Source organism: Streptomyces sp. NPDC096310 (assembly GCF_044763125.1).
GTDB lineage: Bacteria > Actinomycetota > Actinomycetes > Streptomycetales > Streptomycetaceae > Streptomyces.
Window position 1 is genome coordinate 223,616 of sequence record NZ_JBIWFO010000006.1, and the last position, 45,426, is coordinate 269,041.

The 45,426-nt window shown below is 70.8% G+C and carries 38 protein-coding genes and 1 pseudogene; 17 read left to right on the forward strand and 22 right to left on the reverse strand.

The features are described from left to right. The first annotated feature begins 222 nt into the window (after nucleotides 1-222). The 6 genes from ACIQ7D_RS15890 to mscL all read left to right on the forward strand — a co-directional run bounded on the left by ACIQ7D_RS15890 (nucleotide 223) and on the right by mscL (nucleotide 6,574). The gene (locus ACIQ7D_RS15890) at nucleotides 223-1,776 is read left to right on the forward strand and encodes a potassium/proton antiporter (RefSeq protein WP_403937806.1); all 1,554 of its coding nucleotides are present in this window, start codon (nucleotides 223-225) and stop codon (nucleotides 1,774-1,776) included. 379 nt (nucleotides 1,777-2,155) lie between these two features. Next, nucleotides 2,156-3,556: an MFS transporter gene (locus ACIQ7D_RS15895; protein WP_403937808.1), complete on the forward strand. Its 1,401-nt coding sequence runs from the start codon at nucleotides 2,156-2,158 to the stop codon at nucleotides 3,554-3,556. Nucleotides 3,557-3,622: 66 nt separating this feature from the next. Next, complete coding sequence (locus ACIQ7D_RS15900) at nucleotides 3,623-4,000, forward strand: FmdB family zinc ribbon protein (RefSeq protein WP_403937810.1); 378 nt, start codon at nucleotides 3,623-3,625, stop codon at nucleotides 3,998-4,000. Nucleotides 4,001-4,125: 125 nt separating this feature from the next. Then, complete coding sequence (locus tag ACIQ7D_RS15905; RefSeq protein WP_403937812.1) at nucleotides 4,126-4,959, forward strand: S-methyl-5'-thioadenosine phosphorylase; 834 nt, start codon at nucleotides 4,126-4,128, stop codon at nucleotides 4,957-4,959. A gap of 604 nt (nucleotides 4,960-5,563) precedes the next feature. Beyond that, entirely contained in the window at nucleotides 5,564-5,842 is a 279-nt protein-coding gene (locus tag ACIQ7D_RS15910) for a hypothetical protein (protein WP_403937814.1), read from the forward strand. Nucleotides 5,843-6,070: 228 nt separating this feature from the next. Continuing rightward, the gene (gene mscL / locus ACIQ7D_RS15915) at nucleotides 6,071-6,574 is read left to right on the forward strand and encodes a large conductance mechanosensitive channel protein MscL (RefSeq protein WP_403937816.1); all 504 of its coding nucleotides are present in this window, start codon (nucleotides 6,071-6,073) and stop codon (nucleotides 6,572-6,574) included. Between the two features lie 40 nt (nucleotides 6,575-6,614). Here the strand turns inward: mscL and ACIQ7D_RS15920 are convergent, their stop codons facing one another. Next, the gene (locus ACIQ7D_RS15920) at nucleotides 6,615-6,842 is read right to left on the reverse strand and encodes a hypothetical protein (protein WP_403937818.1); all 228 of its coding nucleotides are present in this window, start codon (nucleotides 6,840-6,842) and stop codon (nucleotides 6,615-6,617) included. Nucleotides 6,843-7,041: 199 nt separating this feature from the next. Here ACIQ7D_RS15920 and ACIQ7D_RS15925 point away from each other — a divergent pair, with 199 nt between their 5' ends. Further along, nucleotides 7,042-8,073 carry a P1 family peptidase gene (locus tag ACIQ7D_RS15925; protein ID WP_403937821.1) on the forward strand — a complete coding sequence of 344 codons (1,032 nt, stop codon included), beginning with the start codon at nucleotides 7,042-7,044 and terminating at the stop codon, nucleotides 8,071-8,073. A 146-nt stretch (nucleotides 8,074-8,219) separates the two neighbouring features. Further along, nucleotides 8,220-9,122: a DUF6227 family protein gene (locus tag ACIQ7D_RS15930; protein ID WP_403937822.1), complete on the forward strand. Its 903-nt coding sequence runs from the start codon at nucleotides 8,220-8,222 to the stop codon at nucleotides 9,120-9,122. Nucleotides 9,123-9,239: 117 nt separating this feature from the next. On the opposite strand, the gene ACIQ7D_RS15935 is transcribed toward ACIQ7D_RS15930, so the two are convergent. The 4 genes from ACIQ7D_RS15935 to ACIQ7D_RS15950 form a co-directional block, all read right to left on the reverse strand. Further along, nucleotides 9,240-11,345, reverse strand: coding sequence for a fructose-specific PTS transporter subunit EIIC (locus tag ACIQ7D_RS15935; RefSeq protein WP_403937824.1), 2,106 nt, complete (start codon nucleotides 11,343-11,345; stop codon nucleotides 9,240-9,242). A 76-nt stretch (nucleotides 11,346-11,421) separates the two neighbouring features. Continuing rightward, a complete protein-coding gene (pfkB, locus tag ACIQ7D_RS15940; RefSeq protein WP_403937825.1) occupies nucleotides 11,422-12,381 on the reverse strand; it encodes a 1-phosphofructokinase in 960 nt (319 codons plus the stop codon). A 9-nt stretch (nucleotides 12,382-12,390) separates the two neighbouring features. Further along, nucleotides 12,391-13,152: a DeoR/GlpR family DNA-binding transcription regulator gene (locus tag ACIQ7D_RS15945; RefSeq protein WP_403937827.1), complete on the reverse strand. Its 762-nt coding sequence runs from the start codon at nucleotides 13,150-13,152 to the stop codon at nucleotides 12,391-12,393. 160 nt (nucleotides 13,153-13,312) lie between these two features. Then, on the reverse strand, nucleotides 13,313-14,869 hold the full coding sequence (locus ACIQ7D_RS15950; RefSeq protein WP_403937829.1) for an MFS transporter: 1,557 nt from the start codon (nucleotides 14,867-14,869) through the stop codon (nucleotides 13,313-13,315). A gap of 62 nt (nucleotides 14,870-14,931) precedes the next feature. Here ACIQ7D_RS15950 and ACIQ7D_RS15955 point away from each other — a divergent pair, with 62 nt between their 5' ends. After that, nucleotides 14,932-15,921, forward strand: a complete 990-nt coding sequence (locus ACIQ7D_RS15955; protein WP_403937831.1) for a helix-turn-helix transcriptional regulator — start codon at nucleotides 14,932-14,934, stop codon at nucleotides 15,919-15,921. Nucleotides 15,922-16,121: 200 nt separating this feature from the next. On the opposite strand, the gene ACIQ7D_RS15960 is transcribed toward ACIQ7D_RS15955, so the two are convergent. Together ACIQ7D_RS15960 and ACIQ7D_RS15965 are read right to left on the reverse strand one after the other, a co-directional pair. Beyond that, nucleotides 16,122-17,117: an RNA polymerase sigma factor RpoD/SigA gene (locus ACIQ7D_RS15960; RefSeq protein ID WP_403937832.1), complete on the reverse strand. Its 996-nt coding sequence runs from the start codon at nucleotides 17,115-17,117 to the stop codon at nucleotides 16,122-16,124. 388 nt (nucleotides 17,118-17,505) lie between these two features. Continuing rightward, nucleotides 17,506-18,288: a dioxygenase gene (locus tag ACIQ7D_RS15965; RefSeq protein ID WP_403937834.1), complete on the reverse strand. Its 783-nt coding sequence runs from the start codon at nucleotides 18,286-18,288 to the stop codon at nucleotides 17,506-17,508. 124 nt (nucleotides 18,289-18,412) lie between these two features. Here ACIQ7D_RS15965 and ACIQ7D_RS15970 point away from each other — a divergent pair, with 124 nt between their 5' ends. Beyond that, nucleotides 18,413-18,979, forward strand: coding sequence for a MarR family winged helix-turn-helix transcriptional regulator (locus ACIQ7D_RS15970; protein ID WP_403937922.1), 567 nt, complete (start codon nucleotides 18,413-18,415; stop codon nucleotides 18,977-18,979). A 142-nt stretch (nucleotides 18,980-19,121) separates the two neighbouring features. Here ACIQ7D_RS15970 and ACIQ7D_RS15975 read toward each other — a convergent pair whose 3' ends face one another. Both ACIQ7D_RS15975 and ACIQ7D_RS15980 read right to left on the reverse strand, forming a co-directional pair. Continuing rightward, a complete protein-coding gene (locus tag ACIQ7D_RS15975) occupies nucleotides 19,122-20,672 on the reverse strand; it encodes an MFS transporter (protein WP_403937836.1) in 1,551 nt (516 codons plus the stop codon). A 288-nt stretch (nucleotides 20,673-20,960) separates the two neighbouring features. Next, nucleotides 20,961-21,635, reverse strand: a complete 675-nt coding sequence (locus ACIQ7D_RS15980) for a TetR/AcrR family transcriptional regulator (RefSeq protein ID WP_403937925.1) — start codon at nucleotides 21,633-21,635, stop codon at nucleotides 20,961-20,963. Nucleotides 21,636-21,943: 308 nt separating this feature from the next. On the opposite strand from ACIQ7D_RS15980, the gene ACIQ7D_RS15985 reads away from it, so the two are divergent. Then, nucleotides 21,944-23,221, forward strand: a complete 1,278-nt coding sequence (locus ACIQ7D_RS15985) for a M6 family metalloprotease domain-containing protein (protein WP_403937838.1) — start codon at nucleotides 21,944-21,946, stop codon at nucleotides 23,219-23,221. Here ACIQ7D_RS15985 and ACIQ7D_RS15990 read toward each other — a convergent pair. Further along, the gene (locus ACIQ7D_RS15990) at nucleotides 23,196-24,431 is read right to left on the reverse strand and encodes an AMP-binding protein (RefSeq protein WP_403937840.1); all 1,236 of its coding nucleotides are present in this window, start codon (nucleotides 24,429-24,431) and stop codon (nucleotides 23,196-23,198) included. The genes ACIQ7D_RS15985 and ACIQ7D_RS15990 overlap by 26 nt on opposite strands. Nucleotides 24,432-24,532: 101 nt before the next feature. Here ACIQ7D_RS15990 and ACIQ7D_RS15995 point away from each other — a divergent pair, with 101 nt between their 5' ends. Further along, nucleotides 24,533-25,945, forward strand: a complete 1,413-nt coding sequence (locus ACIQ7D_RS15995) for a diacylglycerol/lipid kinase family protein (RefSeq protein ID WP_403937842.1) — start codon at nucleotides 24,533-24,535, stop codon at nucleotides 25,943-25,945. A gap of 54 nt (nucleotides 25,946-25,999) precedes the next feature. On the opposite strand, the gene ACIQ7D_RS16000 is transcribed toward ACIQ7D_RS15995, so the two are convergent. The 6 genes from ACIQ7D_RS16000 to ACIQ7D_RS16025 all read right to left on the reverse strand — a co-directional run bounded on the left by ACIQ7D_RS16000 (nucleotide 26,000) and on the right by ACIQ7D_RS16025 (nucleotide 31,154). Further along, nucleotides 26,000-26,839, reverse strand: coding sequence for an SDR family oxidoreductase (locus ACIQ7D_RS16000; protein WP_403937843.1), 840 nt, complete (start codon nucleotides 26,837-26,839; stop codon nucleotides 26,000-26,002). 112 nt (nucleotides 26,840-26,951) lie between these two features. Beyond that, nucleotides 26,952-28,133, reverse strand: coding sequence for an NAD(P)/FAD-dependent oxidoreductase (locus tag ACIQ7D_RS16005; RefSeq protein ID WP_403937845.1), 1,182 nt, complete (start codon nucleotides 28,131-28,133; stop codon nucleotides 26,952-26,954). Then, a complete protein-coding gene (locus tag ACIQ7D_RS16010) occupies nucleotides 28,130-28,327 on the reverse strand; it encodes a ferredoxin (RefSeq protein WP_329822287.1) in 198 nt (65 codons plus the stop codon). The genes ACIQ7D_RS16005 and ACIQ7D_RS16010 overlap by 4 nt, the downstream gene beginning before the upstream one ends. Before the next feature lie 50 nt (nucleotides 28,328-28,377). After that, on the reverse strand, nucleotides 28,378-29,616 hold the full coding sequence (locus ACIQ7D_RS16015; protein ID WP_403937847.1) for a cytochrome P450: 1,239 nt from the start codon (nucleotides 29,614-29,616) through the stop codon (nucleotides 28,378-28,380). Between the two features lie 177 nt (nucleotides 29,617-29,793). Next, on the reverse strand, nucleotides 29,794-30,789 hold the full coding sequence (locus ACIQ7D_RS16020) for a M56 family metallopeptidase (protein ID WP_403937849.1): 996 nt from the start codon (nucleotides 30,787-30,789) through the stop codon (nucleotides 29,794-29,796). Next, nucleotides 30,786-31,154 (reverse strand): BlaI/MecI/CopY family transcriptional regulator, encoded by a 369-nt coding sequence (locus tag ACIQ7D_RS16025; RefSeq protein WP_365813906.1) that lies wholly within the window; start codon nucleotides 31,152-31,154, stop codon nucleotides 30,786-30,788. Before ACIQ7D_RS16025 ends, ACIQ7D_RS16020 begins: the two co-directional genes overlap by 4 nt. 305 nt (nucleotides 31,155-31,459) lie before the next feature. On the opposite strand from ACIQ7D_RS16025, the gene ACIQ7D_RS16030 reads away from it, so the two are divergent. Continuing rightward, a complete protein-coding gene (locus ACIQ7D_RS16030; RefSeq protein WP_403937851.1) occupies nucleotides 31,460-32,497 on the forward strand; it encodes an NlpC/P60 family protein in 1,038 nt (345 codons plus the stop codon). A 36-nt stretch (nucleotides 32,498-32,533) separates the two neighbouring features. On the opposite strand, the gene ACIQ7D_RS16035 is transcribed toward ACIQ7D_RS16030, so the two are convergent. Then, on the reverse strand, nucleotides 32,534-34,576 hold the full coding sequence (locus tag ACIQ7D_RS16035; RefSeq protein WP_403937853.1) for a heavy metal translocating P-type ATPase: 2,043 nt from the start codon (nucleotides 34,574-34,576) through the stop codon (nucleotides 32,534-32,536). A gap of 305 nt (nucleotides 34,577-34,881) precedes the next feature. Here ACIQ7D_RS16035 and ACIQ7D_RS16040 point away from each other — a divergent pair, with 305 nt between their 5' ends. Then, complete coding sequence (locus ACIQ7D_RS16040; protein ID WP_403937855.1) at nucleotides 34,882-37,149, forward strand: MMPL family transporter; 2,268 nt, start codon at nucleotides 34,882-34,884, stop codon at nucleotides 37,147-37,149. Between the two features lie 197 nt (nucleotides 37,150-37,346). On the opposite strand, the gene ACIQ7D_RS16045 is transcribed toward ACIQ7D_RS16040, so the two are convergent. Together ACIQ7D_RS16045 and ACIQ7D_RS16050 are read right to left on the reverse strand one after the other, a co-directional pair. Further along, nucleotides 37,347-37,532, reverse strand: coding sequence for a DUF397 domain-containing protein (locus ACIQ7D_RS16045; RefSeq protein ID WP_403937857.1), 186 nt, complete (start codon nucleotides 37,530-37,532; stop codon nucleotides 37,347-37,349). Beyond that, nucleotides 37,529-38,399 (reverse strand): annotated as a pseudogene (locus ACIQ7D_RS16050) (Scr1 family TA system antitoxin-like transcriptional regulator). Before ACIQ7D_RS16050 ends, ACIQ7D_RS16045 begins: the two are co-directional and overlap by 4 nt. Nucleotides 38,400-38,561: 162 nt before the next feature. On the opposite strand from ACIQ7D_RS16050, the gene ACIQ7D_RS16055 reads away from it, so the two are divergent. Continuing rightward, nucleotides 38,562-38,885, forward strand: a complete 324-nt coding sequence (locus ACIQ7D_RS16055) for an ATP-binding protein (protein ID WP_403937859.1) — start codon at nucleotides 38,562-38,564, stop codon at nucleotides 38,883-38,885. 339 nt (nucleotides 38,886-39,224) lie between these two features. Here the strand turns inward: ACIQ7D_RS16055 and ACIQ7D_RS16060 are convergent, their stop codons facing one another. Continuing rightward, a complete protein-coding gene (locus ACIQ7D_RS16060) occupies nucleotides 39,225-39,914 on the reverse strand; it encodes a TetR family transcriptional regulator (protein WP_403937861.1) in 690 nt (229 codons plus the stop codon). A gap of 262 nt (nucleotides 39,915-40,176) precedes the next feature. Between ACIQ7D_RS16060 and ACIQ7D_RS16065 the strand changes: the two genes are divergently transcribed. Next, nucleotides 40,177-41,592, forward strand: coding sequence for an aldehyde dehydrogenase family protein (locus tag ACIQ7D_RS16065; protein WP_403937863.1), 1,416 nt, complete (start codon nucleotides 40,177-40,179; stop codon nucleotides 41,590-41,592). Nucleotides 41,593-41,657: 65 nt separating this feature from the next. Next, nucleotides 41,658-42,371, forward strand: a complete 714-nt coding sequence (locus tag ACIQ7D_RS16070) for an SDR family oxidoreductase (protein ID WP_403937865.1) — start codon at nucleotides 41,658-41,660, stop codon at nucleotides 42,369-42,371. A gap of 493 nt (nucleotides 42,372-42,864) precedes the next feature. On the opposite strand, the gene ACIQ7D_RS16075 is transcribed toward ACIQ7D_RS16070, so the two are convergent. Together ACIQ7D_RS16075 and ACIQ7D_RS16080 are read right to left on the reverse strand one after the other, a co-directional pair. Next, the gene (locus ACIQ7D_RS16075) at nucleotides 42,865-44,394 is read right to left on the reverse strand and encodes a carboxylesterase/lipase family protein (RefSeq protein ID WP_403937867.1); all 1,530 of its coding nucleotides are present in this window, start codon (nucleotides 44,392-44,394) and stop codon (nucleotides 42,865-42,867) included. 332 nt (nucleotides 44,395-44,726) lie between these two features. After that, a partial coding sequence (locus ACIQ7D_RS16080) for a helix-turn-helix domain-containing protein (RefSeq protein WP_403937869.1) occupies nucleotides 44,727-45,426 on the reverse strand: 700 nt, incomplete at its 5' end.

Genomic DNA, 45,426 nt, shown 5'->3' on the forward strand with positions numbered 1-45,426 from the left:
GACTGATCCGACGATCACAGAATGATCACACAGAGATTGACGCATGGATTCCTCTACGAATTCACCACCCTTCACCCTTGTCGTACCGCCTCGTACGCCTGACGCACCCCTCGACCGCGATGGAAATCACATCAACGCTCGTACTGGCGATCGAAAGCGTCAAGAAAACGTTAAAGATTAGGTAAGGTAACGAAGTACTGGCTCCCGGAGGAACGATCCGGCGTGCGCGAGGGGAAGGATCGGCCGCTGTCTGTCCACCATCTCAACGAACTGCTGCTCATCAGCTCGCTCGTGCTGCTGATCGCGGTCGCCGCCGTCCGGATCTCGTCCCGGAGCGGCCTCCCCAGCCTGCTGCTGTACCTGGGGATCGGTGTCGTCATAGGGCAGGACGGCCTCTTCCACGTGAAGTTCGACAACGTCGAGCTGACGCAGGTCATCGGCTATGCCGCACTGGTGGTGATCCTGGCCGAGGGCGGTCTGGGCACCAAGTGGAAGGAAGTGAAACCGGCGCTGCCCATCGCCGCCGCCCTGTCGACGGTGGGCGTCGCGGTGAGCATCGGCGTCACGGCGTCCGCCGCGCACTATCTGATCGGTCTGGACTGGCGGCAGGCGCTGATCATCGGGGCCGTCGTCTCCTCGACGGACGCGGCGGCGGTCTTCTCCGTGCTGCGCAAGGTGCCGCTGCCGTCCCGGATCACCGGGGTACTGGAGGCCGAGTCCGGGTTCAACGATGCCCCCGTGGTGATCATGGTGGTCGCGCTCTCGGCGGCCGGGCCGGTCGAGCACTGGTACGTCCTCGTCGGCGAGATCGTCCTGGAACTGGCGATCGGTGCGATCATCGGGCTCGCGGTCGGCTGGGCGGGCGCCTTCGGGCTGAAGCACGTGGCCCTGCCGGCCTCCGGGCTCTACCCGATCGCCGTGATGGCGATCGCGGTGTCGGCGTACGCGGTCGGCGCCACGGCGCACGGCAGCGGCTTCCTCGCCGTCTACATCGCTTCCATGATCCTCGGAAACTCCAAACTGCCGCACGCTCCGGCGAACCGCGGTTTCGCGGAGGGGCTGGGCTGGATCGCGCAGATCGGCATGTTCGTCCTGCTCGGCCTGCTGGTGACACCGCACGAACTGGGCGACGACTTCCTGCCCGCCCTGATCGTCGGCCTGGTCCTCACGGTGGTGGCCCGGCCGCTGTCCGTCCTGATCAGCCTGCTGCCCTTCCGGATCCCCTGGCAAGAACAGGCCCTCATGTCCTGGGCGGGGCTGCGCGGCGCGGTGCCCATCATCCTCGCGACCATCCCGATGGTCTCGCAGGTGCAGGGCAGTCTGCGGATCTTCAACATCGTCTTCATCCTGGTCGTCGTGTACACGTTGGTGCAGGGACCGACGCTGCCCTGGCTGGCGAAGGCGCTGCGGCTCGGACGCGCCTCCGACGCGTCCGACCTGGGCATCGAGTCGGCGCCGCTGGAACGGCTGCGCGGCCATCTCCTCTCCGTGGCGATCCCGGAGGGGTCGAAGATGCACGGCGTGGAGGTGGCGGAGCTGCGACTGCCGCCGGGGTCCGCGGTGACACTGATCGTCCGGGACGAGAAGAGCTTCGTACCGCTCCCCGCCACCGTGCTGCGCCGCGGCGACGAGCTGCTCGTGGTGGCGACGGATCCGGTACGAGACGCGGCCGAGCGCCGGCTGCGAGCGGTCGGACAGGGCGGAAAGCTGGCCGGCTGGCTGGGCACGGGCAACGGTGTGGGTACGGGGGCCGGCGCCGGCGGCAAGCTCCCGTGAGCGCCCGCGGTGCCGTCAGGCGTGAGGCGGGGCGGGGCGCGGGCGATCAGCCGGGGGCAATCACAGTCGGGCAATCGGGCACTCGCTGTGATCAGGCCTTCTCCGGCGCGCGGGAAGACGTGCCTGTACGATAAAGGCGCTTGTGATCAACTGTTTCGACGTCTGTAATCCAGCAGAACTGAACATCTGCATCTACTGATCGACCAACTCTGCCTGACGCAGTGCTGGCGCGACCGTATGGCGGCCGTGGCTGCCCCCTCAGTGGGCCCTGGTATCTACCGCAGTTCCGCGCAAGAGGACAGCTCTCGGCTGCGCCCGCCTCCGTGACCGACGGAGGCCATACAGGGGCGCGCTACCAGGCGGCAGAAAGGCATGGGCCGTGTCCCGCAACACGGTCGACACCGACTCCGGCGCTGTCGAGGCGGAGGGCGCGACGCCCCGCCCGGGTTACGGACGGCTGTTGCGCACCCCGGGTGCCTGGACCTTCCTGATCCCCGGCTTCGCCGCACGACAGCCCTTCGCGATGTTGACGATCGGCATCGTCCTCCTCGTCCAGCACACCACCGGTTCGTACGGCGCCGCCGGCGCTGTGGCGGCGGTCACAGGTGTGTCCATGGCGCTCTTCGCCCCGCAGAGCGGCAAGCTCGCGGACCGGTACGGGCAGCGCGCCGTCCTGATACCGGGCGTGATGATCCACGCGGCGGCCGTGGCGGCGCTGGTCACGCTCACGCTGATGGGCGCCCCGCTCTGGGCGCTGTTCGTCGCGGCCCTCCCGACCGGCGCCTCCGTCCCGCAGGTGGGCCCGATGGTCCGCTCGCGCTGGGCAGCACTGCTGGGCCCCTCCGGCCCAGACCGGGATTCGGACCCGGCTTCGGGTTCGGATCCGACTTCGGGCGCAAACGCCGGCCGGGGTTCGGGCAGGCGTGACTCTTCGTCCCTGCTGCCGACGGCCGCCGCCTTCGAGTCCGTGACGGACGAATTCACCTTTGTCATCGGCCCTGTGCTCGCGACCGCGCTCTGCGCCGGGGTCCACCCGGCGGCCGGGCTGATCGCCGAGGCCACGCTCACGCTGGTGGGCGGGCTCCTCTTCGCGGCCCAGCGCGCCACGGAGCCCCGGTCGGACCGGCACGGCAGGAGGGGCGGCTCCGCCGAGCCGCGCGTATCCGCGCTCTCCGTGCCCGGCGTACGCGTCCTGGCTGTGGCCCTCCTCGGAATCGGTTCGGTCTTCGGCGGTATGCAGGTCTCCCTCACCGCTTTCGCCGAGGAGATCGGCGACCCCGGCGTGAACGGCCTTCTGTACGGGATCTTCGCGGCGGGCAACATGCTCGCCGGCATTGTCTGCGGGGCCGTGGCCTGGAAGATCGGGCCCCGCCGCAGACTGCTGGTCGGGTACGCAATGCTGACCCTGGCCGCCTCCGTGCTCTGGACGGCGCACTCGGTACCTCTGCTCGCCGGCCTCGGACTGCTGGTCGGCCTCTGTATCGCCCCCTCTCTGATCACCAGCTACACCCTGGTCGAATCGCTGGTGCCCGCCTCGGCGCGCACCGAGGCGTTCACCTGGCTGACCGGCGCGGTCGCGCTCGGGCAGGCGGCAGCGGTCACGACCGCCGGACAACTGGCCGACGCCCACGGCGCGGGCGCCGGATTCCTGGTGCCGCTCATGGGCACGGCACTGGCCCTGACCACCCTGTTGGTCCTGCGTTCGCGGCTCGCTCCGAAGGCTCCGGGACGGGTCGCCGCGCGTGGGATGAGTCACCGCGCGCCGGTGACAGTGGACTGATCGCTCGGAATACGTCACTATGGAGCGTCGTTAGCACTCATTGAGTGAGAGTGCCAGGAGGAGCAAGTGCCGACCTACCAGTACCAGTGCACCCAGTGTGGCGAGGGCCTCGAGGCGGTGCAGAAGTTCACCGATGACGCCCTCACGGTGTGCCCGAGTTGCGAAGGACGCCTGAAGAAGGTCTTCTCCGCGGTCGGCATCGTCTTCAAGGGCTCCGGGTTCTACCGCAACGACAGCCGCGGCTCGTCGTCGAGCAGCGCGCCCGCGGCGGCCGGCTCCACGGGGTCCTCCGGGTCCGGTTCGTCGAGCGCGAAGCCGTCCTCGGATTCCAAGGCCGCGGCGTCGGCCTCGTCGTCCTCCTCGGGCTCCGGATCTTCCTCCGGTGGGTCCAGCTCTTCGAGCTCCGGCTCGTCGAGCAGCTCCAGCGGCTCGTCGGCCGCCTGATTCCTCTCCTTTCACCGCCAGGGCCCCGCCGTTCCGTACGGTCGGGGTCCTTCGCGTACGGGACGTGTCTCCGTGCGCCCGGCCCGTACCGGGTGCGGGCAGGCGTGTCCGGCTAGTGTGACCGGATGGCGAATGCAGAGATCGGTGTGATCGGTGGCTCCGGCTTCTACTCCTTCCTGGAGGACGTGACCGAAGTCCAGGTGGAGACCCCGTACGGGCCGCCCAGTGACTCCCTCTTCCTCGGCGAGATCGCCGGCCGTGAAGTCGCGTTCCTGCCCCGGCACGGGCGCTCGCACGACCTTCCTCCTCACCGCATCAACTACCGCGCCAATCTGTGGGCCCTGCGCTCCGTCGGAGTGAGGCAGGTCCTGGGTCCGTGCGCGGTGGGAGGACTGCGGCCGGAGTTCGGCCCGGGCACACTACTCGTACCCGATCAACTGGTGGACCGGACGAAGGCTCGCGTCCAGACGTACTACGACGGGCTGCCGCTGCCGGAGGGCAGCACCCCCAAAGTCGTCCATGTCTCGCTCGCCGACCCGTACTGCCCCGAGGGTCGCAGGACGACCCTGGCGGCGGCCCGCGGGCGCGACTGGGAGCCGGTGGACGGCGGAACGCTCGTCGTCATCGAGGGGCCGCGCTTCTCCACCCGGGCGGAGTCGCGCTGGCACGCGGCGATGGGCTGGTCGGTCGTCGGGATGACCGGTCACCCCGAGGCCGTACTCGCTCGTGAACTGGGTCTCTGCTACACCTCCATGACACTCGTGACGGATCTGGACGCGGGGGCCGAGACCGGCGAGGGGGTCTCCCACGAAGAGGTCCTCAAGGTCTTCGCCGCCAATGTCGACCGGCTGCGCACCGTGCTTTTCGACGCCGTGGCCGGACTGCCGTCGAACGAGACGCGCGACTGCCTGTGCGCGCACGCGCTGGACGGGATGGACACCGGGATTCAACTGCCCTGATCCCGCTGTGCCTTGATTCCCGTCGTGCCTTGATCTTGGATTTCCCCGCTCCCGCCCCGGCCATGCGCGGGAGCGGGGAAATTCGCCGTGCATGACGCTGAACCACCCTTGCGGGTGAGGGAGTTATCCACAATCGGGAACTGATCCACAGGCCTCAGCGGAATCCCGCCGGGCGGTGCATCGTGAGGAGCGGTCGCAGAACTTCTCACGTCAGGCGGTGTTCGCCATGTCCCGTTCCTTCGCTCAGGAGCCCTCCCGCGCTCCCGCGCCTCCCCCGCCCCCTCTCCCACCGTTCGCCACGTTTCCCCCTTTTCTCCCCTCCGGTTCCGCGCCTGAGCCACGCGATGTGCCGCCGTTCGCCCCGCTGCGCGTGGGCGGGTCGCGACGGCGGTTGCACCGGGCTCTGATGAAACGGCGGCGGGCGACGGCGGCCGGGCTGGCCGTGACGGCCGCCGCACTGGCCGCTGCCGGAGCGGGTGGCGCGGCCGGCGGGGTGGCGGGCGCCGATGCCCGTGCGGAGGCCACCGCGGGTTCTCTCGCGTCCTCGCCGCCCTCGCGGCGCCACCCGACGCTCCCACGGCCGGTGAGGATGGTGTCAGCGCCCGTGCGTATCGCCGATGCGGCGACGGTCAGGCTGCTGCGCCGGGGAGACCGCGTCGATGTGATCGCGTCCGGGGCGCAACCGCCGGGATCGGCGGGGATCGGCGAGAGCGGGCCGGAGGCGCGTGTGGTGGCCTCGGGCGTCCGGGTCGCCGATGTCCCCAGGGCTCCCGAGATCTCGTCGGACGGCGGAGCGCTGATCGTGCTGTCCGTGCCGCGCGCCACGGCCACGGCGCTGGCCGGCGCGGGCGCCACCTCCCGGCTGGCGGTGACGCTGTGCTGATCCGTGCGGTGTGGAGTCGCGTGGTGCGGAGCTGCGTGACGGGGGTGCGTGCGGTCGCGGGGCGTCTGTTCCGAGCCGGGGTGGAGCTGGGCCGTGCCGTACGGAGTCGCGCGGGCGAGCTGTCGCGTCGCCTGGTCGCGTGTGCGGATTGGACAGCCTGGGCACGCGCTGCCGTAGGTTGCGAGGCAGATTTTCACCCTTACAGCACATGCGAAGAAAGGCTCACTCGTGAGCAAGGAGAAGGAGAGCGTCCTCGAAGGCTTCAAGGCCTTCCTGATGCGCGGCAACGTGATCGACCTCGCGGTGGCGGTGGTCATCGGCGCGGCGTTCACCAACGTGGTGACCTCGGTCGTCAAAGGCGTGATCAATCCGGTGGTCGGCGCGTTCGGCAGGCAGGATCTGAACCAGTACAGCTCGTGCCTCAAGGCGCCGTGCGAGACGAACGACGCGGGCAAGGTCGTCCGAGGCATTCCGATCATGTGGGGAACGGTGCTGAGCGCGGTTCTCACGTTCCTCATCACGGCAGCCGTTGTGTACTTCCTGATGGTGCTGCCGATGGCCAAGTACCTCGCCCGGCGCGCCAGGCAGCAGGCCGCCAAGGAAGAGGTCCAGGAGGTTATGGAGGTCAGCGAGCTGGAGGTCCTCAAGGAGATCAGGGACGCTCTCGTGGCGCAGCGCGGCCCGGGGCCCAGCGGATCCGCGCAGAACGGCCCGGGGCGGAACACGCCTTAACGGCTGACCATGGTGGAACGCCCCGCCCGGGGCGCTCGGCTCAGATGTGGTGGGGCGGCTTCTCGTCGAGGAAACGGGCAAGATCGGCGGCGCTGCCACCGCCCCCGGTGGGGCGCTCGCCCCAGCCGTCGTCGGTGTCGTCCGAGGACTGCTGGTCCAGGGGATCGTCGAAGACCAGCGCCACGTGCGGACGCGGCGGCCCGGACGGCCGCCGGGGCTGCGCGGGCTGCTCCTCGGGGACCGGCTCGGGGGTGGGGGCGGTGCTCATACCTCCAGGGTACGGGGGTGTGTGCGGAGCCAGGACGTGCGTGGACGGACAGCGGCCACCACCCGCGCCCGGGATCGGCCGACGCGCGCGCGGTCCGCCTCGGCCCCTGCCGCCGTCGCCGCCCTCGCCCCGCCCTCCCCCGCCGATTCTCCGGCGTCCACCACCTCACTGCCCGAGGTACGTGGTACGCATGGGATTCATGGCATCGAATGACGCACTGACCGACGTGGCGGGCCTCCGGGTAGGGCACGCACAGGTGTCCGGGGATCGCGCGCTCACCGGCACCACCGTCGTACTCGCCCCGGAGGGCGGGGTGGTCACCGCCGTGGACATAAGGGGCGGCGGGCCGGCCACGAAGGAGACCGACGCCCTCGACCCGCGCAATATCGTCCAGCGCACGGAGGCCGTCGTGCTGACGGGCGGCAGCGCGTACGGGCTCGACTCGGCGTCCGGCGTGATGGCGTGGCTGGAGGAGCGCGGGCGAGGAATACGGGTCGGCGCCGACCCTGGTCAAGTGGTTCCCGTCGTCCCGGCGGCAGGCATCTTCGACCTGGGGCGAGGCGGCGACTGGCGGATCCGGCCCGACGCGGCGACGGGGCGGGCGGCGGCGGAGGCGGCGGCAGCGTCGAAGGCCGGGGCGTCGGTCGCGGAGGGCTGTGTGGGCGCGGGGGTCGGCGCCCTCGCCGGACAACTCAAGGGCGGCGTGGGGACGGCGAGTACGGTGCTGGACTCCGGAATCACCGTCGCCGCGCTGGTCGTGGCCAACGCGGCGGGCTCCGTGGTCGATCCGCTGACCGGCGTGCTGTACGGACGTTACTTCAGCGGTCGTACGGAGTACCCGCCGACTGAAGTACACCGGGCGGCACAAAGGCGACTGGCCGAGTTGAGCGAGCGGAACGGCCCCGCTCCGCTCAACACCACCCTGGCGGTCGTCGCCACCGACGTCGAACTGTCCCGTGCCCAGGCGCAGAAGCTCGCGGGGACGGCACACGACGGCATCGCGCGCGCCGTCCGTCCGGTGCATCTGCTCAACGATGGCGATACCGTTTTCGCGCTGTCGACAGGTGTTCAGGCGTTGGCCGAGGGGGATTTGCTCGCCATCAACGCGATACTGGCAGCAGGTGCGGATGTGGTGACCAGGGCGATCGTCTCGGCCGTGTGTGCGGCGGAGGGCGTCGACGGTCCTGGCGGAACATTCCCCTCGTACCGTGAGTTGTACGAGCTCGACTGAGGGGCGTGTCCCGCGAGTTGGCAAGGGGCGCGCGGGAACTTCACGTACGCCCCCTTCGTTTTCTCAAACTTAAGACGCGATGTCAGCCCTAGGCACTACGTTATGCAATCACCAAGTGACATGTGGCGACGGCCTGGAGACCCATCTTGAACGATCCCTACGAGACAACCGAGACGCACCTCGAGCGACTCCTGGGTCGGGCACTCAACTCCTTCGACCTGCCTGACGCACTGGTCGATCGACTCGACCGTGCGCTGGCGCACGCCAGCTCGCTGTGTTCCGCGCACCACAGTGCGGGGCTGCACCGTGAGACGTATCGGCACACCTATCTGCTCGACGACGGCAGCGCGTTCAGCCTTTGGGAGCTGGTGCACAACACCGGCCGGGACGGCGCGCGGCTGCACGAGCTGTACGGGGACGAATCCGAGGCCCAGCTCGCCGCGGCGCGTCTGTGCCGGCCGGGCAGCCCGGAGGCACCGCGGCTCTCGTCGGCCGGTTCGGACCAGCGGGACGACGAGGCGTACTGGGGAGAACGAGGATGCCTGGACGACGATCTGCTGGAGGAGGATCCCCGAAACCGTGAGACGGCCATGGACGATCTCGCGACCGATCTGCTCGCGGAGCTGGAGTCGGAGCGTACAGCCGAGATCGACGCGCATCTCGCGTTGATCCGCGGTTTGCGTGCGCTGCCCGCTCCGGCGCCCGCGCCGCGGCACCGGCTGTACTCGCCCGACAACTCCCCGGACCATGCCCGCAGGGTGCTGCGCCGGGCGGAGAACGCGGACTGCCCGGGTGAGGAGACCAGACTGCTGCTGAAGACGGCGTTCGCGCATCACATCACACAGGTCTTCGGACGGCAGTGCCAGGTCGAGGGCAAGGACGCGGGGTTCATGCTCTATGAGCACGCGTTCCTGCTGATCGACGGCACCGAGACAAGCCTGTGGGAGGTGGAGCACACGGCGACGCCGGACGGTCGGCACATGTGTGAGGTGTACGGGGCCGAACAGACAGCGCGCGAAGCCATGGAGCTTCGCGCGCGGGTCCTGTGAGAGTCGGCCGGGGCTGAGGGACCCGGGCCGGGAGGAAGGTCGTACGGCCGCCAGGGGTGGGACGGACCGTACGACCTCCCAAGGAGGGCACACCGGGTTGGGGCGGCGGGTGGGTGCTCAGACGCTCGCCGGCACCTTGGCCTCCGCTCCGGCCGCGTCGGCTCCGAGCGCTCCGGCCTCGGCGGCCTGGTCCGGGCGACCGGTCTTCCGGGTGCCCTTGAGCAGGATGACCAGCCCGGCGGTGACGGCCGTGCCCGCCGCGATCGCGATCAGGTAGAGGAACGGATTGCCGATCAGCGGGATCACGAAGATGCCGCCGTGCGGGGCCCGCAGCGTGCACTCGAAGAGCATCGAGAGCGCGCCGGTCACCGCACCGCCCGCCATCGCGGACGGAATCACCCGCAGCGGGTCGGCCGCGGCGAAGGGGATCGCGCCCTCGGTGATGAAGGAGGCACCGAGAACCCAGGCGGCTTTTCCGTTCTCGCGTTCGGTACGGGTGAACAACTTGCCGCGTACGGTCGTGGCGAGCGCCATGGCCAGCGGCGGGACCATGCCCGCGGCCATCACCGCGGCCATGACCTTCAGGCTGCCCTCGTTGGGGTTGGCGAGACCGCCGACGGCGAAGGCATAGGCGACCTTGTTCAGCGGGCCGCCGAGGTCGAAGCACATCATCAGACCGAGGATGACGCCCAGGATGACCGCGTTGGCCCCGGAGAGGCCGGACAGCCAGTCGGACAGCGCCTCCTGGAGTGAGGCGATCGGTTTGCCGACCACCAGGAACATCAGGAAGCCGACGATCGCCGAGGAGATCAGGGGGATCACGACGACCGGCATGATGCCGCGCAGCGGGGCGGGCACCTTGGCCCGCTGGATGGCCATCACCACGCCACCGGCGATCAGACCGGCGGCGAGGCCGCCGAGGAAGCCCGCGTTGATGGTGAGGGCGATGGAGCCGCCCACGAAGCCGGGGACCAGACCGGGGCGGTCGGCCATCCCGTACGCGATGTAGCCCGCGAGGACGGGCACCAGGAAGCTGAAGGCCAGGCCCCCGATCTGGAAGAGCAGAGCGGCCCAGCTCATGCTCTCGGTCCAGACGAAGTGTTCGGCGACGGAGGGAGCCTTGTCGACGGTGTAGCCGCCGATCGCGAAGCCGAGGGCGATGAGGAGGCCGCCCGCCGCGACGAAGGGGACCATGTAGCTGACGCCGGACATCAACCACTTGCGCAGCTTGGTGCCGTAGCCCTCGCCGGGCTCCCCCGCGTCGTCCACGGGCGAGCCGGCCGCGCCCGGGGCACCGGTGATCTCGCCGCGGGCGGCCTTGCCGCGTACCTCGGCGATCAGTTCGGCGGGACGGTTGATGCCCGCCTTGACGCCGACGTCTACCGTCGGCTTCCCGGCGAAGCGTTCCTTCTCCCGTACGGGCACGTCGTGCGCGAAGATCACGCCGTCCGCGGCGGCGATGACGGCCGGGTCGAGCCGGTTGAAGCCGGAAGAGCCCTGCGGTTCGACGACGAGTTCGACGTCGGCCTGCTGTCCGGCCTGTTCCAGGGCCTCGGCGGCCATGTAGGTGTGCGCGATGCCGGTGGGGCAGGAGGTGACGGCGACGATCCGGAAGACCTGCTCCTCGGTGGCGCCGGCGGCCGGAGTCTCCGGTTCCGGGGCCTTCGCCGTTGCCGAGGCCGGGGTCGTTGCCGGGGCCTTTGCCGGGGTCCCTTCCGTGGGCTCCTGCGTGGCCTTTTCCTGGGGCTTGGGCGCCCCGGCCACCGGCTGCGCCGCCGGGGGCTCCTCGCCGCGGATCAGGGCGGCCGTCGCCGAGGCGTCCGTGGCCGAGCGGAGCGCCGAGGTGAACTCCTCGTTCATCAGGCGGCGGGCCAGGGCCGAGAGGATGGTGAGGTGCGCGTCGTCGGCGCCGGCCGGGGCCGCGATGAGGAAGATCAGGTCGGCGGGCCCGTCGGGGGCGCCGAAGTCGATGCCGCGCGCCGAGCGGCCGAAGGCGAGCGTCGGCTCGCCGACGTGTTCGCTGCGGCAGTGCGGGATGCCGATACCGCCGTCGAGCCCGGTCGGCATCTGTGCCTCGCGGGCGGCCACGTCGGCCAGGAAGCCGTCCAGGTCGGTGACCCGGCCCAGGGTCACCATCCGCTCGGCCAGCGAGCGGGCCGCTGCTTCCTTGGTATCGGCGGCCAGGTCGAGGTCGACCAGGTCCGCGGTGATCATGTCGCTCATCGCGGGCTCCTTTGCTCGCATATCGCGCGGGTCAGGTCCAGAAGGGGAAGGGGGACAGAGGAGAAGAACAAGGGGGTCATGAGGCTGGCTCCCTGAGCAGGCGGTCCAGGGGGATGTCGGCGGTCACGGTGACCGCCGACAGGTCCAGGTCGACGGGTGCCGGCATCACGCTGCCCGGGAGCTGCACCGCCGCGGCGCCGTGGGCAACGGCCGACGCGAGCGCCGCCGGGCCCTCGCCGCCCGCCGCCAGGAACCCGGCGAGCGAGGCATCGCCCGCACCGACGTTACTGCGGACCGTGGCGACCGTGGCGGAGCCGAAGTACGTCCCCGCCTCCGCGACCAGGAGCTGGCCGTCCGCACCGAGGCTGGCGAGGACGGCGGCCGCCCCGTACGTACGCAGTTCCTCCGCCGCCTTGACGGCGTCGCCGACGGTCGTGAGGGGGCGGCCGACGGCCTGGGCCAGCTCTTCGGCGTTCGGCTTGACGACGTCCGGCCGCTCGCGCAGCGCGGCCAGCAGCGAGGGGCCCGAGGTGTCGAGGGCGATCCTCGCCCCGGCGTGGTGGGCGCCGGCGACCAGTTCGGCGTACCACTCGGGGCCCAGTCCGCGCGGGAGGCTGCCACAGCAGGCGGTCCAGGCCGAGGAGCCGGAGTGGGTGCGGATCTGGGTGCGCACCACGGCGAGCAGCGACTCCGACTCGGCCGCGGTCAGCTCGGGGCCCGGCGCGTTGATCTTGGTCAGGGTGCCGTCGGGCTCCGCGAGCGCGATGTTGGACCGGGTCGCTCCCGCGACCGGCACCGGAGCGACCGCTATCCCCTGCCCGGCCAGCAGCTCGGCGACCAGTGCGCCCGGGGCGCCCCCGAGGGGCAGCACGGCGACCGTACGGCGACCGGCCGCGGCGACGGCGCGTGAGACGTTGACGCCCTTGCCGCCCGGGTCCATGCGTTCTGCCGTGGCCCGCAGTACCTCGCCGCGGTCGAGGGCCGGGACCTCGTACGTACGGTCCAGGCTCGGGTTGGGGGTGACGGTGAGAATCATGCGGCGCTCCTAAACACACAGCACTTCGGTGCCCTCGGCCTCGATGGCCGCGACCTCCGAAGGGCTGAGCCCGCTGTCGGTGATGAGCAGATCGACATCGGCGAGCGTGCCGAAGCGCGCGAAGTGCTCCTGGCCGTGCTTCGCCGAGTCGGCGAGCAGCACCACGCGCCGCGCCGCGCCGACGAGAGCGCGCTTCACGGCGGCTTCGGCGAGGTCGGGGGTGGTGAGCCCGCCTTCGGGGGAGAAACCGTTGGCGCCGAGGAAGACGACATCGGCGCGGATCTCTCCGTAGGCGCGCAGCGCCCAGGCGTCGACGGCGGCCCGCGTACGGTTGCGGACCCGCCCGCCGACCAGGTGGAGATCGATCCCCGGGTGGTCGGCGAGGCGGGCCGCGACCGGGAGGGAGTGGGTCACGACGGTGAGCCCGCACTCCAGCGGCAGTTCCGCCACGAGTCGCGCGACGGTCGACCCGGCGTCCAGGATCACGCTGCCGTCCTGCGGCAGCTCCGCGAGCGCCGCGTGTGCGATGCGGTCCTTCTCGTCGGCTGCGGTGGACTCACGCTCGGCCAGGTCCGGCTCGAAGTCCATCCGGCCGGCCGGTATGGCCCCGCCGTGCACGCGGCGGACGAGGCCGGCCCGGTCGAGGGCCTTCAGGTCACGCCGTACGGTCTCCGCCGTGACCTGGAACTGCTCGGCGAGCGACAGCACATCGACACGTCCGCTTTCACGGGCCAGCCGCAGGATCTCCTGCTGACGCTCCGGTGCGTACATGTGGGTTTACGTCCATTCCGTGCCCGAACCTGTGGTTTCGGCGACACGCTACGCCCACATTTCTGGAAAGTAAACAGATTCGGGCGAACTACGGACACGATCGGTCATCGTCTCTCGGTCATCGCCTCTCGGTCACCCCCCGCCGGTCGTCCCCCGCCGGTCATCCGTTGTCGGTCATCCGCTTCGACGGGAGCGCGAACATCATGGTGAAGATGACCGCGAGCACCGCCACCACCCACCACAGGGCGTGCTGGAAGCCATCGGCGAACGCCTCGCGCATCGCGTTGGCCGGCCGGTCGTCGACCACACCGAAGAAGACCACCGAGACGAGTCCGAGCCCCAGGGCGTTGCCCATCTGCTGCGTGGTGTTGATCAGGCCCGAGGCCGAACCCGAGTGTTCGCGCGGGACGCCCGAGAGCACGGCGTCCGTCAGCGGGGCAACGATCAGTCCCATGCCCGCGCCCATGACCAGCAGGGGCGGCGCCATCTGCCAGGAGTTGATCTCCAGGCCGTACCGTCCGGCCGCGCCGATGTAGAGCAGCAGCCCGGTGATCATGGTCAGTGCGCCCGCCTGGAGGACGGCGCGGCCGAAGCGCGGGACCAGCTTCTGTACGGAGAGGCCGGCCGCGACCGACACGGCGAGGGAGAACGGCACGCCCGTGAGCCCCGCGCGCAGCGGGCTCCAGCCGAGGCCGATCTGCATGTACAGCGTCCAGACCAGGAAGAAGATGCCCAGGGCGACACCGAAGGTGAGCTGGACGGCGACGCCCGCGGCGAAGCTCTTGACCCGGAACAGTGACAGCTCGATCAGCGGTGAGCCGTCCTTACGCGCCTTCCGCCGCTCGTACGCCACCAGCGCGGCCAGGACACCGAGGCTGCCGATCATGCAGACATGGCCCCACAGCGGCCAGCCCAGTTCGCGCCCCCGGGTGAGGGGGTAGATCAGCATCAGCAGCGCGCCCGTCACCAGCACCACGCCCACCAGGTCGAGGCGGAGGGCCTTGGGCGCCTTGGACTCGACGATGAACCTCCGGCCGAGCAGCACCCCCGCCACGCCGACCGGCAGGTTGATGAGGAAGATCGGGCGCCATTCGAGGCCGAAGAGGTTCCACTGGGTGAGCAGCGCGCCGAGCAGCGGGCCCGAGACGGAGCCGAGGCCGACGATCGCGCCGAACAGCCCGAAGACCTTGCCGCGTTCGTGGGCGGGAAAGGTGACGTGGATGATCGACAGCACCTGGGGCACCATCAACGCGGCCATCGCGCCCTGGAGCAGCCGCGAACCGACCAGCATCTCGGGCCCGGCGGCGAAGCCGCAGAGCGCGGAGGCGACGGTGAAGCCACTGATACCGATCAGGAAGAGCCGCTTGCGGCCGTATATGTCACCGAGACGACCACCGGTGATCAGTCCGGCCGCAAAGGCGAGTGCGTATCCGGCGGTGATCCACTGGATCGCCCCGAAGGTGGCCCCGAGATCCCGTTCGATACTCGGGATCGCGATGTTGACGATGGTGACATCCACGAGGTCCATGAAGGCGGCCGTCATGACCACGGCCAGCGCCAGCCAGCGGCGGCGGTCACCGCCTCCGCCCCCCGCTCGTCCGGTCTCCGGAACGGCTGGGGACGGGTCGGGAGCGGAGGAGGAGGCGGCGGAGGACGAGGCGGAGGAGGCAGACGTCGCCGCCGGAGACGCCGCAGGAGAGGCGATGGGTGAACTCATGGGGCACAAGCTAGGGAGCATCTAGGTCCGTATGTGTCCTAGATGGCGCGCACCATGGACGTATGACCGACACTCCGGCACGGCTCCTGAGGCTGCTCTCCCTCCTCCAGACCCCGCGTGAGTGGCCGGGCAGCGAGCTGGCCCAGCGACTCGACGTCAGCGCACGCACCATCCGCCGCGACATCGACCGGCTGCGCGCCCTCGGATACCCCGTGGAGGCCACGATGGGGGCCATCGGGGGATACCGGCTGGTCGCCGGTACGGCCATGCCCCCGCTGCTCCTGGAGGACGAGGAGGCCGTGGCCATCGCCGTCGGTCTGCGGGCGGGGGCGGGCCACGCCATCGAGGGACTCGACGAGGCGTCCGTACGCGCCCTGGCCAAGCTGGAGCAGGTGCTGCCGTCCCGGCTCCGGCACCGCGTCTCCACCCTCCAGGCGGCGACGACGCCGCTCACCCGCGGGGACGGCGCGACCATCGATCCGCAGACCCTCACGGTCATGGCCGGCGCCGTCACGGGCACGGAGCGGCTGCGCTTCGGCTACCGCTCCGGGGACGGTACGGAGACGAAGCGCCAGGTCGAGCCGTACCGCCTCGTCTCGACCGGCAGCCGCTGGTATCTGGTGGCGTACGACCTGGGGCGCGACGACTGGCGTACGTTCCGGGTCGACCGGGTCAGCGAGCCCTTCCCGACCGGCGCCAGGTTCACGCCGCGCGAGCTGCCCACGGGGAACGCGGACGCCGCCCAGTTCTTGGCCCGGTCCATGTCACGGCTGCAGCCCGAGTGGGATGTGGACGTCACCTTCCGGGCGCCCGCGGAGTTCGTGACGGCCCGGCTGCCGCCGTATCTGCCCGCGCCCGTGCCCACCGGGCCGCTCTCCTGCCGGCTGCGCATGACCGTGACCGACTCGCTGGAGTGGGTCGCGCTGCGCCTGGCGCTGGTGGACTGCGAGTTCACCGCGCACGCCCCGGCGGAGCTCGCGGAGTACCTGTACCAGCTGGGGGCCAGGCTGACCCGCGCCTCCGTACCGACCGGGCAGCGACCGACCGGGTAGCGACCGACCGGCTGGCGGGAGGGACAGCCGAAAGGCCGGAGGAACAGCGGAAGAGGACAGGAAAAGGACAGAGGGGAGCCCCGGCACCTGGGGGGGGTTGGTGCCGGGGCTCGTCTCTGGGGGCCGACGGATCGGCCCTCCCGTACCGCTCGGGGAGCGAGTGCGGGTAAGGGGGACACTACGGCCACAGGAGGGCGACGTCACGCCGCCGCGTCGAAGCCGGTGTCCCGAGCCATCTTTTTCAGCTCCAACAGCGCGTGCTTCTCGATCTGGCGGATCCGCTCCCGCGTCAGGCCGTGCTGCTTGCCGACCTCGGTCAGCGTGCGCTCGCGGCCGTCCTCGATGCCGTACCGCATCTTGATGATCGACGCCGTGCGCTGGTCGAGCCTGCTGATCAGGTCCTCCAGCTCCTCGCTGCGCAGCAGCGTGAGCACGGACTGCTCGGGCGAGACCGCGGAGGTGTCCTCCAGCAGGTCGCCGAACTGGGTGTCCCCGTCGTCGTCCACCGACATGTTCAGGCTGACCGGGTCACGGGCCCAGTCCAGGACGTCGATGACGCGCGCCGGGTTCGAATCCAGCTCCGCGGCGACCTCCGTGGGCTCCGGGTCGCGGCCGTGCTCGCGGTTGAACTCACGCTGCACGCGGCGGATCCGGCCCAGCTCCTCCACCAGGTGGACGGGGAGCCTGATCGTGCGCGACTGGTCGGCTATGGAGCGCGTGATGGCCTGGCGGATCCACCAGGTCGCGTACGTCGAGAACTTGAAGCCCTTGGCGTAGTCGAACTTCTCGACCGCGCGCACCAGTCCCGCGTTGCCCTCCTGGATGAGGTCCAGCAGGGGCAGGCCACTGCGCGGGTAACGGCGCGCGACCGCCACCACGAGGCGGAGGTTCGAGCGTATGAAGACGTCCTTCGCCCGGTCGCTCTCGGCGACCAGCGCCTCCAGCTCCTCGCGCGACGCATCGCCCGCCTCGCTCTCCACCTCTCCGTCGAGGATCTGCCGGGCGTAGACCCCGGCCTCGATGGTCTGGGACAGCTCCACTTCCTTCGCTGCGTCGAGCAGCGGCGTACGAGCGATCTCGTCGAGGTACATGCCGACCAGGTCGCGGTCGGCGATCTCCCCGCCTACGGCGCGAACACTGCTTGCCGCTTTCGCCCCGCCGGTGGCGGAACGACGGGCGACGGCACGGGTTGCCATGCGAGCTCCCTTACTGAACTGAGTAGGTCGCGACACCCTTCCGGGTGCCCTGCATCCGTTGGAAACAACGACTGGAATCCGGACAGAATTCCCATGGCGTGCATAGATTTTCTGATCATGCAGTACCCTGTGCCGCCGACCGGGTGACCCGCGCCCCCTGTCGGGTACAGAGGTGCAGGTCAGGACAGTTACCGAGGCTGATGCCGACCGCGCTCCACCGAGGAGCGCGACCGGCGGATCCAGCAGCTCCGGTCACTTCTTGAAGACGATTCGCATGCGTCTTTGGTTGCTCAGGGCCGCTCGGGGCGCCTGCCCCGCCCCTTCCCCGGTACTCCCGCGGCGCTCCCCCGGTGCCCCCGGTACATCCCCGGGTACGTCCCGGGGCGCTTCAGCCGAACTGGACCGATCGCTTCGCCAGGCCCAGCCAGAAGCCGTCGATGACGCTCCTGCCCGTGCCCAGCTCGTCCTCCGCCGCGCCGAGCGTCACGAACAGCGGGGCGAAGTGCTCGGTGCGGGGGTGCGCCAGGCGGCCGGCCGGGGACTTGTGCTCGAAGTCGAGCAGGGCGTCCACGTCCTGCGCCTCCAGCGCCCGTGTCCCCCAGTCGTCGAACTCCGCCGACCAGCCGGGCACCCCGCCGCCCGGGTGGCGCAGCGCGGCGAGGTTGTGGGTGAAGAAGCCGCTGCCGACGATCAGGACGCCCTCGTCCCGCAGCGGGGCGAGCTTGCGCCCGATCGCCAGCAGTTTGCGCGGGTCGAGCGTCGGCAGGGAGATCTGGAGGACGGGGAGGTCCGCGGCCGGGTACATCTCGACGAGCGGTACGTACGCCCCGTGGTCCAGCCCGCGGTCCGGCACGTCCTGCACGGGGGTACCGGCGCCGCGCAGCAGCTTCCGTACGGAGTCCGCGAGCCACGGGGCGCCGGGAGCGTCGTAACGGACCTGGTAGTAGTGCTCGGGGAAGCCCCAGAAGTCGTACACGAGCGGTACGGACTCGGTCGCGCCCAGGGCGAGCGGCGCCTCCTCCCAGTGGGCCGAGACCATCAGGACGGCCTTGGGGCGCGGCAGCGCCGACGACCAGGCCGCCAGCTCGCCGGGCCAGACCGGGTCGTCGGCCAGGGGCGGGGCCCCGTGGGAGAGATAGAGGGCGGGCATGCGCTCAGCAACGGCGTTCATGGCGACTCCCGGGGTCATCCGTGTCGACGTCCACGCGTCCCCACCCGGACGTCTGCTTGAAAGCTCAAGCATTCATTACCTAGCAGCTTAACCAGATCTAGTTTAACTTTCAAGAATGAGTACAGTGGAGTACATGACCATGGCATCTACCGGCAGCGAGGCCGGCCCAGGCGAGGACACCCGCACGGAAACCGAAACCCGGGCGGAGGAGACGCGCTGGCTGAGCGACGAGGAGCAGCGCGTCTGGCTGACGTACGTCGAGGCGACGACGCTGCTGGAGGATCACCTCGACCGTCAGCTCCAGCGTGACGCGGGGATGCCGCACATCTACTACGGACTTCTCGTCAAACTCTCGGCGGCACCGCGCCGCCGGATGCGGATGACGCAGCTCGCGATGGAAGCCAAGATCACCCGTTCACGGCTCTCGCACGCGATCGCGCGGCTGGAGAAGCACGGCTGGGTGCAGCGCGAGGAGTGCCCCTCCGACAAACGGGGACAGAACGCGTTCCTGACGGAACAGGGCTTCGATGTGCTGAAGCGGTCGGCGCCGGGTCATGTCGCCGCCGTACGCCAGGCGATCTTCGACCGGCTCACCCCGGAACAGGTCGGTCAGCTCGGCGAGATCATGCGGGTGATGGCGGAGGGACTTCAGCCCGAGGGGACGGGCGCGGATCTGCCCTGGCGCCGCTGACTCCGGGGAGCCGCGGCACCAGGGCGGATTCTTCGCTCTCTTCCTCTTCTTCCGCGCGGCCGTTTCGCCTTTCGCCTTTCGCCTTTCGCCTTTCGCCTTTCGCTTTTCGCCTTCGCCTTCGCCTCCGACCGGCGCGTACCGGTCAGTGCATCGCGACCGGGATCTGCGCCTCGTCCGCCTCCGCGCCTTCCGTGCCACCCCCGCCCGAAGCACCCGTGGAGGAGCCGGGGCGGCCGGTGTTGATGAAGGTGATGGCGATCGTCGCCGCGACGGCGAGGATGCCGACCGCCCACCAGATGGCGCTGGAGAACCCGGCCACCAGGGCGCGCATCTGGAGGAGCCTGGGGTCGCTCGCGGTGGCCGCGTGCGTGGCGAGGTACGAGGTCGTGGCCGAGGCCGCGATCGTGTTCAGCAGGGCCGTACCGATCGCCCCGCCCACCTGCTGCGAGGTGTTGACCATCGCCGAGGCGACGCCCGCGTCCCGCGGCTCGATACCGAACGTCGCGAGCGACATGGCCGGCATGAAGGCCGTACCCATACCGAGGCCCAGCAGGAGCTGGCCCGGCAGGATCACACCCGCGTACGAGGAACCGAGGTCGAGCCGGGTCAGCAGCAGCATGCCGATGGCGGCGACCAGGAAGCCGGGCCCCATCAGGTAGCGCGGCGGGACCCGGGTCATCAGCCGGGCGCCGATCTGGGTCGAGCCCGTGATCATGCCCGCGATCATCGGGAGGAAGGCGAAGCCCGTCCTGACCGGCGAGTATCCCTGGACCACCTGGAGGTAGTACGTCAGGAAGAGGAACAGGCCGAACATCGCGATGATGGCCAGGCCCAGCGAGAGGTAGACACCGGCGCGGTTGCGGTTGGTCACCACGCGCAGCGGCAGCAGCGGGGCCTTGACCTTCGACTCGACGACCGCGAAGAGGACGAGCAGGGCGGCGGCCGCCACGAAGAGCGTGATGGTGACGGGGTCGGACCAGCCGTCGGACTCGGCGCGCGTGAAGCCGTACACCAGCGAGACCAGGCCCAGCGTGGAGAGGACGACGCCGGGGATGTCGAGCGCGGAGCGGTTACGGCCGGAGGCGGGCTCGCGGATCACGAAGTACGCACCGAGTGCGGCGACGACCGCGAACGGGATGTTGACGAAGAACGTCCACCTCCAGTCCAGGTATTCGGTGAGGAACCCACCAAGGATCAGCCCCACGGCGCCACCACCACCGGCGATCGCACCGAAGATGCCGAACGCCTTCGCGCGCTCCTTGGCGTCGCTGAAGGTCACCGCGAGCAGCGAGAGCGCGGCGGGCGCGAGCAGCGCGCCGAAGGCGCCCTGGAGCGCGCGGGCGCCGAGCAGCATCGCCTCGCCGGTCGCGGCGCCGCCGATGGCGGACGCGGCGGCGAAGCCGATCAGGCCGGTGACGAAGGTGCGCTTACGGCCCCACAGGTCGGCGATGCGTCCGCCGAAGAGCAGCAGACCGCCGAAGGCCAGCGCGTAGGCGGTGATGACCCACTGCTTGTTGCCGTCGGATATCCCCAGGTCCTGCTGGGCGGAGGGCAGCGCGATGTTCACGATGGTCGCGTCGAGCACGACCATGAGCTGCGCCAGGGCGATGAAGACCAGCGCTTTCCAGCGGCCTGGATCGGGGGCGGACAGGGCGCCCGGGTCGGGAAGCCGCTTCTCGGCTGTTTTTGGCATGGAGGTATCCACCTATGGATGCAGAAAGGGCGAAACGTACGTAAGTACAGGCGACGTTGCGGGACTTACGAAGTCATGGCGGGCTGATGTCGACGACATGAAGCCGTCACGGGCAGCGCGTGGCCTTCTGGCGGGCTCTGCGCTGGGACGTCTGTGGTGCGCGCGCTGCGCAGGCTGTGGGTGGTACGCGTGGCGCGACGGCGGTGGGTGGTGTGGGCGGCCGGTGTCATGACCGGGCCACCCCGGTATTGGTTCGTTTGTTCGTTGGTTCGTTGGTTCAGGGGCGCATCACGGAGCGGCGCGGCGCAGGTCCTCCAGGGTCGCGGCCGAGCCGGGCAGTTCGGACCGTGCGGGTGCCTCCAGGCCGTCCAGGAAGAGGTGGAGGTGCCGATGCACGAACCGGTCCATCGTGAGGCAGCCACTGTCGGGCAGCGGCCGGGTGAGCTGGGACAGCGCGATCATCAGATCGCCCGCCTCGACATCGGGGCGGAGCCGCCCCGCCTGCCGCGCCCGCTCCATGAGCCCTTCGACGGCGCCTTCGAGACGGCGCCGTTCGGCTTCCACGTCAGGATGCTTCCTGTCGAACGCCCCGGAGAGCATCGGACAGAGCGCCCCGATCCGTTCGTCCGCCGCCGTGTGCACGAAGCGGCGCAGCGCGGCGAACGCGTCGGGTTCCTCGGCGGCGATCCGCTCCGCCTGGTCCGCGACCCGGGCCATCACGGAGCGGACGACCTCGTGGGCGAGGACATGCCGGTCCGGGAAGTGCCGGTAGAGCGTGGCGTTGCCGATGCCGGCGCGGCGGGCGATCTCGTCGAGCGGCGCCTCGGAGCCGTACTCGACGTACATCTCACGCGCCGCCGCCACGATCCGCTCCCGGTTGCGCAGCGCGTCCGCGCGCGGCCGGGGGACGCGGCGCGCCCCCGGTCCGACGGCAGCGGCGACAGCGACGGCGGCTTCGGTGATTGCGGCGGCGGCGGTCACGTCGGGCCCCTTCCCAGCTCTCGGTTCTCGGTTCTTCGACGGTCTGCGCTCGGGTCTGCGCTCGGTCTGTTCTTCGGTCTGCGTGCCCCTGGTCGCCCGGGGACGTAGATGCAAACGGGGAACTTCTCCCCGGTTATTTCCCTCGTCCATGTGACCTGGGCCACATGTGCATGTTTACGGGGTTTTGCCCCCGATCGGCGCACCCAGCGAGCGCCGACACGCCGACCGACGGAGGGTGATCGAACGGAGGACAGCCAGGACGGCAGGCTGCCGCGACCGAAGGCGACCGTATGCAGCAGAGGCGTCTCATACCCAGCACCGGCTCCCGCCGGCTCTGCGCCCTCGCCGGCCTCGCGGCGCTCACCTTCGCCGGACTGACCGCCGCGAGCGGCACCCTCCCGTCCCCCCATCGGGCGTCATCGGGGCCCGGGGCGATCAAGGACATGAGCCGCGGCCCGTGCCGTATCTCCGCCGCCACCGCCGTACAGATGTCGGAGGGGCTGCCCACCCCGCCCGGTTACTCCCGCTCGACCGGCAAGGTTCGCGCCCTCAACCTCATGATCGACTTCCCGGACGCGCCGGGTCCCGGGAAAGCACTGGACCGGCTCGCCGAGTTCTTCCCGCAGACGTCGGAGTGGTTCAGGACCAGCTCGTACGGGCGCCTCGACTACCGTCCGGACGCGCCGATCAAGAACTGGCTGCGGATGCCGCTGCCGTTCGTGGAGTACGGGATAGAGCGCGGCGCGCCGTACGAGCCCGGCTACCGGCGACTCGTCGACGACATCGTGGCCGCCGCCGACCCCCACGTGGACTTCGCGGCATACGACCTGGTCAACATTCTGGTGACGCCCAACGCCGGCCCTTCGGCCCTGGACACCGTTCTGTCCGTGACCTTCTCCGGCAACGCGGACGCCCCGCAGGCGGACGGCGTGCCGCTCGCCAACACGTCCTTCGTCTACAGCCGCCAGGACGACGGCTCCGGCTCGTACGGCAACACCGGCTACCGGGTCCTGCCGCACGAGAACGGCCATGTCTTCGGCCTCCCCGACCTCTACACCGTGGACGGCGGCGGCTCGGTCGGGCACTGGGACATCATGTCCGAGGACTGGGGCGCCAACAACGATCTGCTGGGCTGGCACAAGTGGAAGCTCGGCTGGCTCGACGACGAGCAGATCGGCTGCGCGTCGGGGCCGGGCAGCAGTGACTACCTGCTCGGACCGCTGGCGACGTCGGGCGGTCCGAAGATGGCCTTCGTGCCGGTCTCCCCGGAGTCGGGGTACGCGGTGGAGGTACGGAGCCGGGCCGGCAACGACGAGGCGGTCTGCGAACCGGGCGTGCTGGTCTACCGCGTGGACGCCGCGGTGGACACCGGGCGCGGTCCGGTCACGATCGCGGACAGCAAGGAGAACAGCGGCGGCTGTACGCGGCGGCCGAACGTCCACGCCGAGCTGTCGGACGCGCCCTACCGGCCCGGGCAGTCCTTCGTGGACCGCGACAACCGCATCCGGATCTCGGTGCTGTCGCAGGAGCCGGACGACCACTTCAGGGTGCGGGTGACCCGGTCCTGACGCGCCCGTCGCGGAGGGTCGCGGGGACGCCGGTGGCGAACCAGCCCTCCCCCGCGGACGCCTCGCCCGCGGACGCCTCGCCTGCGGGCGCCTCGCCCCAGTAGCCGCGTACGAGGGACTGGCCGCGCAGCCACAACTCCCCCGCCTCGTCGATCCGTACCTCCGTGACGGGCGTGGGGCGGCCCCCGGCGAGCACGTCGCCGCATGTCTCCGTCAGACCGAAGGTGTCCTCGGACTCGGGCTCGGACTCGGACTCGGACCCACCTCCGTCTCCGGAAGGGGAGATTCCACTTCCGGGGTCGCGCGGCGGCCCGTCCGCGACACGGAGTGCGCCGCCCGCCGCCATCGCCGCGTACACCCGCGTCAGCGTCCCGGCCCGCGAGAACGGGTACGTCAGCGGCGTGACCGGGACGGCCCCCAGGCCCGGGATCCCGCCGCGGCCGAGGGCGGCGACCGCGGCGAGGTAGCGCGCGTTCATGGCGGCCCCGGCCTGGGCGAGCTGGGTGGCGACGGCACCCCGGGGTCGGCCGGACGGCCCGGGCACGTAGCTGATCGTGGCGTCGTCCTCGGCCCGTACCTCGATGTCGGGCGGGGCGGCGTACCGGTCGGGGGCGGGCAGGTCCTCGTACCGTTCCGTCCCCGCGTCCAGCTCTCCCCCGTGGTGGCGGACGACGGTCCGCACGGCCCCCGCCTCCCGGCGCGCCGCCCAGCGCCGCACGCGCGGCAGCCGCTCACCGTCCACGAGCAGCACGCGGGGCGCACAGTCGTCCAGCGCGTACGCGAGCAGATCCTCGGTCCACGCGGCGTCGAGCGGTACGGCGACCAGGCCGGCCAACTGGGCCGCCCAGAACGCAACCTGCCATGCGGGGCGATCGCCCATCACGAGGGCGGTGCGGTCGCCGGGGCGCAGTCCGTACGCGTCCACGAAGTGGTTGGCCAGTACGGTCGCGGCGGCGAAGAACTCCCCGTACGTGTACGGGTACGGGTCCATGGCCGCGGACCCGGCGCCCAGCAGGAACGGCCGGTCGCCGTAGGCCCACGTCGGCTCGACGAACTCGCGCAGGGTGCGCGGCCCGTCCGCGTACACGAGCGAGCCGTTCTCGGTCCGTACGGTGGCGAAGGGCGCCCCGGGCGCGGACAGCGCGGCGACCGCGGCGGCCTGCCGGTCGGAGTGGCTGATGTGGCCTGAGTAATGGCCGGTGTTCGGCACGGGCGTCCCCCTGATCAGTCGCTCGGTACCCTACGCCGGGCCCCGCTACCATGACGGGCTGTCAAACAAGTGTGATCACGTGAGTGTCGGTGGGAGAAGCGGTGGCTGTGGAGTTCGGCGAGGGCGCCCATGCCGCGCAGCGCTGGTCGGCGCGGATCTCGCTGGCCGCCTCGGGGGCGGCCGTGGTGCTCCCCCTGGCGTTCGCGGGGGCCGCCGCCAGCCTGCTGCTGATCGCGACCATCGTGGCGGGGACCGCGCTCACCGCGGCGGCCGTCTGGTGGATCCTGACCCGGCGCGGGGCCGCCCGGGCGGGGGCCGTGGCGCTGGCCGTGGCGACGCCGGTCGCCGTCCTCGCGATCTTCGAAGCGGCGAACCTGCTGTGGCTGGTCCTGGTCTGCGCCGCGCTGTGGGCGGTCGCCGTCTGGACGGGTCGTACCGCGCTCAGCAGTGCGGGCGCCACGCGGAGCGCCGCCATGCCGGAACACGAGACGCCGGCGCCCCGCCGTCCGTTCCTCATCATGAATCCGCGCTCCGGCGGTGGAAAAGTCGGCAGGTTCGGGCTGCGGGAGAAGGCGGAACGGCTCGGCGCGCGGGTCGTGCTGCTCGACCCGGACCATCCGCGCGACGTCGCCGCGCTCGCCCGTGAGGCCGCCGACGACGGGGCCGATCTGCTGGGGGTCGCGGGCGGCGACGGGACCCAGGCACTCGTCGCGGCCGTGGCGGCGGAGCGGGGGCTTCCGTTCCTGGTGATCTCCTCCGGGACGCGCAACCACTTCGCGATGGACCTCGGGCTCGACCGGGAGAACCCGTCGGCCTGCCTGGACGCGCTGACCGACGGCGTCGAACTCCATGTCGACCTCGGCTTCGCGGGCGGGCACCCCTTCGTCAACAACGCGTCCTTCGGGGCGTACGCGGCGGTCGTGCAGAGCCCCGCCTACCGTGACGACAAGGTACGCACCACGCTCGACCTGCTCCCCGAACTGCTGACACACGAGCGCGGCCCGCTGCTGACCGCCACCGCCACCTCTGCCCACGGCGACGGCGGCGACAGCGGCGGGGCGCCCGTCACCGTCACCGGCCCGCAGGCCCTGCTGGTGAGCAACAACCCGTACCGCACGGAGGATCCGGCGGGTCTGGGCCGGCGCGAACGGCTGGACGCGGGGGTGCTCGGGGTCCTCGGCCTACGGGTCGACAGCGCGGCGGAGGCCGCCGGGCTGCTGCGCGGCCGGCAGTCGGCCGGGCTCACGGTCCTGACGGCCCACCAGGTGACGGTGGACGCGGACCGGGCGGAGATCGAGGTCGGCGTCGACGGGGAGGCACTGACCCTGCCCACGCCCGTGCGGTGCCGTATCGAGCCCGGCGCCCTGCGGGTACGGGTCCCCAGGAACCGGCCGGGTGTCCCGCCGGTGCAGCCGCCCCTGGACCGGCGGCGGCTGCGCAAGCTGGCCGCGGCGGTCGGGCGGACGGCTGTCGGACGGACGGCTGTCGGACGGCGCGAACGCCCCGTCAGTTAAAACCGCCCGCCCGGTGAGGACCTCCCGCCCGGGCGCCCGTGAAGCGTCCGTACTTCAGCGCTTCATGTGCCGGCGGATCCAGGCCGCCTGTCCTCCGTCGATGAGCAGGTCGGTCCCGGTGATGTAGAGCGACTGCGGCCCCGCGAGGAAGGCCACGGCGTCGGCGATCTCCCCGGGCGTGCCCGTGCGGCCCGCGCCGCACGCCCGGACCATCCGGAGCATGTGTCCGTCAGGGTCCGCGTCGGTCTCCGCCCGCGACATCGCGGTGGAGATGACCCCCGGGCTGACGGTGTTGATCCGGGCGCCCCGCTGGTTCCAGGCGAGTGCCGCCGCCTCCACCCGTACGTGGTTGGCGCGTTTGGCCAGGATGTACGCGGCCGTCGCGTCCTCCCCTACGGCGGCGACCGCGCCGAGGCCGAGCAGTTCGCTCGCCGGGGCCGTCGCGAGGGCGGCCTCGTCCTCCGGGCTCAGTGAGGCGTAGTGGCCGGCCATGCTGGAGACGCAGACGAGCGCGGTGCCGCGGATGGCCACCCGCTCGAACGCCTCGATCACGTACACCGTGCCGAGCAGGTCGACGTCGAAGATCTTCCGCGCCGACGAGGTGGCGGCGGCGACGCCCGCCGTGTGCACGACGGCCTTCAGCGGGCCCGCGTCCGCGGCCGTGTCCGCCAGTTTCTCGACGGACGCCCGGTCGGAGACATCCGTGAGCACGCCCTGAACGGCGTACCCCTCGGCGCTCAGCGCGTCGACGGCGCGGTCGAGTTGGCCCTGCGAGGCGTCGGCGAGGATCAGCGTCCGCCCGCTGCCGAGCCGCCGCGCGACGGCCGCCCCCATGCCGCCCGCCCCGGTGACCACCACCACGTCCGGCGCGTCGTGGTACACACGCTCCCGCATGAACGACCTCTTTCTCGTTGTTCGGTGAACTGTCCGGTGAACTGCCTGGTGGGTCTGGTGGGTCCGGTGGGTCCGGTGGGTCCGGCAGGTTACCCGGCCGGGCGGGCGGCGGTCAGGCCGCCTCGGTGGCCCCGGCCGGTACGGTCCCCTGCCAGGAGGCGCCCGCCGCGATGGCCTGGCGCCACTGCCGGATCTCCTTGGGCGGCATCCCGACCGCGAGGGCCCCGGTCACCCGGTCCCCGGTGCGGTACGCGGCCACGAACCGGCGCTCCGCCAGGTCCCCGGCCACGACGGCGACCTCGTCGTGGCCGCGCAGGTAGCCGTAGGCCTGGACCTTCATGTCGTACTGGTCCGACCAGAAGTACGGCACCGGCGCGAACGGCTTGCGCGCCTCCGGGCGGAGCAGGTTGCGGGCGGCGGCCATGCCCTGTTCCGCCGCGTGCGTACGGTGCTCGATCCGCATGTCCACACCGAACAGCGGGTTGTGCCAGCGGGCCACGTCGCCCGCCCCGTACACCCCGGGGGCGGCCGCGCAGTACGCGTCGCACACCAGCCCGTCCTCCACCGTCAGTCCACTGTCCGCCAGCCACTCGGTGTTGGGCAGCGACCCGACGGCGACCAGGACCTCGTCGGCCTCGACCAGACCGCCGTCGGCCAGCAGCACGCCGGCCCCGGTGATCTCCCGTACGGAGACACCGGTGCGCAGATCCACCCCGTGCTCCAGGTGGGCCCGCGACAGCACCTCGCCGACCGCCGTGCCCACGGCGTGCGCCAGCGGTACGGGGGCGGGCTCGATCAGGGTCACCCGGGCGCCGAGCCGCCGGGCCACGGCGGCGGCCTCCGCGCCGAGGAACCCGGCGCCGACCACGGCCAGTCGGCGCCCGGGGCCCAGCCGGTCCCGCAGCGCGAGGGCGTCGTCCATGGTGCGCAGGACGTGGGCGTCCTGGCCGGGCAGCCGCCGGGGCCGTACCCCGGTGGCCACGATCAGCCCGTCGTACTCCACCCGCGCCCCGTCGGCCAGCAGCACCGTACGGCCGGCGGTGTCCAGCCCGGTCGCCGCCGCCCCCAGCCGCAGATCGAGACCGAGGGCGTCGAGATCGGCGTACGGGCGCAGCGGCAGCCGGTCGGGGCTCCACTCGCCCGAGAGGATCTGCTTGGAGAGCGGGGGCCGGTCGTACGGAGGGTGCGGCTCCTCACCGATCAGGGTGAGGGTGCCGTCGTACCCCTCCCTGCGCAGGGTCTCGACCGCCGCGAGTCCGGCTGCCGAGGCGCCCACGACGACGATCCGCCTCACTGCTCCACCAGGCGGATCGCGGCGGCCGGGCAGATCGCCACGGCTTCGCGCACCCCGTCGAGAAGGCCGTCGTCAGGGTGCTCCTCCAGCAGGATCGCGACGCCGTCGTCGTCCCGCTGGTCGAAGACCTCGGGGGAGGCCATGACGCACTGTCCTGCGGCCACGCATTTCGGCTCGTCCAGTTCCACACGCATGGTGTTCACCTCTGTTCGTTCGTGGGGGGTTGTTGGTGGTCGGAGCGGGTCTACCAGGCGACGGGCAGGCTGTGCACCCCGTACGTCGTTCCGGTGTGGTCGAACTCCAGCTCCTCGATCGGCGCGTCCAGCCGCAGCGTGGGGATCCGGCGGTAGAGGGTGCTGTAGACCACCTGGAGCTCCAGCCGGGCGAGGTTCTGGCCGAGGCACTGGTGCGGGCCGTAGCCGAACGCCTGGTGGGTACGGGCCGGCCGGGTCAGGTCCAGGCGCTGCGCCTCCGGGAACGCCTCCGGGTCCCAGTTCGCCGCGTGCAGATCGAAGATCATGCCGTCACCGGCCTTGATGACGACGCCGCCGATCTCGATGTCCGCCTTGGCGACGCGCCGTACGCCGGTCTGCACGATCGTCAAGTAGCGCAGCACCTCGTCGACCGCGTTCGCGACGACCTTCGGTTCGTCGGTCTCGCGCAGCAGGGCGAGCTGGTCGGGGTGCTGGAGCAGCGCCAGCGTGCCCAGGCTGATCATCGTCGCGGTCGTCTCGTGACCGGCGATCAACATCGCGACGCCCATGTGGACGGCCTCGGTCCGGCTCATCTCACCGGCCTTGACGCGTCCGCCCATCTCGGAGAGCACGTCGTCGCCGGGGTTCTCCAGCTTCTCCCCGAGCAGCTTGTCCAGGTAGGCCGCCAGGGCTCCGCTGACCTCGCGGGCCTTCTCCGGCGCCACGGTGCTGTCCAGCACCGTGCTGCTGCTGGTCTGGAAGAAGTCGTGGTCCTCGTACGGCACTCCGAGCAGCTCGGCGATCACGAGGGACGGCACCGGCAGGGCGAACGCCTTGAGGAGATCGGCATGGGCCGGCCCGGCCAGCATCGTGTCGATCAGGTCGTCGACGATCTTCTGGATGGGCTCGCGCATCTTCTCGATCCGCTTGACGACGAACGGCCCGTTCACCGTCCGGCGCAGCCGGGTGTGTTCCGGGGCGTCCGTGTTCGTGATCATCCGCGGCGACACCGGCGCGATCTGCGCCCGGTGCGCGTTGACGTACGGGAAGCCCGGGTCGAGGTCGTCGTCGCTGACACGGGAGTCGGTGAGCAGGGTCCGCTGGTCGGCGTGGCGGGTGATCAGCCAGGGCGTGCCACCGTTCCAGATCCGTACCTTCGTGAGGGGTTTCTCCGCGCGCAGCTCCTGCGTGGCCGGAGCCGGCGCCAGCGGGCACTGCGCGGCGCGCGGCAGCGGGTACTCCGGCAGTGCCGGCGCGCCGCCCGCGGGGCAGGTCAGGGTCTCGGTCATGGCGTCTCCTCCGTGCTGTGGGGGGCCGAGGTCCGGGAGGTTGAACAGCTCGACCGCACACCATGGAAAGGGAGCGGACTGACACCCTCCAGCCAGTTACCTGACATAAGCCTGACGTGATGCGTATCACATTTTTAAGGGAGGATCGTCCCGGTTCGTCGCGCATTGCGATACGGGTCAGAGGGTCGGCCCGCAGGTGAGCAGGAGCGGGAAGACGGGCGCCGCGCACGACGCCACCACGATCGCGAGCCAGGTCACGCGGTGCGGCCTCGGCTGCGGCGCGAGCAGCCGGCGCACCCGGATCAGCGTGCCGGGGCCGCCCGCGCCCAGCGCGCCGCTCGGCGCCCGGCCCGCCGCGACCTCGCACATCGCGGCGGCCAGCGTCTCCCTGGGGTGGCCGCGCAGCGCCCGGTCGTCCGCGGCCATCTCCAGCAGCAGCGCGGTCTGCGCCCGGGCGTGGCGGGCGAGCGGCAGACCAGGGAAGGCCCGGGCGAACGCGTCGGCCGCCATGAGGAGCAGGTGGTGGCGGCCCGCGAGATGCGCGCGCTCATGGGCGAGGGCCGCGCGGAGCTGGTCGTCGGAGAGGACGTCCAGCGCGCCGCGCGAGACGACCACGCGCCGGCGCCGCCCCGGCAGGCAGTAGACGGCCGGTACGTCGTGCTCCACGACGGTCGCACCGTACTCGGGGGCCGGGACGCCGACGAGGGAGAGCAGGTCGAGCCGGCGCGCCCTGGCCCGGCGCGAGCGCCACACCGTACGCAGCAGCCAGGCCAGCGGAAGGAGCGCGACCGCCGCCGGGACCAGGAGCGGGACGGCCCCGCCGGCCGGGGACGCGGCGGGTGCGCCGGAGGACGAGGCGTCGGGCGCGGCGGGCGCTCCCCCGGAGCCGGCCGGGGCGCCCGCCGGGACCTCCACCGGGGCGCCCGCCGGGACCTCGGCCGCCACGCCGCAGATGCTGAGCAGCCCGACGAGGCCCCGGTGCACATGCTCCTCGGTCAGCACCAGGTGGTATGCGGCCAGCGCGACGGAGACGACGAAGGTCACCATCAGCCCCTGCCAGGCCAGGACCGCGACGGCCGGGGCGCGGTGCGTCCAGCGCGCCCGCGCCAGCCCGTACGGCACCACGGCGCCCACCAGAGCCGCGTACCCGGTCAGCGCCAGGGCCGCGATCATGTCCCGCTCCGCCGTTTCGCCGTCCGCAGGGCCGCCCGTAGCGCGTCGGCCTCCTCGGGCGTGATCTGCTCGACGAAGCTGACCAGGGCGCCCGCGGGATCGGGGTTGCCGCCGAGGGCGTCCTGCATGAGGGCCGCGGTGTACTGCTGGCGTGTGCCGGTGGGTTCGTACACCCAGGCCCGGCCTTCCTTCTCACGCCGGAGCATGCCCTTGCGGTAGAGGATGTCGGCCACGGTCTTGACCGTGCTGTAGGCGAGGGGACGCTTCTTGTTGAGGTCCGTCAGCACGTCACGCGCGGTGGCCGGCCGGCCCCAGGCCCACAGGCGGTGCATGATCTCCGCCTCCAGCTCGCCAAGCTGTCGCACAACCGCTCCCCTCACTCCCGGACCGCTCATCGTAGCTTCCGGACCGGACCGGGATACATGAAGCCAATCTACTTAGCAGTGCAGCGGCACAGGACCGTATCGCGTCCGCTCGCGACAGCTCGGCAAGAAGAGTCCACGAAGGTCCACGGAGACCATCTCCCGCTTCCGCAGCCACTGTTGGGGACAATCCACAGCCGCCCTGGGAGCCGAGTCGCACCCTCCCTTGGAGCAGCCGAGCTAACGTGCTTAGTATTCGAACGGCCGATTCGGACCGGAGTCGGAGACAGAGAAGGAGCTGCCCCATCGTGGCGTCCCACCGCCGTCCCAAGCCGCAGCGCACCGCCTACGGAACGATGCTCACGGCCACCGCCACGGCCGCGGTCGCGCTGTCGGCGCACTCCGCCTCGGCCGATCCCCTCCCGGACCCGACCAAGAAGGGCGTCAAGGCGCAGGTCGACCGCCTCTACGAGGAGGCCACGCAGGCGACCGAGAAGTACAGCGGCGCGAAGGAGAAGGCCGGCACCCTCCAGAAGGAGGTCGACGCCCTCCAGGACGCCGCCGCCCGGAAGCAGGCGGACCTCAACGAACTGCGCGACCGTATCGGCTCGATCGCCGCCGACCAGTACCGCAGCGGCGGTCTCGCCCCGTCCATGCAGCTCCTGCTCTCCTCCGACCCGGACGCCTATCTCGACCAGGCGACCCTGATGGACCAGCTCGGCGCCCGCGATGTGAGCGACCTCCAGCAGTTCCAGGCGCAGCGGCGCGAGGTGCGGCAGCAGCGCGCGCAGGCCGCCACGAAGCTGAAGGAACTCAGCGACACGCGCGCCGAGTTGGGGCGCAAGAAGAAGGAGATCCAGGGCAAGCTGGCCACGGCGCAGAAGCTCCTCAACACGCTCAGCGCCAAGGAACGGGCCAAGATCACCGCGCAGGAGGACCGCGCCAACCGGGACAGCGCCCGGGTGGACCTGGGCAACGAGGCCAGCGCGTCGTCGCGCGGCGCCGCGGCCTTCGCCGCCGCCAAGAGCCGGGTCGGCATGCCGTACGTGTGGGGAGCGACCGGGCCCGGCTCCTTCGACTGCTCGGGGCTGACCTCCTGGGCCTTCAAACAGGCCGGCGTCTCGATTCCCCGCACCTCGCAGGACCAGGCGAACGCCGGGACCCGTATCAACTCCCTGGGCGACCTCAGGCCCGGCGACCTCATCATCATGCGCACCGACCTGAGCCATGTCGGCTTCTACGCGGGCAACGGCCAGATACTCCACTCGCCCAAGCCCGGGGCGCAGGTCCGTTACGAGTCGATCGCGCGCAGCGGCATGCCGTTCATGTGGGGCGTACGTATCTGACGTAACGTCAATTCACTTGTCATTCACCGTTGTTCGTCACGCGCCCGGCTTCGGGTCGGCCGCGCGGCGCCAGGCCGCCTCGCGCAGCAGGCGCAGGCCGTTGAGGCCGACGAGGACGGTGGAGCCCTCGTGTCCGAGGACGCCGAGGGGCAGCGGCAGATGGCCGACCAGGTCCCAGACGACCAGGCCGGTGATGAACGCGCCCGCGATGACCAGGTTCTGGACCACGAGGCGGCGGGCCGCGCGGGAGAGGGCGACGACGGCGGGGACGGTGGCGAGTTCGTCGCGGACCACGACGGCGTCCGCGGTCTCCAGCGCGAGGTCGGAGCCGGCCCGGCCCATGGCGACGCCGATGTGGGCGGCGGCCAGCGCGGGGGCGTCGTTGACCCCGTCGCCGACCACGAGCACCCGGCGCCCGGCCGCCTCCCGCTCCCGTACGGCCGCGACCTTGTCCTCGGGCAGCAGTCCGGCGCGTACGTCGGTGATACCCGCCTCGTCGGCGAGACGGGCCGCGGCGCGCGGGTTGTCGCCGGTCAGCAGCGTCGGTGTGGTGCCGGTCAGGGTGGTGAGGGCCGCGACGGTGGCGACGGCGTCGGGGCGCAGCCGGTCCGCGATGCCCAGCACGCCGACGGGGACGCCGTCGCACCGGACGAGGACCGCGGTACGGCCGCCGTCCTCCAACTCCGCGACAACGGCGGCGAACTCGCCTGCGCGCGTGCCACCGTCCCCCGTACCGGCACCGGCGTCCGCGCTCCCGGCACCGGCGTCGCCGCCGTCCGTGAGCCGGGCCGGGGCGCCGACCGCGACCGTACGGCCGTCGACGACGGCGGTCACCCCGATGCCGGGCGCGGAGGTGAACTCCCGTACGTCCGCGAGCGCCAGGCCGCGGGCGCGGGCGGCGCCGACGACGGCACGGGCCAGCGGGTGCTCGCTGGGACGCTCGGCCGCCGCCGCCAGGCTCAGCAGCGCGTCCTCGGAGAGCCCGGAGCCGGGCAGCGGGCGGAGGTCGGTGACCCGGGGGGTGCCTTCGGTGAGGGTGCCGGTCTTGTCCAGGGCCACGGTGTCGATCCGGCCGAGGCGTTCCATGACGACGGCGGACTTGACCAGCACCCCGTGGCGCCCGGCGTTGGCGATGGCGGAGAGCAGCGGCGGCATGGTGGCGAGCACGACGGCGCACGGCGAGGCGACGATCATGAAGGTCATCGCCCGGAGCAGGGCGTCGGTCAGGTCGGCGCCGAAGCCGAGCGGGATCGCGAAGACGGCGAGGGTGGCGACGACGATGCCGACGGCGTAGCGCTGCTCGACCTTCTCGATGAAGAGCTGGGTCGGGGCCTTGGTCGCGGACGCCTCCTCGACCATCGCCACGATCCGGGCGATCACCGAGTCGGACGCGTCCCGTTCGACGGTGACCCGCAGGGAGCCGGTCCCGTTGAGGGTCCCGGCGAAGACCTCGTCCCCGGCCGCCTTCGGTACGGGCAGGGGCTCGCCGGTGATGGTGGCCTGGTCGACCTCGCTCGCCCCGTCGGCCACCCGGCCGTCTGCGCCGACGCGTTCACCGGGGCGTACGAGGACGGTGTCGCCGACGACGAGGTCCGCGGTGGCGACCCTACGCTCCTCCCCGTCGGCGTCCAGCCGGGTCGCGGTGGCCGGGGCGAGATCGAGCAGCCCGCGTACGGAGTCGGCGGTGCGCGCGGTGGCCAGGGCCTCCAGCGCGCCGGAGGTGGCGAAGATGACGATCAGCAGCGCACCGTCCATCACCTGCCCGATGGCGGCGGCGCCGAGCGCGGCGACGATCATGAGCAGATCGACGTCGAGGGTCTTCTCCTTCAGCGCCAGCAGCCCCTCGCGGGCCGGCTCCCAGCCGCCGGTCAGATAGGCCGCCGCATAGAGCGGGCCCCAGCTCCAGGCGGGGGCGCCGGCCAACTGCGCCGGGAGCGCGACCAGGAAGAACACCAGCGAAGCGGCCGCCCAGCGCGCCTCGGGCAGCGCGAGGACGCGCGTACGGCGCCGGGGCGCGGCAGGGCCCCGGCCTGGCGGGGCCGAGTCGGGGGCGGGGCGTTCGGCGAGGGCGGAGGACATGCGGGTTCCTTCGGCGTACGGCGGTGTGGGGCGACCCGCTCACTTTACAGGAAAGAATGAACACCTCTTCATTTATGCCCGAGAGGCGACGGCGGCTCGGGCAGGGCGGGCGCTGGGGGTGTAGCCCACTACACCCCGGGTTCGGGAGGGTGCTCCCTCGTGACGGGGTCCACCGGCCGGGATCGTGGAGATCAACGAGGCCGACCGCGACCGGGACCCGGCCGACGCGGACAGATTCTCCGACGGAGGAAGCCTCTTTCTTCCCCTTTGTCTTGCACCGCCGATGTGGAGGCTTTCGCACCGCCATGGCAACTTTTCTGTATCACGTGGGCCGCATCACCTTCAGGTGGCGATGGTGCGTCACCTTCCTGTGGACAGCCGTGCTGGCGGCTGTCGGCTTCGCCGCCATGCAGGCCCCGCCCTCGCCCGACGACGGGTTCGGCATGCCGGGCATCGAGTCACAGAAGGCGTTCGATCTCCTGGGCGAGCGCTTCCCCGGCTCGGCCGCCGACGGGGCGAGCGCCCGGATCGTGTTCATCGCGCCGAGCGGACAGAAGGTCACCGCCGCCGAGAACAAGCGGGTGATCGACGGCCTGGTCGACCAGGCCGCGGACGGCCCGCAGGTGGCCGGCGCGATCAACCCCTTCCAGGCGAAGGCGGTCAGCGAGGACGGCTCCACGGCCTACGCCACCGTCTCCTTCAAGGCCCCGGCCGCCGATCTGACCGATGCGGGCAAGGAGCACCTGGCGCGCGCCGTCGACCAGGCCCGGGACGCGGGGCTGACCGTCGAGATCGGCGGTGACGCCCTGGCGACACAGCCGGCCGCCGGCGGCTCCGCCGAGATGACCGGGATCGCGGTCGCCGCGGTGGTCCTCCTCATCACCTTCGGCTCCATGGCCGCGGCCGGGCTGCCGCTGCTGACCGCGATCATCGGCGTCGCCGTCAGCATGACCGCGATCATCGCCCTGGGCAGCACATTCGGACTCTCCCTGACCAGCGGGACGCTCGCCTCGATGCTGGGGCTGGCCTGCGGCATCGACTACGCCCTGTTCGTCGTCTCCCGCTACCGCGAGGAGCGCGGAAAGGGCCGGGCCGCGCGGGAAGCGGCGGGAATGGCCGTCGGTACGGCCGGATCCGCGGTGGTCTTCGCCGGTCTGACCGTCGTCATCGCGCTGGCCGGGCTGTCGGTGGTGGGCATTCCGATGCTCACCAAGATGGGCCTCACCGCGGCCGGCGCCGTCCTGGTCGCCGTGCTGATCTGCCTGACGCTGGTCCCGGCCCTGCTGGGCTTCTGGCCCGACGCCGTACTCGCGCGCCGCGTCCGCAAGGGCCGCGGGTCCCGGAAGGGCCACGGGTCCCGCACGTCCGGCCGTACGAAGAAGGCCGACGCGTCCACCACGTCCACGGTGGAGAACGGCGGAAGCCGCTGGGCGCGCCTGGTGGTGCGCCACCCCGTGCCCGTGCTGCTGCTCGGCGTCGTGGGCCTGGGCGTACTCGCCGTACCGGCCGCGGACCTCCAGCTCGGCATGCCGGGCGACGAGGCCAAGCCCACCTCCACCACCGAACGCCGGGCCTACGACGCCCTCGCCGACGGCTTCGGTCCCGGCTTCAACGGTCCGCTGACCATCGTCGTGGACACCAAGGGCGCCGACGATCCCGAGGCGGCCGCCGCGGTGATCAGCGAGCGGATCGCGGACACCGGCGGGGTCATCTCCGTCTCCCCGGCGCGGTTCAACGAGGCCCGCGACGCCGCGGTGCTCTCCGCCACCCCGTCCACCAGCCCCACGGACGCCCGGACGGTCGATCTGGTGAAGACCATCCGCGCCGAACGCCCCGGCATCGAGCGGCAGTCCGGGGCCACGTACGAGGTCACCGGCAGCACCGCCATGAACATCGACGTCGCGAAGAGGTTCCAGGACGCGCTGGTGCCCTATCTCGTCGTCGTGGTCGGCCTGGCGATCGTGCTGCTGCTCTTCGTCTTCCGCTCCCTCCTGGTACCGCTGAAGGCGGCCCTGGGCTACCTGCTCTCCGTACTGGCCTCGCTCGGTGTGGTCGTCGCCGTCTTCCAGTACGGCCACGGCGCGGAACTCCTCGGCGTCGAACAGACCGGCCCGATCATGTCCATGATGCCGATCTTCCTGGTGGGCATCGTCTTCGGTCTCGCCATGGACTACGAGGTCTTCCTGGTCTCCCGGATCCGCGAGGCGTACGTCCACGGTGACCGGCCGGGACAGGCGATCGTCTCCGGATTCCGCACCAGCGCCCGGGTGGTCGTCGCCGCCGCGCTGATCATGATGGCGGTCTTCGCCGGATTCGTCGGCGCCAGTGAATCCATGATCAAGATGATCGGGTTCGGTCTGGCCATCGCCGTCCTCTTCGACGCCTTCGTCGTCCGGATGGCCCTCGTGCCCGCCGTCCTCGCCCTCCTCGGCGACCGCGCCTGGCGCCTGCCGCGATGGCTCGACCGGATCCTGCCCGGCATCGACATCGAGGGGGAGGCGATCACCCGCAGGCACCCCGCCCCCACGGCGCGGGCCGACCAGGACGCCCCCGAATCCCTCCTGAGCAGGTAACTCCCCCCGCACCACCCGGTGTCCGCCTCACCGCGGGCGGCACCGCCCCGGACCGGGGCCGCCCTGGCGGTGTCGGCCCCGCGCTCGCCGCACCCGTGGGGACGGGGAACGGGGAGAACCAGGCCCGGCGGCGAGCACCCCTGCTCGCCGCCGGGCTCAGGCACGCACCGCACCAGGGTGGCGCGGATTCGAAGGGCTCAGGCGTGCGCGGCGTACCGTACGAACGACGCCCAGCCGTCCCGCCCGACCGCGAAGTGCGGTCGGGCCGTGTCCTTGGAGTCCCGTACACAGATGGCCTGTTCGGTGACGGCGACCTCTACGCAGTCGTCGCCCTGGGTGCCGCTGTAGCTGGACTTGAACCAGGCGAGTTCCGTCGTGCTCATAGCTCTCCTCGGAGTCGCTCCAACAGACCCGGCGAGTCTTTGGGGTTCAGGGCCTGCGAGCGAAGTGTGTCATAGCACTGGTAGAGGAGGCTCACCTCTTTCACGTCGCTAATCAGGCGCCCGTTCTGCTGTCCTTCCGAGTACGCGAGCCGCCGACGCTCCGGAGTCTCCAGCAGCCGCACAGGGCCGTCCGGACACGCGTGGAACTCTGCGTCCAGCGGCATGATCTGGAGCGTCACGTTGCGCGGGGCGGTGAGTTCCAGCACGTGGTCGAGCAAGCCCCGCGCCACCTCGGCTCCGCCGAGCCGCCGCCGGAAGATGTGCTCCTCCACGATGAAGCTGAACGGGACGTTCGGCCTCTCGCGCAACAGCTTCTGTCGCTCCAGTCGAGCAATGACCTGGGCCTCCAACTGCTCGTCCGAGAACGGCGGAATGCCGTTGTCGAAACACCGCCCGCGCGTACCCCTCCGACTGCAACAACCCCGGCACCAGCCGGCACTCGTACGTACACAGACTGACCGCGATCTTCTCCAGCCGGGCCCACCGCCGGAACCAGGCCGCCAGCCCCGCCTCCCCCCGCGTAAGAAACCTCGCCGACTTCCGCAGCGCCCCCGTGTTCCCCAGAGCCTCCTCCGCCAGTTCCACGAACGACTCGTCCGGCATCCGGCGCCCCAGCTCCACCGACTCCACCGTGTGTTTGGAGTACCGGACCAGGTTCCCGAAGTCGGCCCTGCTGTACCCGGCATGCTCACGCAGGGCCTGGACGACGGCCCCGAAAGTCCGCAGACTGTCCGAGGGGTCGGGCTCCCGGTGCACCTCGCCGTCCGCCAGGTCATCGCCGTCCGTGCTCTCCGTACCGTCCGTCATGCGCGGCCACCTCCAGATGCGTACGTGCGCCGTTCCTCGCGATCAACTCACCCAGCGTGACGGATCGATCGACGTACCGTCCACAGCGCGTCCCCGTACGCTGACGTTCCGTACGGACCTCACCCCTGGAACGCGCCCCCGCGCGCCCGCCACGGTGGCCCCATGAACGCCCCCACGCCCCAAATCTCCCCTCTCGTACACACTTTCGCCCAGCGGCTGTCCTCCACCCGCCGCGGCGCCCGCCTCGCCCGGCTGCTCGCCGTCGAGCAGCTCCGTAGCTGGGAGGTGTCACCCGCCGTCACCGAACGTGTGGAGCAGATCGTCGCCGAACTCGCTGCCAACGCGGTGTTCCACGGCCGCGTCCAGGGCCGCGACTTCCAGGTCGCCCTCACGTTCCACGCGGCGACCGGCACCGTACGCGTCGCGGTCACCGACGCACGCGGCGAGCAGCCCCTGGTGCTGTCGGAGGCGTTCGACAGCACCTGACGACAGCGAGTCGGGACGCGGCCTGCTCCTGGTCACGGCCCTCGCCGACCGCTGGGGTACGGCGCCGTATCCGCCGAGCGGCAGGACAGTCTGGGCGGAGTGCGCCACGGAAGCGCCTTGACACGTTCCGGGCCCCGCCAGGAGGAACGTCGAGGGAGACGTCAGCACCCTCAGGCAGCCGGGAACGGACGCGGATGTCGTGCTCAGCGGTGGCGGCCCGCCAGATCCATGACGCAGAAGACTGATCATTGAGTCGGTCGGCAGCGCGTACGGCGTGAAGCCGAGATTGATACGTGCCTCGGCGTGGCGGCACATGGTCGCGCCCGCCGCCTCATCCGTTCACGCCTGCTGTTCGGCGCCATCCCGGGCGCGCTGGTCACCGATGAGACCGTCGGCGAGGGCGGTGACCCAGCGGGTGAGGGTGTGCTCGAAGTCGATGGCGACGTGGGCCAGTTCCGGTTCCTCCCGGTACAAGCGCTGGACGTTGTCCGCGGGATGACCGGCCTGCCACAGGGGGGCAGCCAGGGCGAGGGCGGCGATGACCAGTTCCTCGGCGGTGGTGCGATCCAGGGCCATGCGGGCGGTGAGGGTGTCGCTGACGATATTGACGGCTCGGCTGGCCGCGGCCTTGAACGCGCGGACGCTTTCGTAGCCCGAATGGTGTTCGAGGCTGAGCGTGACATGCGTGAGCAGATCACAGAAGAGCGGGCGCTCGCCGAGAGTCTTGACCAGCGTGCGGGCGATATCGGCCGAGGACAGGCGCTCGTACGGCGCGAGGCGTGCGACGGCTGTCTCGGACCAGTCCTCGTAGCCCCCCTGCGCGAGGAGCAGCAGGATCTCCTCGCGCGAGGCGTAGTACCGGCGCACGGCCGAGACGTGGACGCCCGCGTGCTGGGCGATGGAGGTGAGCGTGACCGCACGCACCCCGTCCCGCGCGGCGAGCGCGCGGGCGGCCTCGGCAAGGTCGTTGGCCCGCTGCGCCTTGGCTTCAGCGGAGTAGGCGCGCTGGAAGGCGGCATCGGAACTCATCCCGGCATGATAACGCAAGGCAGATGCGTTACGGAATGCTCGCCAAGCTAACGCAATCGCCTTGCGTTGACAACGCAACCTGCTTGCGTTACGTTCTTCTCAACGCCGCGGTCACCGGCTCACGGGCTCACCGGACCTCCAACGTCACGAGCACTCCCAGGTGACCTGCGACCGACTTCCCCCCGAGACCGCTCAGCACCGGAAAGCGCCGGCGCTCCGCGTCTCCTTCTGCCAAGAACACAGAGAACTCAGGAGCCCCCTCATGAGGAACGCCAGCCAGCACTTCATCGGCGGACAGTTCGTCGACTCGCACGGCCAGGAGACGATCGACGTCCACAACCCGGCGACGGGAGAACTCATCGGGCATGCGGCCCTGGGCGACGAGGTCGACGCCGAACGCGCCATCACCGCCGCCGACGCGGCCTTCCCCGCCTGGTCCAAGACCTCACTCGCAGAGCGCAAGGTGTATCTGCAGCTGATCGCTGACGCGATCGAGGAGCGCATGGACGACCTGATCGCGATAACGGTGGCCGAGTACGGCGCGCCGGTCGCGTTCTCCGGCATGTTCAACCAGCAGGCCCGCGACTTCATGGTGCTGGCCCAGGACCTGCTCAAGCCGGAGAACTTCGAGGAGAAGAACGGCCACGCCACCATCACCAAGGTGCCGGTCGGCGTGGCCGGACTGCTCACCCCGTGGAACGGCAGTCCCTGGTTCATCGCCGGAAAGACCGCCTCGGCCCTCGCGGCCGGCTGCACCGTGGTCATCAAGCCCAGCCGGCTGAGCAGTCTGCAGAGCCAGATCCTCATGGAGTGCTTCGAGAAGGCCGGCCTCCCCGCCGGCGTCATCAATGTCGTCAACGGCGCCGGCGCGACCGTCGGCAACGCCATCACCCGCAGCCCGCTGGTGCGGAAGATCTCCTTCACAGGGTCGACCCCGATCGGCAAGCAGATCAACCGCGACGCCACCGAGACCATGAAGCGGGTCACCCTCGAACTCGGCGGCAAGTCCGCCACGGTCATCCTCGACGACGCCGACATGGCCGAGGCCGTCCAGTTCGCCCTGACCGCCGGCTTCCTCAACACCGGTCAGGCGTGCATCGCCGGCACCCGCATCCTCGTACCCGAAAACCGGCTGGAGGAGGCCAAGGCCGCCCTGAAGGCCGGTGTGGAGGCGCTGCCCATCGGCGACCCGAACGATCCCACGACCACCGTCCAGCCGATGGTGTCCAAGGGCCACTACGAGCGGGTGCAGAGCTACATCCGCAAGGGCGAGGAGGGCGCCGAAGTCCTCGTCGGCGGCGAAGGCAAGCCCGAGGGCGTCGAGGAGGGCAACTACGTAAAACCCACCATCCTCGTCGGCGTCACCAACGACATGACCGTCGCCCAGGAAGAGATCTTCGGCCCCGTCCTGTCGATGATCACCTACCGCGACGACGAGGAAGCCGTGGCCATCGCCAACGACTCCCCCTACGGCCTGCACGGCTACGTCTACGGCGAGGACCTGGACCGCGCCCGCGGCGTCGCCGACCGAATCCAAGCCGGCCGGGTCATGATCAACCAGTTCTTCGACGACCCCACCAGCCCGTTCGGCGGCTTCAAGATGTCCGGCTTCGGGCGCGAGTTCGGCGTCCACGGACTGAACGCCTATCTGGAGACCAAGACAGTCTTCGCCGCCTGACGGAACCCCGGGTACCCCGACCGGACCTCGCCCCGACTCCACAAGCAAGAAAGAAGCACCACGACATGACCGACATCCGTAACAAGGTCGCCCTGATCACCGGAGCTTCCAGCGGCATGGGTGCGGCCACCGCACGCACGCTGGCGGAAGCCGGCGTCAAGGTCGGCATCGCGGCACGACGCGCCGACCGGCTCGAAGCGCTGAAGGCCGAGATCGAGAACAAGGGCGGTCGGGCGCTCGTCCTGGAGATGGACGTCGCGGACGCGGCCTCGGTCAACGCCGGGGCACAGAAGCTGCTCGACACCTACGGCTCGATCGACATCCTCTGCAACAACGCCGGCCTGATGCCCGTCTCCCACGTCGACGAGTTCAAGACCGACGAGTGGGACCGCATGGTCGACGTCAACATCAAGGGCGTCCTCAACGCCACCGCCGCCGTACTCCCGCAGATGATCGAGCAGCATTCCGGCCACATCTTCAACACCTCCTCGATCGCCGGGCGCAAGGTGTTCGGCCCCGGCTTCACGGTCTACTCCGCCACCAAGTTCGCGGTGACCGCCTTCTCCGAGGGCCTGCGCATGGAGGTCGGCAAGAAGCACAACATCCGGGTCACCTCCATCCAGCCGGGCGTGGTGGCGACCGAACTCGCCGAGACCACGAGCGACCCCGCCGTGCGCGAGATGCTGCACGACAGCCAGGCCCAACTGCGGCCCGTCGACCCCTCCGAGATCGCCGACGCCCTTCTCTTCGCAGCTCAGGCACCAGGCCACTCAACCTAGCGGAGCTGTTCATCCTGCCCACCGAGCAGGTGTGATCCTCCCGAGGTAGCGACGCGCCCGCAGCAAGACGCACACACAAACCCCCTCCGCCACGCTCGCCAACGCAACGGCGCTCTGTTCGCCATGGTTCGAGACGGCGCTCTCCACGAACCCGCACCCCCAAAGACGTCGAACTCGCCGCACGACCCGAGCACACCCCCCGTTTTGGGAACGTTCAGCTACTGAGGTTGAACTCGTACCGCCGAACGGCAGCGGTTCCGCGAGGAGTTACGGCTCAAGGCGGCCGAGCAGTTCGCCCAGGGCGCGGCGAGCTCGGTGATCGCCGTGGACCTGCGGGTCAGTGTCCGCTCGGTGCAGAAGCCGGCACCCAGGCACACATCGGCTCAGCCGCCCCCCAGGCCGATGGGCTTCCCTGCCAGCGCACGGCTAAGGGCTCGCAGAGAATCAACCTGTTGCTTTGCGCGTCCTTAGCTCCCCCTCACACTGATGAGGCTCAGGAATGCGTTTCCTTCAGCGGCCAGTTGCGCCAGAAACGGCGCCTTTCAGCTCTGGGATCCTCATGGACTTGCGAGTGCTCGTCAAAGATCATGACGGGGCGCTGTTCGAGGTTGTAACGGGGCCAGTCGGGCAGTCCCTCGCCGTTGGGGTCCCCGTTGGTGGCGAACCGGATCCATGCTTGGTGCATGTCCTTGGCGAGTTGCACCGGTGGAGTTTCGCCCAGCATTTCGGGAGCGTCGAGCGCGTCGAAGACGAGAGGTACGTCGAGCCCGTGGAAGGCGCCGTACTTTCCGTTCGAGACTGGGGTGGGCCAGTCCATCCGGTACATCCACACGTTCGACTGGTGCTGCAGTTGTCCCTCCGCCAGGCGGATGGCTGGAATGCCGAAGGTGAAGTCGGTGTCGACGGCAGCGTCGATGTCGGTCGGAGTGGAGTCAGGCAACGCCTCGCGGTAGATCCTCAACAACTCGTCGCTGGACGAGTCGGCAAAGAGCCTCGACAGAGCGGGCAGGTCCGGCCGCGGGTAGGACGCATCATCAGGAACCCCGAAGTGCGCGAACCGCCACTCGTCCGCGGTCGTCCCCACAAGGAGTTCGACGGTGCCGGCGCTGCCGGAGGCTACTGCCTCGTATGGGGTGGTAGGCAGGACCGTCCCATCCCGGACAGCGAAGAAATCAAGCATGAGCCGGTCTGCGGGTTGCCGAGGCCATGCCAGGGGTTGACTCACCGCGGCGATGATGGCTGCGGCGGGAACGTTCTGCAGTCCGTTCCAATCTCCGGGGCGAACCCCGACTGCGCCGAGGAAGGCTTCGGTGACCTGGCGCGCGGAGTCGGGCGTTTTGGTGCATTCGCCGACGGGGGACATCACGATGGCACGGCGGAACAGGCCCTTGGCTGCAGGCATCGCCATCAACGTCGAGACGGAACTCGCGCCGGCCGATTCGCCGAACACGGTGACATTGTCCGGGTCACCTCCGAATGCTGCGACGTTGTCGCGCACCCATTGCAGGGCGGCTACTTGATCGAGTATGCCAACCTGGCCTGTGCCTTCCGCATGGTCGAAGAGCCCGTCCAGATAGAGAAACCCAAACGCGTGCAGTCGGTAGTTGATCGTGATCAGTACGACGCCGTCGCGGCTGAACGAATCTGATTGATAGGGCCAGTTTGATCCACTTCCGGTGGCGAATCCGCCACCGTGGATCCAGACCATGACGGGCCGACGGGCGTCGTCGCAGTTCGGCGTCCATACGTTGAGGTAGAGACAGTCCTCGTTCTGCGGGGTCGTAAGCCGCACAACCTTGTCCACCACCTCTGGGGCCGGCAGCTCGGGCTGCGGGCATGCAGGTGAGTCCTCCGAACAGTCCCGGACGCCCGTCCAGGGCTGCGGCGGGGCCGGAGGGCGAAAGCGACGGGAGCCTACGGGAGGTGCCGCGAACGGGATGCCGCGGAACACGATGCCACTCTGCTGTCGGACCCCGCGGACATCGCCACAGTCCGTGCTGGCTATGTCGTATACGTGCTGCATTCGACGCTCCTCATTGAGCTGACGGCGGTCAATTACTGAGCTCTTCGGGTTGTTTGTCGGCCGGTGGGTGAGCAGGAGTCCGGTGCCGGTGAGGCAGCCGTCGACAGGTCGGGGCGAAGCGGGATATGACGCAGGCCCCGGCGGAGGGGAACCTCAGAACCTGCGGTCTTCTCTCAGCAGGTTGGAGAGCGGCTCGGTGCTCATGTGCGTGGTCCCTAAGCGTTGAAAGATTGAGGGGCAGGGGTGTTCGGGGGCGTGCCAGGTCGCTGGGCAGACCTCGGTCGTCCGGTCGTCTGCTGCGGGTTGTCTGGAGGACGGGCGCGTGGGCGCTCTCAGCCGCCGTTGTCGGCGAGGTAGTCCTCGCTGTGGGCGATCCGCCAGAAAGCGACGGCGACGGTGGCGCGTTGACGCCCGCCCGGCTTCGTGACCGCGTAGCCGAGCTGGGTGGCGAGCCAGACCAGGCGTTCCTGGAGTGTGGAGTGGTGCAGGTGGAGGCCGGTGGCCGCTTGCCGCAGGCTGGCATGGTCGAGCACTGCCTGGAGGGTGTCGATCACCCAGGGACGGGTGACCAGGGTCTGGTCCAGTAGTCGCACATCGGCGATGTCGGCCGCCTCCTGAGGCGTGGTCCGCTCGGCGAGGACGGAGAGGGCTCCGAGATCGTCGTACGCCACCAGGGACGGGCCGGGGCCGTTCACCCGGTCGGTCAGCCGGAGTGCGAGACGGGCACGCTCCAGGGCGGCCGGCAGGTGGGCCGGATCCTGGGCGATGGCTGTCCCGGCCCGCAGGTCCGATGGCGGGACCGCTGTCCCGGCGACCAGGGTGACCGCGTGCCGGCCGACCCGCGTGGAGTGGGGCGACGCCGGCTGGGGGGAGGCGATGACGATGACGGTCACCGGGCCGGTGAGCCCCAGCCGCTTCACGGCGTCGCAGCGGTCGCTTTCGGGGGCGTCGGGGTCGCAGGCGATCCGCACCGCGGCGTCGGCGGAGCGATCGACGGAGGCTCCCGTGACTGCCTGGATCGCTTTGGCCGTG

Coding starts and splice junctions, on each gene's coding strand:
- ACIQ7D_RS16020 (WP_403937849.1), bottom strand. CDS start 30,789: ATGATCGCGGCCCTGGCGCTGACCGGGTACGCGGCTCTGGTGGGCGCC.
- pfkB (WP_403937825.1), bottom strand. CDS start 12,381: ATGATTCTCACCGTCACCCCCAACCCGAGCCTGGACCGTACGTACGAG.
- ACIQ7D_RS15905 (WP_403937812.1), top strand. CDS start 4,126: ATGGCGAATGCAGAGATCGGTGTGATCGGTGGCTCCGGCTTCTACTCC.
- ACIQ7D_RS15920 (WP_403937818.1), bottom strand. CDS start 6,842: ATGAGCACCGCCCCCACCCCCGAGCCGGTCCCCGAGGAGCAGCCCGCG.
- ACIQ7D_RS16070 (WP_403937865.1), top strand. CDS start 41,658: ATGACCGACATCCGTAACAAGGTCGCCCTGATCACCGGAGCTTCCAGC.
- ACIQ7D_RS15955 (WP_403937831.1), top strand. CDS start 14,932: ATGACCGACACTCCGGCACGGCTCCTGAGGCTGCTCTCCCTCCTCCAG.
- ACIQ7D_RS16040 (WP_403937855.1), top strand. CDS start 34,882: ATGGCAACTTTTCTGTATCACGTGGGCCGCATCACCTTCAGGTGGCGA.
- ACIQ7D_RS16010 (WP_329822287.1), bottom strand. CDS start 28,327: ATGCGTGTGGAACTGGACGAGCCGAAATGCGTGGCCGCAGGACAGTGC.
- ACIQ7D_RS15960 (WP_403937832.1), bottom strand. CDS start 17,117: ATGGCAACCCGTGCCGTCGCCCGTCGTTCCGCCACCGGCGGGGCGAAA.
- ACIQ7D_RS16075 (WP_403937867.1), bottom strand. CDS start 44,394: ATGCAGCACGTATACGACATAGCCAGCACGGACTGTGGCGATGTCCGC.
- ACIQ7D_RS15985 (WP_403937838.1), top strand. CDS start 21,944: ATGCAGCAGAGGCGTCTCATACCCAGCACCGGCTCCCGCCGGCTCTGC.
- ACIQ7D_RS15925 (WP_403937821.1), top strand. CDS start 7,042: ATGGCATCGAATGACGCACTGACCGACGTGGCGGGCCTCCGGGTAGGG.
- ACIQ7D_RS15950 (WP_403937829.1), bottom strand. CDS start 14,869: ATGAGTTCACCCATCGCCTCTCCTGCGGCGTCTCCGGCGGCGACGTCT.
- ACIQ7D_RS15965 (WP_403937834.1), bottom strand. CDS start 18,288: ATGAACGCCGTTGCTGAGCGCATGCCCGCCCTCTATCTCTCCCACGGG.
- ACIQ7D_RS16055 (WP_403937859.1), top strand. CDS start 38,562: ATGAACGCCCCCACGCCCCAAATCTCCCCTCTCGTACACACTTTCGCC.
- ACIQ7D_RS16000 (WP_403937843.1), bottom strand. CDS start 26,839: ATGCGGGAGCGTGTGTACCACGACGCGCCGGACGTGGTGGTGGTCACC.
- ACIQ7D_RS16065 (WP_403937863.1), top strand. CDS start 40,177: ATGAGGAACGCCAGCCAGCACTTCATCGGCGGACAGTTCGTCGACTCG.
- ACIQ7D_RS16045 (WP_403937857.1), bottom strand. CDS start 37,532: ATGAGCACGACGGAACTCGCCTGGTTCAAGTCCAGCTACAGCGGCACC.
- ACIQ7D_RS16015 (WP_403937847.1), bottom strand. CDS start 29,616: ATGACCGAGACCCTGACCTGCCCCGCGGGCGGCGCGCCGGCACTGCCG.
- ACIQ7D_RS16060 (WP_403937861.1), bottom strand. CDS start 39,914: ATGAGTTCCGATGCCGCCTTCCAGCGCGCCTACTCCGCTGAAGCCAAG.
- ACIQ7D_RS15945 (WP_403937827.1), bottom strand. CDS start 13,152: ATGTACGCACCGGAGCGTCAGCAGGAGATCCTGCGGCTGGCCCGTGAA.
- ACIQ7D_RS15975 (WP_403937836.1), bottom strand. CDS start 20,672: ATGCCAAAAACAGCCGAGAAGCGGCTTCCCGACCCGGGCGCCCTGTCC.
- ACIQ7D_RS15935 (WP_403937824.1), bottom strand. CDS start 11,345: ATGAGCGACATGATCACCGCGGACCTGGTCGACCTCGACCTGGCCGCC.
- ACIQ7D_RS16035 (WP_403937853.1), bottom strand. CDS start 34,576: ATGTCCTCCGCCCTCGCCGAACGCCCCGCCCCCGACTCGGCCCCGCCA.